We start from the raw sequence: 55,739 nt of genomic DNA, 5'->3' as shown, positions 1-55,739 counted from the left end.
GCTACCGTGCCGGCATGGGCAACGTCATCGCGAACGCCTCCATGTCGCTCGACGGATTCGTCGCGTTCGAGGACGACACCATCGGCGACCTCTTCGAGTGGTACGACAACGGCGAGGTCGAGATCGTGACCGAGGGCGAGCTGCCGCCGTTCCACGTCACGCCGGCGAGCGCCGACTACTGGCGGTCGTGGGTCGACTCGATCGGCGCCCTGGTGGTCGGCCGGGAGCTGTTCGACGTCACCGACGGCTGGCACGGGAAGCATCCGATCGGGACTCCCGTCGTGGTGCTCACGCACGAGCCGCCGCTCGACTGGTCGTACCCGGGCTCCGAGGACTTCCACTTCGTCACCGAGGGCATCGTCGCCGCCGTGACACGCGCGAAGGAGATCGCGGGGGACCGCGACGTCGCGCTCGCGGCCGGCACGATCGCCGGGCAGGCGCTCGACGCCGGACTCGTGGATGAGGTGGCCATCGACCTCGTGCCGGTCGTGATGGGATCGGGCAAGCGGTACTTCGGCGACGCGGGCCCGGCGCGGCTCGGCGACCCGACGGCCGTCGTGCAGGGCCGGCGCGTGCTGCACCTGCGGTACCCGGTCGAGCGCGGCTGAGTGCTTCGGCCGGTCGCGTGACCCGAGGTCAGAGGTTGACCCACTCGGTGGTGCCGCCCTCGAGGTGCTGGCGCTTCCAGATGGGCGTGCGCTCCTTGATGCGGTCGACGAGCAGGGCGCATGCGGCGAAGGCCTCGGCGCGGTGCGGTGCGGCGACGGATGCCACGAGCGCGACGTCCCCGATGGCCAGGGTGCCGACGCGGTGGGCTGCGGCGACCCGCAGGCCGGTCTCGCCGGCGACCTCGGCGCAGGTCTCCCGCAGGAAGCGCTCGGCCTCGGGGTGCGCCTCGTACTCGAGCAGGGTGACGGATGCCCCGTGGTCGTGATCGCGGATGACGCCCTCGAACGTGACGAGCGCGCCGTCCTGCCGCGACTGCACGAAGGCCTCGATCGCCGCGCGGTCGAGCGGCTCGGTCGTGACGACGGCCAGCACATCGGACTCAGGCAGGCGCGCCTCAGGCATGGTGCCGTCGGGCGTGCTCGCCTCAGGCATCCGAACCTCGCGGCGCATGGTCGCCTCCGGCGACCTGGTCGAGGAGGTGGGGGAGCAGCTCGTCGAGCACGCGGAGGCCGTCGGCGACGCCGCCGCGCGACCCGGGGAGGTTGACGACGACGGTCCGCCCGGCCACCCCGGCGAGCGCGCGGCTCAGGGCGGCAGTCGGCGTGGCAACGCGTCCGGCGGCGCGGATCGCCTCGGCGACCCCGGGCAGCTCGCGGTCGAGCACGGCCAGGGTCGCCTCGGGAGTACGGTCGCCGGGGTTCACGCCCGTGCCGCCCGTCGTGATGAGCACGGAGGGCGATCCCGCGACCGCCCGGCGGACCGCGTCGGTGACGTCGGCGTCGGCGACCACGACGGGCTCGTCGACGTCGAAGCCGCGTTCCCGGAGCCACGCCACGATGACCGGGCCGGCCGTGTCGTCCGCGGTGCCGGCCGCCGCCCGGGTGGACGCCACGAGCACGGTGGCCACGCCGGGGTGGTGGGCCGGGTCGGCGGGGCCGGCGGCGCCCGATGCGGCATCCGCTCGCCAGACGCCGCGCTTGCCGCCCCGCTTCTCAACCAGGCGGATGCCGCCGAGCTGGGCGGCGGGGTCGACGGCCTTCACCATGTCGTGCAGGGTGAGTCCGGCGATGGCGACGGCCGTGAGCGCCTCCATCTCGATGCCGGTGCGGGCGGTGGTCGAGACGGTGGCACGGATCGTGACCGCCGCCTCCTCGAAGCCGAAGTCGATCGACACGGCGTCCAGCGGCACGATGTGGGCGAGCGGGATGAGCTCGCTCGTGCGCTTCGCCCCCGAGATGCCCGCGATGCGCGCCGTGGGCAGCACGTCGGCCTTCTTCAGTCCGTCGCTGCGCACGAGCGCCACGACCTCGGGCGTCGTGTCGAGGCGGCCCTCGGCGATCGCGATGCGACGGGTGATCGGCTTGCCGCCGACGTCGACCATGCGCGCGCGGCCGTCGTCGTCGAGGTGGGTGAGCGAGCTCATAGGAACACGGTATCGACCATGGCGCCCGCGTCGAGCGACGTGACGTCCTCGGGAACCACGATGAGCAGCTCGGATGCCGCGAGGGCCGCGACGAGGTGCGAGCCCGGTCCTCCCACGACCTCGACGCGCCCGTCGTCGGCGCGGCGGCCGCGCAGGAACTGGCGCTTGCCCGCCACGGACGTGAGCGGCGCCGCGAGCGGGAGGCGCTCCGTGCGCGCCGGCGGCAGTCCCGCGATGGCGCGGAGCGTAGGCGCCACGAACAGCTCGAACGAGAGCTGGGCGCTCACCGGGTTGCCCGGGAACCCGATGACGGGCATGCCCCGGTAGGCGCCCGTGGCCTGCGGGCCCCCGGGTTGCATCGCCACGCTGCCCACCCAGCCGCCGAGCGGCCCGAGGGTCTCGCGCACCACCTCGTACGCGCCCATCGAGACGCCGCCGCTCGTGAGCACGAGCTCGGCGCCGGCGTCGCGGGCGGCATCGAGTTCGGCGCGGAGCCGCGAGACGTCGTCGCGTACGCGACCCTCGTGCACGACGACGGCGCCCACGGCGCGCACGGCCGCAGCGAGCGCGACGCCGTTCGCATCGGGGATCTCGCCCGGTTGCAGCGCGGACCCCGGCGGCACGAGTTCGCTGCCCGTGCTCACGACGGCGACACGCACGCGTTCGCGTACGAGCAGCTCCGTGAGTCCGGATGCCGCCGCGGCGGCGAGGTGCCGCGACGCGAGCTTGAGTCCGGGGGGCAGCACGTCGTCGCCGGCGGCGAGGTCGGCGCCCGCCTCGCGCACGTACTCGCCGGCCGCGCGCGGGCGCAGGATGCGGATGCGCGCGCCGTCGGATTCGGTGTCCTCGACGGGCACGATCGCGTCGGCGCCCTCCGGCACCGGCGCGCCCGTCATGATGCGCACCGCGGTGCCGGGTGCCAGCGGGCCGGGTGAGCCGGCCGCCGCGGCGACCTCTCCCGTGATCGGCAGCGACACCGGGGCATCCGTCACGTCGACGGCGCGGACGGCGAACCCGTCCATCTGCGAGTTGCGGAACGGCGGCAGGGCGATGGGCGACTCGACGGGCGAGGCGGTGATGCGACCGAGCGCGTCGGCGAGGGCCACCCGCTCGGTCGGGCGGGCGCCCAGTCCGGTGAGCAGCGAGCGCACGAAGGCGGCGTGCTCGTCGACGGGGATGCGGCCGGCCATCAGTACCGCACCACGCTCGGGTCGACGGTGCGCGACCAGGCGTCGATGCCGCCGGCCAGGTTGCGCACGCTCGCGAAGCCCGCGCGGGCCAGCGATCGCGCCGCGAACTCCGACCGCACGCCGAGGTGGCAGTAGACGACGACGGATGCCGCGGGGTCGAGCTCCGCGGTTCGTGCATCGAGCTCCCCGAGCGGGATCAGCGTGGAGCCGGGAATGGTCGCGATGTCCGCCTCCCATGGTTCGCGCACGTCGAGGAGCACCGGCGGGGCCTCGGAGTGGAGCTCGCCCGAGAGGGTGCCGGCGTCGACCTCGCCGGCCACGGGCGCCGGCGCCGGCTCGGCTGCCGGTGCGGGCTCCGGTGCGGCCGTAGCCGGGCTCGCCAGGGCATCCGCCGACCGTCGGTAGACGATCTCGCGCGTGCGACCCGACAGCGCCTCGAACACCACGACCCGGCCGAGCAGCGGCTCGCCGATGCCCGTGAGCAGCTTCAGCGCCTCGCCGGCCATGAGCCCGCCCGTGACCGTGCACACCGTCGGCAGGATGCCGTCGATCTCGCAGCTGAGGCCGGCGTCGGCGGGAGGCTCGGGGAAGAGGTCGCGGTAGGAGACGCCCCGCGCGTCCCACGAGACGCCGACCTGGCCCGAGAACTTCGCCGCCGAGCCCCAGACGAGCGGGATCCCCGCGCGCGCGGCCGCGTCGTCGGCGACGTAGCGCGTGAGGATGTCGTCGGTGCCGTCGATGACGAGGTCGGCGTCGGCGAGGAGCTCGTCGGCGTTGCGCGCGTCGAAGGCGTGCGGCACCGGCAGCACGGTCGTCTCGGCCGAGAGCGCCGCCGCGGCATCCGCTGCCGATGCGACCTTGTCGCGGCCGACGTCGGCCGGCGTGTGCAGGGTCTGCCGGTGCAGGTTGGTGACCTCGACGCGGTCGTGGTCGACGAGCGTGAGCCGGCCCACACCGGCCGCGACGAGGGCGGGCACGACCGCACTGCCGAGTCCGCCGGCGCCGAGCACGACGACGTGCGCGGCGGCGAGGCGCTGCTGCGCATCGAGGCCCCACCCCGGCAGCACGCGCTGACGGGCGTAGCGGGGATCAGCGGGATCGAGGGCCATTCCTCGATTCTCGCAGGCGGGGACGGCGGCGCGTCCAGAGGGCCGCCGGCAGCACCGCGCCAATCCGGGGCGCCGCCGGTGACGAACCACCCCTGCGAGCGCACCCGCGCCCGGGATGCGGAGGCGGCGGCATGGCGACGACGAGCCCGAGGCGCAACCCCCGTCCTTGGCGCTGGTGGGGCTGGGCCGCCGTCGCCGGGATCGTGAGCGCCGGGGTGTTCCTCGCCGTCGCCGAGCTGTTCGCGCTGCTCGTCGCCCGCGACGGCAGCCCGATCCTCGCCGTCGGGTCGTTCGTGATCGACATCGTGCCGCAGCCGTTCAAGGAGTTCGCGATCGCGACCTTCGGCGCGTACGACAAGGTCGCGCTCCTCATCGGCTTGGCGCTCGCGGTGCTCGTCGCGGCGGCGATCACGGGCGTGCTGCAGTTCGTTCGGCCGCCGCTCGGCGTCGTCGCGCTCGGGCTGGCCGGCGCGCTCTCGGTCGCCGCGGTCGTCACGCGTGCCGGGGCCACGCCGTTCGGGGCGGTGCCGCCCATCGCCGGCACGGTCGTCGGCAGCGTCGTGCTCGTGCTGCTCGTGCGCCGGCTCGGCGCCTGGCAGTTCGAGCTGGGAGCGGAGCGGAGGCGCGCGGATGCCGCGACGGCGGGTGTCGGGTGGGACGCCGATCCCGGCGACCCTGCCGAGCCCGCTGCCGCCGCCTCCCCCTCGGAGCCGCCGCGCTCAGTCGTGGACCGGCGCGGGTTCTTCCTGCTCGCGGGTGCCGCCGCGGCATCCGCCATCGTGGTCGGCCTCGGATCGCGCGTCGCCGGCGCCACCTCGTCGTCGATCGCCGCGATCCGCAAGGCCCTCCGCCTGCCGCCGCCCCGCACGACCGTGCCCGTGCCCGCGGGTGCCGAGCTCGACATCCCCGGGATCTCGCCGCTGTTCACCGCGAACCGCGACTTCTACCGCGTCGACACGGCACTCACGGTGCCGGAGGTCGACCCCGCCGGCTGGCGGCTCGTCGTCGACGGCCTCGTCGACCGTCGGCTGGAGCTGGGCTTCGACGAGCTCGTGGGCATGGGGCTCGACGAGTACGCGATCACGATGACCTGCGTGTCGAACGAGGTCGGGGGCCCGCTGCTGGGCACGGCGAAGTGGCTCGGCGTCCCGGTGCGCGACGTCCTGCGGCTCGCCGGTCCGCGGTCGGGCGCCGACATGGTGCTCTCGCGCAGCGTCGACGGGTTCACGGCCGGCACACCGATCGAGGCGCTCATCGACGACGGACTCGACGCCATCCTCGCGGTCGGCATGAACGGCGAGCCGCTGCCGCTCGAGCACGGCTTCCCCGTGCGGATGGTGGTGCCGGGCCTCTACGGCTACGTGTCGGCGACGAAGTGGCTCACCGGGCTGAAGGTCACGACGTTCGCTGACGACGAGGCGTACTGGACACCCCGCGGGTACAGCGCGAAGGCGCCCATCAAGCTGTCGTCGCGCATCGACACGCCCCGGTCGGGCACGCCGATCGTCGCGGGCCCCACGAAGATCGCGGGGGTGGCGTGGGCGCAGCCGGTGGGCATCGACCTCGTCGAGGTGCGCATCGACGACGAGCCGTGGCAGCCGGCGACCCTGTCGACCCCCCTGAACGGCAGCACGTGGGTGCAGTGGTTCGTCGACTGGGACGCAACGCCCGGCACGCACTACGTCACGGTGCGGGCGACGGATGCCGCGGGCACGCGCCAGGCGGAGGAGCGGACGCCCATCGCACCGGACGGATCGACGGGCTGGCAGCGCACGCTCGTCACGGTGACCTCGTAACCCGTTTCGGTGAGGAACCTCGCCCGCGTGCCGCATCCGCGGGTACAGTGAGGGAATGCAGCCGCAGATGAGGTACCGCTCGTGACCGAGTTCCGGGTGAGCGAGGCTGCAGCCCTCCTCGGCGTCAGCGACGACACCGTTCGCCGCTGGGCCGAGCACGGGCGCCTGCCGCTGCGGCGGGCCGCGAACGGGATGCAGGTCATCGATGGCGCCGACCTGGTGCCGCTCATGGCGGAGGCAGGATCGGGCGGAGCGCTCGCCGAGGCCTTCCCGCTGGCGCGGGCGTCGGCCCGCAACCGCTTCGTGGGCCTCGTGACCCGCGTGCAGCGCGACGGCGTGATGGCGCAGGTCGACCTGCAGGCGGGGCCGTTCCGCATCGTGTCGCTCATGAGCCGCGAAGCCGCCGACGAGCTCGGGCTGGAGCCGGGCATGCTCGCTGCGGCGAGCGCGAAGGCCACGAACGTGACGATCGAGCTGCCCCCGCGAGGCGAGGCATGAGCTTCCGGATGCCGCGTGCCGGCGTGGCGGGCGCGGCCCTGGCCCTCGGCGCGGCGCTCGTGTTCTCCGGCTGCGCCGCGGGCGGAGGGTCGGCCGCATCGAGGTCGTCGGCCCCCGGGACGGATGCCGCACCGACGACCCTCACCGTCTTCGCCGCCGCGTCGCTCACCGAGGCGTTCGACGCACTCGCCGAGGACTTCGAGGCGGAGCATCCGGCCATCGAGGTCTCGCTGAGCTATGGAGGAAGCGTCGCGCTCGCGCAGCAGATCGTGGAGGGCGCCCCGGTCGACGTGTTCGCCTCGGCGGCCGAGCCGCCGATGACGGTCGTGGTGGAAGCCGGGCTCGCCGACGACCCGGTCGTGTTCGCGACGAACACGCTCGAGCTGGTCACCCCCGCCGGCAATCCGGCCGGGATCACGGGGCTCGCGGACCTCGCCGACCCCGACCGGGGCATCGCGCTCTGCGATCCGACGGTGCCGTGCGGTGCGGCATCCGACGCCCTGCTCGCCCAGGAGGGCGTGACGGCCTCCCCCGACACCCTCGAGTCCGACGTGAAGTCAGTGCTCACGAAGGTGGTGCTCGGCGAGGTCGACGCCGCCCTCGTCTACCGCACCGACGCGCGCGCCGCGGGGGACGCCGTCGAGGGCATCGAGGTGCCGGGCGCGGCATCCGTGGTGAATCGCTACCCGATCGCCGCGGTCGGCGCGGCCGCCGATCGGGATGTGGGGCGCGCCGAGGCCGCGGCCGACTTCGTGGCGTTCGTGACCGGCGAGGCTGGTCAGTCCGTGCTCGCCGACGCCGGGTTCGGAGCCCCCTAGGTGGGCAGGACGGGCCGGCTCGCCTGGCCGGTCGCCGTGGTGGCGGGCGTCGCGCTCGCCGTGCTCGTGCTGCCGCTCGTGGCGCTGGTCGTGCGCGCCCCGTGGGGCGATCTCGCCGACCTGATGACACGCGAGTCGGTGCTGCAGGCGCTCGTGCTCTCGTTCACCACGGCGACCCTCGCCACGGGCGCGTGCCTCGTGCTCGGGGTTCCGCTCGCCGCGCTCCTCGCACGGGCCGCCGACTGGCCGACGCTTCCTCGTCGGGCGCTTCGCGCGGCGGTCACCGTGCCGTTGGTACTGCCGCCGGTAGTGGGCGGCATCGCCCTGCTGCTCCTGCTCGGACGGCGCGGCCTCATCGGCGGCGCACTCGATGAGTGGTTCGGCATCACGGTGCCCTTCACGACGGGAGCCGTCGTGCTCGCGCAGGTGTTCGTGGCGCTGCCGTTCCTCGTCTTCGCCGTCGAGGGAGCGCTCCGCTCGGCCGACCGGCGCACTGAACTGGCCGCAGCGACGCTCGGCGCGTCCCGGTGGCAGGTGTTCCGCTTCGTCACGCTGCCGCTCGTCGCACCCGGCGTCGCCGCGGGCGCCGTGCTCTGCTTCACCCGGGCGCTCGGCGAGTTCGGCGCCACCATCACGTTCGCCGGATCCCTTCCGGGCGTGACGCGCACGCTGCCCATCGCGAGCTACCTCGCCATGCAGTCGGACCCCGATGAGGCCATCGCGCTCGCGCTGCTGCTGCTCGCCGTATCGGTCATCGTGCTGCTCGGACTCCGCGACCGCTGGCTGCCCGGGGTGCGGGCGTGACCGAGCGCGGGGGTTCCGAGCGCGGGGGTTCCGAGCGCGGGCGCGGGCGGCGCGATGCCGCTCGGCCGGATCCCGCTCGGCCGGATCCCGCTCGGCCGGCGCTGCACGCCGACGTCGCGGTGGTGCGGGGCGACCTGCAGATCGCGGCGCGGTTCGACGTGCGGCCGGGGCATCCGCTCGCGCTGATCGGACCGAACGGCGCGGGCAAGTCGAGCGTTCTGGCGGCGATCGCCGGCCTCGTTCCACTGCGGTCGGGGCGGATCGCGATCGGGAGCCGCACCGTCGACGCACTGCCACCCGAGCGCCGGCGCATCGGGGTCGTGTTCCAGGACTACGTGCTCTTCCCGCATCTCACGGTGCACGACAACGTCGCGTTCGCGACGCGGATGCGCGGCTCGCGCGCCGCGGCGCGGTCGGCGGCCGAGCCGTGGCTCGAACGGTACGGGCTCACGTCGCTGGCCGGGCGGTTTCCCGCGGAGCTCTCGGGCGGCCAGTCGCAGCGCGTCGCACTCGCGCGGGCGCTCGCCGCCGAGCCCGAGGTACTCCTGCTCGACGAGCCGATGTCGGCGCTCGACGTCGAGGTGCGCGCCGAGATGCGCACGGAGCTGGCCACGCACGTGCGCGACTTCGGCGGTGCCACCGTGCTCGTGACCCACAGTCCGGCGGATGCCGCGGCGCTCGCCGACCAGGTCATGGTGCTCGAGTCGGGACGCGTCACCCAGCGCGGCACGCTCGACGAGCTGCGGGCTGCGCCGGCGACGCCGTACGTGCGGCGGATGCTCGCGGCATCCGCGGACTGACCGGCACGCCCAACGTCGGGTCATGCTGGGACCGCGTCGGAAGCGCAGGATCGGGGTCGACGCGCGGCCCACGGCGGTTCGATGTCACGCTCGACGAGCCGGGCAGGGTCGACCCCCGCTCGCTCCGACGTGTGCTGCGGCGCCCGCGAATCTCTCACGTCGGGCGGCGGGAACGGCCGGTCGGGTGTCGACACGTGCGCGCGACCAGCCGGAGACGTCCACCGGATGTCGCCGTCGGGCAGCTGGGACACGCGCCACCCGGTGTGGTGCTTCAGTCGATGGTGCTTGCGGCAGAGATGGGCGAGGTTGTCGTGGCGGGTGGCGCCCCCCGCCGCCCAGTCGAGAGTGTGGTCGACGTCACAGCCGGCGGCGCGACGGGAGCAGCCGGGGAATCGGCATCCCCCGTCGCGGACGCGAAGGTATCCGGCGAGGTCGGCGGGAACACGGTAGCGGGTGCGGCCGTAGGAGAGGGAGGCGCCGGTTTCGGGGTGCGTGAGGATGCGATGGAAGGACGGCGCGTGCGCCGCCAGCCGACGAGCCGTCTCGGCGGGGATGGGTCCGTGCCCATCGAGCTCGGCGGGCTCGTCGCTGTGTCCGAGCAGCGTGAGCACCGGCACGGTGACGTAGACGCGCGGCCTGACCACGCCGAGCGGCGACGAGTCGGCGCCCGCACGCCCCGCCGCTCCGACGACGGTGCGGCCGAGCAGGAGATCACCGGCCAGGTCGACCAGGCGCTGCCGACGCGTGCGGGGGTCACCATCCGAGTCGTTCACCGCATCGGCGAGCACATCGAGGTGCGCCATGATCGCCACCCCGCGCTCGGCCTCGAGGTACATGCTCAGCCACGCCATGCCGTCGGCGTCGGACTCGAGGATGACGCGACGCTCGTCGCGGGCGCGTTCGTGTCGCGCGTCGGACGGCTCGGGATGGATGCGTTCTCGAAGCCGACGAATGCGGCGACGGAAGGCCGACGGCGTCTCCCGTGCCACGCCGGCGAGCGCGGCAGCCTCGAAAGCCCCGGCATGATCCCCGGGCAGGCCACTCGCGACCTCGAGCAGGGATCGCACCTGCGGAACGGCGATCGTGCCGGCCGACAGCGCGTCGAGCGTGGCGGCGAACGTGCCGCACAGCTGGGTGGCATCGGCGATCAGCCGGCCAGCCGTCGCCTCGTGCACGACGAGCGTCGTCGCCAGCTCGGCGACGAAGGAACGCGTCGCGAACTCGCGATCGTTGAACGACGAGTCATCCGTCACGCCCTCGACCTCGGCGGCCAGCCGGCGGGCGATCTCGATGCTCCGAAACTGCTCGGCCTGCGCCGAGCGCACAGCGCGCTCGAGTTCGACGATGCGGTCGAGCTCGGCATGCAAGCGAGCTCGTGCGTCGCTCGGCGAGGGGTTCATGTGACCAGTCAAGCACCGACCACCGACATTCGGATGCCCTCGAAATGGCCGGTGAGGGGGTATTTTCAGTGTGGATATCTCGGCTCGGTCATCGGCTGTGGAGGACGAGTGACCTGGCGCCGATCACCGAGGCGTGTCGAACCGGGTCTCCACCGGATCCGCCTCGACGGCCTCCGCCCAGGTCCCGACGTCGAACGTGAATTCCGCGACCGCGCACGTCGGCATGTGCTCGATCGTGCCCGACAGCGCGAAGGCGAGGTCGGAGAGTCCCGGGTCATGGGCGACGACCATCGCCGTCTCGGCGGCGGCGTCGAAGTCGCGGACGACGTCGAGGATCTCCTCGGGCATGGCGCCGTAGAGCCGCTCGTCCAGCTCCACGCGGTCGGCACCGACGCCGAGCGCCTGCGCCAGCAGCTTCGCCGTGGTTCGAGCGCGAATGGCCGTGCTCGACCGGATGAGGTCGGGCACCAGACCCCGCTCGGCGAGGCGCCGACCCATCTCGGGCGCATCGCGCAGGCCGCGCTCGGCGAGCGGCCGCTCGTGATCGTCGAGGCCCGGCGCATCCCAGGCCGACTTCGCGTGTCGCACGAGCACCAGCGTCTTCATGCGGCGAGTCTGCCACCGTCGGCAGCGGTCCGCGAGGGCGAGCGCGGCCAGCGAACCGCGGTCCGCGAGGGCGAGCGCGGCCAGCGAGCCGCGAGCCGCGCCGGCGCCTACACCCCGCGCGCCGCGAGCCCCGCCGCGAACTCGAGCACGCACAGCGCGGCGAGCCGCACGGTGCGGCCGTCCGCGGCATCCGTCGTCGCATCGATCTCGACCAGGTCGGCGCTGCGCACGCGGGCATCGGATGCCGCGGCTCGCACGAGCTCGCGCAGCTCCCACGCCGCGAGGCCACCCGGCACCGACGCCGGGCAGGCCGGTGCGACCGAGCGGTCGCAGGCATCGACGTCGACATCGAGGTGCACCGGACCGCCGGCGGCACCCGCGATCTCGAGCGCCTCGGCCATGACCTCGGCGGGTCGCCGGCCGTGCAGCTCGTCACGGTGGATCACGGTGATGCCGAGCTCGGCAGCGCGCCGGGCGTAGGCGGCGGAGTTCGCGAAGTCGGCGATGCCGATCTGCACGATGCGGCGCGGATCCAGGCCCGCCTCGACGAGACGCCGCACCGGGGACCCGTTCGAGACGCCGTCGCGCAGGTCGTAGTGCGCGTCGATCGTGACGAGGCCGGCCCGGCCGAGGTCGTCGCCCCACGCGCCGAGCGCGGTCGCCACGGTCACCGAGTTGTCGCCGCCGAGCGCGACGAGCGCGGTCGCGCGTTCGAGCGCGGCCGCCGTCGCGGCGATCGTGCGCGCCTCGCCCTGCACGCCGTCGGGCTCGTCGATGTCGCCGGCATCCGCGAACCGCAGCTCACCGAGGTCCCGGCCGACACGTGCCGCCGTCCCCTCGGGCGCACGCCGGTCGGGCATCAGCGCGGGACTGTACCGCTGCAGCGCCTCGCGGATCGCCGCCGGGGTGGCGTGCGCGTTCGTGGGCGACAGCGACGTGCGCCACGCGGGAACGCCGAGGAGCATGAGATCCACGGATGCCGCGGGCTCGAGCTCCGGAAGTGCGGGCCATCCGCCCGCGCGGGGCCAGAGGGGATCGTGCGAGAGGGGCGCCATGGCACGACGCTAGCAATCGCGGATGCCGTCGGCCGAGGCATCCGCCAGCTGCGATGTCTGCGATCCCAGACGCCACGCGGCGCGACGCGACGCCGACCCCAGCCCGGCTCAGCCGCGCAGCGCCGACAGCAGCTCGCGCTCCCGCTCGGCCGACAGTCCGGCGCCGCGCTCGCGGTCGAGGCCCTGGCTCCGCTCCCACTCGAGGATCTCGGCGAGGAGCTGCTCGGGCGGCCGCAACCGCAGGCCGGCCGCCTTCGCCGCCGCGTTCGAACGATCGAGGAAGGCCTGCCACTCGGGATCGATGATCCAGAGCGGCAGCGACTCGGGACCCGACCACTCGGCGACGCCCTGGTCGGCGAGCCACTCGGGCGACACGGCGACGACCTCGCCCTCGTGGCCCGCGGCGGCGCGCGACAGCTCAAGCCAGTCCTCGAAGGTCACGCGATCGCCCACCGCATTGAACGCCCCGGTGAGACGCCGCTCGATCGCGTCGAGCGTGAAGCGCACGAGGTCGTCGACGTGGATGGCCTGCACCGGCGCGTCGAGGATGTCGGGCACGAGCATCGGCCCGTCGTCGCGAGCCGCCCGCGCGACCCAGTAGCCGCCCCGGCCCGAGGGGTCGCCCGGCCCCACGATGAGCCCGGGGCGGATGACGAGCAGCCGGTCGCCGAACGCCTCGCGGTAGGCCTGCTCGATCGCGGACTTCGCCTCGCCGTACGTCTCGGGGTCGGACTCGTCGGACTCCAGCGGCGGCATCAGCTCCGCCGTCTCGTCGGCGCCCGGCTCGTCGTGCCGGGCGTACACGTTGCCCGACGAGATGAAGGTCCAGTGCGCGGCCGACGGACCCAGGTCGAGGGCCGCGCGACGCGCGAACCCGGGCTGGCGGGTGACGTCGATCACCGCATCCCATCGGCGGCCGGCGACCTCGTCGTAAGCGTCGGGGGCAGAGCGGTCGGCGCGCACGAGCTCGGCGCCCGCGGCGACCTCACCGGCCTCGCCGCGCGCGAGGCACGTCACCCGATGCCCGCGCGCGAGCGCCTCCTCGGCGAGCGTGCGTCCGAGCCATTGCGTGCCGCCGAGGATGAGCAGGTCCATCCCGCCATCCCAGCACGCGACGGATGCCGCCGTCACGCGTGTTCTCGGAGCGCGAACCGGCTCGACGTCGGGGACGAGCGGCACGCGCCCGAACGGATGTCACCGCTGGGGAATGCCCACCCGGTGTCGACCGTTGTCGTCATTGATACCCCGTGGGGGTATGCTGATCTCGAACCGGCGAAGGGAAGATCGATGAGTATGACGCGCGACGAGCCGCACGAGCACGCGCCCGACCACGACCACGCGGAGCACGACCACGCGGAGCATGCAGGGCATGACATGCACGCGACCCATGACGCGCACGCTGGGCATGACCTGCAGGCCGGCCACGCCCACGCCGGGCACGACCTGCACGCCGGCCACGCCCACGCCGGGCACGACATGCACGCCGGCCACGCCCACGCCGGGCACGACATGCACGCCGGGCACGACATGCACGCCGGGCACGACATGCACGCCGGCCACGACCACGCCGGGCACGACGCTCACGCGGGGCACGGCGGACACGGCGACCACGTCGGCCAGTTCCGCCGCCTGTTCTGGGTCATGCTCGTCATCGCGATCCCGACGATCGCGTTCAGTCCGATGTTCGCGTCGATCCTGGGGTACTCGCTGCCCGACAACCCGATCGTCCCGTGGATCTCCCCTGTGCTCGGCACCGTCATGTTCTTCTGGGGCGGCCGACCCTTCCTGACGGGCGCCTGGTCGGAGCTGAAGGCGCGCCAGCCCGGCATGATGCTGCTCATCGGCCTAGCGATCACGGTGGCCTACGTCGCGTCGCTCGGCGCGAGCCTCATGCTGCTCGACCACCAGCTCGACTTCTGGTGGGAGCTCGCCCTCCTCATCGTGATCATGCTGCTCGGCCACTGGATCGAGATGCGGTCGATCATGCAGGCCTCCTCCGCCCTCGACGCGCTCGCGGCGCTGCTGCCCGACGAGGCCGAGCGCGTGACGGATGCCGCTGACGGCGCGGCCGCGACCGCGAGCACCACCGAGATCGTCGCCCCGTCCGACCTCCGCGTCGGCGACGTCGTGATCGTGCGCCCAGGCGGCCGCGTGCCAGCCGACGGCGACGTGGTCGACGGCACCGCCGCGATGGACGAGTCGATGATCACCGGCGAGTCGACGACCGTGAGCCGTGGCCCCGGCGAGCACGTCGTGGCCGGCACGGTCGCGACCGACACCGCGATCCGCGTGCGGGTCTCGGCGGTCGGCGACGACACGGCGCTCGCGGGCATCCAGCGCCTCGTCGCGAAGGCGCAGGCGTCGAGCTCGCGCGCCCAGCGGCTGGCCGACCGGGCCGCCGGCTGGCTGTTCTGGTTCGCGCTCGGCGCCGCCGTGATCACCGCGATCACGTGGACGATGCTCGGCAATCCCGACGATGCGGTCGTGCGCACGATCACCGTGCTCGTGATCGCCTGCCCCCACGCCCTCGGCCTCGCCATCCCGCTCGTCGTGTCGATCGCGACCGAGCGCGCAGCACGCGGCGGCGTGCTCGTCACCGACCGCCTCGCCCTCGAGACGATGCGCACGGTCGGCGCGGTGCTGTTCGACAAGACCGGCACCCTGACGAAGGGCGAGCCCGCGGTCACCGACGCGCTCGCGGCATCCGGATTCGACCCCGACCAGGTCATGGCGCTCGCCGCGGCGGCCGAGACCGACTCCGAGCACCCGCTCGCCAAGGCGATCGTGACGGATGCCGCGCGCCGCGGCCTCGCCGTGCCGTCGGCGTCGGGCTTCACGGCGTCGGCCGCCGTCGGCGTGCACGCCACGGTCGGCGGACGCATCGTGCAGGTCGGCGGCCCCGGGCTGCTCACCCGCGAGGGCACGGCGCCGCTCGCGGCCTCCGCCGGCTGGAGCGAACGCGGCCAGACCGTGCTGCACGTGCTCGTCGACGGCGAGCTCGCCGGGGCGATCGCCCTGGCCGACGAGGTGCGGCCCGAGTCGAAGCAGGCCGTCGACGCGCTGCACGCGCTCGGCGTGCAGGTCGTGATGATCACGGGGGACGCCGAGCCCGTGGCCCGCACGGTCGCCGCACAGCTCGGCATCGACCGGGTCTACGCGGGCGTGCGCCCCGAGGACAAGGCCGCCAAGGTGCAGGAGCTCCAGGCCGAGGGCTTCAGCGTGGCGATGGTCGGCGACGGCGTGAACGATGCGCCCGCACTCGCGCAGGCCGACGTCGGCATCGCGATCGGCGCCGGCACGGATGTCGCGATCGCGTCCGCCGGGGTCATCCTCGCGTCATCCGACCCGCGTTCGGTGATCTCGGTCATCGAGCTGTCGCGGGCGAGCTACCGCAAGATGCAGCAGAACCTGTGGTGGGCGGCCGGCTACAACCTCGTCTCGGTGCCGCTCGCGGCGGGCGTGCTCGCGCCCATCGGCTTCGTCATGCCGATGTCGGTCGGCGCGATCCTCATGTCGCTGTCGACGGTGATCGTGGCGGCCAACGCGCAGCTACTGCGCCGGCTCGACCTGCGCCCCGAGGCGTCGACCCGTGCGGTGCTCGGGCGTTCGGGCGGTGCTCCGGATGTCGCGCCGGCGCCGCGCGCGACCGTCGCCGCCTAGGCCGGCGGCTCAGCTCGGCCAGGGGAGTCGCAGCGCCTCGGCGACCCCGCCGGTCGCGACGCCCGACTCGGGAACGACGACCACCACGTCGGCCTCGGCGATGCCCCGCAGCATCGCCGAGCCGGCGTGCGGGGTCGGGGTCGCGACGCCGTCGTCCACGGTCACGGGAACGAGGCGGGTGGTTCCCGCGCGTCCCTCCAGCCGCTCCGACACCGTGACGGTCGCCGTGCCCGGGTCGCGGCCGGTCCAGGCCTCGAGCAGCGGACCGCCGATGGCGAGCAGGCCGAGCAACGCGGCGAGGGGATTGCCAGGAAGCCCCAGCACGAGGCGGTCTGCGCCCCGCGCGAGGAACGTCGGCCCGCCCGGACGCATCGCGACCGACGGCACCACGAACTCGGCGCCGAGCCGCTCGACGGCCCGCCGCACCTGGTCGGCGTGCGAGCCGCCGGTGCCGCCGGTGGTCACGACGAGGTCGACCGCGTCTGCGGTGAGCGCGGCGAAGGTCGCCTCGGTGTCGTCACCGACGCGGTGGATCGCGACGACGTCGGCACCGAGCCCGCCCAGGATCGCCGGCACGGCGACGCGGAAGCTGTCGCGCACGAAGCCGGGTGCCGGCACTCCGGCCTCGACGACCTCGTCGCCCGTGAGCACCAGTGCGACGCGCGGGCGCCATCGCACCACGATCGCGTCGGCGCCCGTGGCGGCGATGAGCGCCACCCGCGGCGGCGTCAGGAGGGCGCCCGCGGCGAGCAGCGTGTCGCCGGCCTCGGCCTCCGTGCCGGCCGGGCGGATGTGGCGGTGCTCGGCCACGTCGCGGCGCCCGGTCTCGCCCACGGGTTCGAGCGCGTCGCCGTCGACGCGGCCGGCCTCGGCACGGAGGATCGCCTCGGCACCGGCGGGCACGAGGCCGCCGGTCACGATCGCGACGGCCTCCCCGGGTCCCGGCTCCGGGCGGTCGACGATCCGCCACGGCGGCGTGCCGGCCACGGCCCAGCCGTCCATCGCCGACGAGGCGTAGTGCGGCAGCTGGATCGGCGTGCGCACGTCCTCGGCGAGCACGCGTCCCAGGGCGTCGGCGAGTCCGACGAGCTCGGGGCGAGCCGTCGGTGCCGCGCGGGCGGCGGCGTCCCTGGCCTGCCGCCAGTCGACTCCTCGGCTCACTTGGCGGCGGCCAGGCGGCGCACGCGGTCGAGCACGTCGCGAGCCGCCGCCTCGGGATCGGCACCGCCGGCTGCGGCCACGCCGGCCGCGTACCCGGCCAGGTACGTCGTGATCGGGGCAGCCGGCCGCATCACCGCGTGCGCCGCCACCCCGGCGACGCCGAGCACCTGCTGGAGGTCGAGCGGCGCATCCGGAATGGCGAGCTCGGCGCGCACCTTCTCGGCCCACGCCTCGAGCACCCGGTCGAACTCCTCGTCGGAGACGCTCATGATCCCTCTCCTCCCGTCGCGCCGACCGCCTTCGCGTCGGCCCACGTGTCGACATCCATGGTGGCAGCCTCGGGCACCTGGACGTCGAGCAGCCGCAGCGGTTCGAGCAACCGCCGCATCGCCACGCCGTCGAGCGAGGCGCCGGCGGCGCCGGTCGCGGTGATCGCGGCGACGAGGGCCGATCGGCGGATGACGCTCGTGAGGTGCTGTGCCCGCCCCGCGGCATCCACCGCTCGCACGCCGTCGTGCAGCTGGTCGCGCGCGCGGTCGGCGTCGAGCGCCGCCAGCAGGATCGGCACGGCCTCGGCCACGAACGGCTGGTCCCCGGCGAGGAGCAGCACGGCACCGGCATCCGTCGGCAGCGCCGCCACGCCCGCGGCGACCGCCGCCGCGGGACCGCCGAACCGCGGCTCCTCCCGCACCACCCGCACGCCGGTCGGCAGCACGGACACGCCCGGCTCCCCGACGACGACGCGGTTCCTGGCGACCGACGCGGCGTCCACCACCCGCTCGAGCAGGGTGCGCCCGCCCACGCGCAGGTCGCCCTTCGCGACGCCGTCGAGACGGGTCGCGCGACCGCCCATGAGGATCACCGCGTCCACCACCAGCACGGCTTCACTGTAGGCCGCATCGGTCGGGGGCGAACGGGCGCGCGTCACGGAACGAACCCATCCCGCGCACGGCCGACCGTGATAGGCAGGATGCATGGGCAGGATCACGACGAGGACGCGGGTCACACGCATCACGGTGGGCGGGCCGACCTCCCGCCGGGAGGACCTCCTGGCCGTCGAGGAGCCCCTCGAGATCCGGGTCGGCCGCGAACCCCTCGCCGTCACGATGCGCACGCCGGGGCACGACGTCGACCTCGCCGTCGGCTTCCTCGTCTCCGAGGGCGTCATCGCGCGCGGCGACCAGGTCGCGGCCGCCATCCACTGCGCGGGGCCCGACGGCGAGAACACCTACAACGTGCTCGACCTGACACTCGCGCCCGGCGTCGCGGCTCCGGATGCCTCGACCCAGCGCAGCACGTACATGACGAGCTCGTGCGGGGTGTGCGGCAAGGCGAGCGTCGAGGCGGTGCGGACCCGATCGGCCCATCCGATCGACGACGACCTGCGCGTGGACCCGGCACTCCTCGTCACCTTCCCCGAACGGCTCCGCGCCGGGCAGGACGTGTTCGAGAAGACCGGCGGGTTGCACGCCGCCGCACTCTTCGACGGCCGCACCGGCGCGCTGCTCGTGCTCCGCGAGGACGTCGGACGCCACAATGCCGTCGACAAGGTGATCGGCTGGGCCGCCCGCGAGGGCCTGCTGCCCCTGCGCGGCATCGTGCTGCAGGTGTCGGGCCGCACGAGCTTCGAGCTCGCGCAGAAGGCGTCGATGGCCGGCATCCCGGTGCTCGCCGCGGTCTCGGCGCCGTCGTCGCTCGCGGTCGAGCTGGCCAAGGATGCCGGGCTGACGCTCGTCGGGTTCCTCCGGGGCGACTCGATGGTGGTGTACTCGGGGGCCGAGCGCATCGCGGAACCCGCGCACGAGCCCGTCGGCGCGGTCGGCGGAGGCGCCGCGTGAGCGAGCGCGAGCCCGAGCCCGAGCTCTACCCCGACCTCGAGGTGCACCCGGCCAAGCAGTGGGCGGTCGGCGTGCCCGGCATCCTGCACTCGATGGAACCGGCCCTCGCCTCCATGGGTGCGGCGCGCACGGCACGCCTGGCGCTCGCCATCAACCAGAAGAACGGGTTCGACTGCATGAGCTGCGCGTGGCCCGACCCCGGCCACCGCAACGTGCTCGAGTTCTGCGAGAACGGCATGAAGGCGACGACGTGGGAGGCGACGCCGATCACCGTCCCCACCTCGTTCTGGGCCGAGCACTCGCTCACCTCCCTCCTCGAGCAGGACGAGTACTGGCTGGGGCAGCAGGGACGGCTCACCGAGCCGGTCTACAAGCCCGCGGCATCCGATCACTACGAACCGATCTCGTGGGATGCCGCGTTCCGCCTCATCGCCGACCGGCTCAACGCGCTCGACTCCCCCGACCGAGCGGCGTTCTACACGAGCGGCCGCACCTCGAACGAGGCGGCGTTCGTCTACCAGCTGTTCGTGCGGGCGTTCGGCACCAACAACCTGCCCGACTGCTCGAACATGTGCCACGAGTCGACGGGCACGGCGCTGACCGCGACGATCGGGATCGGCAAGTCGACGGTGGCGTACGACGACTTCGCGAAGGCAGACCTCGTCATCGTGATGGGCCAGAACCCCGGCACCAACCACCCGCGCATGCTGACCGCGCTCGAGGAGACGAAGCGCAACGGCGGCCGGGTCGTCTCGGTGAACGTGCTGCCCGAGGCGGGACTCATCCGCTACAAGAACCCGCAGCGGGTGCGCGGCATCGTCGGGAAGGGCACGGCCATCGCCGACCGCTTCCTGCAGATCCGCTCGGGCGGCGACATGGCGCTGCTGCAGGCCGTGTCGAAGCGGGTGCTCGACGCCGAGGACGCCGCACCCGGCACCGTGCTCGACCACGCGTTCCTCGCCGAGCACACCGTCGGCCTCGAGGCGCTTCGCGCGCACCTCGCCGACCTCGACGAAGCCGCCGTGCTCGCGGCCACCGGCCTCGCCTCGCACGAGGTCGACGACCTCGCCGCCGAGTACCTCGCCGCCGAGCGCGTCATCATCACCTGGGCGATGGGGCTCACCCAGCACAAGAAGGCCGTGCCGACGATCAAGGAGATCGTCAACCTGCTGCTCCTGCGCGGCAACATCGGCAAGCCCGGTGCCGGCGCCTCGCCGATCCGCGGCCACAGCAACGTGCAGGGCGACCGCACGATGGGCATCTGGGAGCGGATGCCCGAACGGTTCCTCGCAGCGCTCGAGGCCGAGTTCGGCTTCCCGGTGCCGCGCGCCCACGGGGCCGACGCCCTGCGCACGGTGCGGGGACTGCGCAACGGCGAGATCGACGTGTTCTTCGCGCTCGGCGGGAACTTCGTCGGCGCCATCTCCGACACCGCCGTCGCCGAGGCCGCCATGCGCGGCGCGAAGCTCACGGTGCAGGTGTCGACGAAGCTCAACCGCTCGCATGTGGTGACCGGCGAGGAGGCGCTCATCCTGCCGACGCTCGGCCGCACCGAGGTCGACCTGCAGCAGGGGCATCCGCAGTTCGTCTCGGTCGAGGACAGCGTGTGCGCCGTGCACGCGAGCCACGGCGCGATCCCGCCCGTCGCCCCGGGACTGCTCTCGGAGGTGGCGATCGTCTGCCGGCTCGCGCGGGCGACCCTCGGCGAGCGCGACGGCGCGGACGTCCCCTGGCAGGACTTCGAGGACGACTACGACACCATCCGCGACCGCATCTCGCGCGTCGTGCCCGGATTCGAGTCGTTCAACGAGGACGTGCGGCGGAAGGACGGCTTCGTGCTGCCGAACGGGCCGCGCGACGAGCGCCGCTTCGACACCGCATCGGGCAGGGCGCTGCTCACCGTCAACGCGCTCGAGCACCTCGACCGGCCGCCGGGTCGCCTCATCCTGCAGACGCTGCGGGCGCACGACCAGTTCAACACGACGATCTACAGCCTGAACGACCGGTATCGAGGCATCCGGAAGGGACGCGACGTCGTCTTCGTGAACCCCGACGACCTCGCCGAGCTCGGTCTGGCCGACGGCCAGCGGGTCGACGTGCACAGCGAGTGGCGAGGGCAGGCCGACCGGGTGCTGCCCAACCAGCGGATCGTCGCGTATCCGACCGCGCGCGGCTGCGCGGCCGCGTACTACCCCGAGGCGAACGTGCTCGTGCCCCTCGAGAGCGCCGCGGAGGAGAGCAACACGCCCGTCTCGAAGGCCGTCATCGTGCGCCTCGTGCCGCACGCGGCATCCTGAGCTCGCCCCTGCTCTCGTCGCCGAGGCACGGCCGTGCGAGCATGTCGAAGAAAACCTTCGCGCCGATGTCGATCCGGCACCACGGCCGTTCGACGCAAGGGTGAGGCGGGCACCACGGCCGGCCACGATGCACACGACCAAGGAGAACGACGATGAAGTACATGCTGATCATGCGCGCCGACGACGCGGGCATCGCCAACTACGAGCAGATGGATTTCGCCGAGGTCATCGCCGCGATGGGCGCCTACAACGAGTCGCTGATCAAGGCCGGCGTGCTGCTCGCGGGCGAAGGCCTCGCCGACGCGAAGGAGGGCTTCGTCGTCGACTTCGACGCGACTCCGCCGGTCGTCACCGACGGCCCGTACGCCGAGGCCAAGGAGCTCTTCAACGGCTTCTGGATCATCGGCGTCTCGAGCAAGGAGGAGGCCGTCGAGTGGGCGAAGCGCTGCCCGCTCGGCCCTGGTGCCCGACTCGAAGTGCGACGGGTGAATGAGCTCGAGGACTTCCCGCAGGACAACGAGTGGATCCAGAAGGAGGCCGGCTGGCGCGCCGAGGCCGAGGCGAAGGCCGCGGGCACGGCCAGCTGACATGAGCGCGACGGATGCCCCGGGCGTGGCCGGCGCGGCGGACGGCGTGGAGGCCGCAACCGACGCCGACCACGCCCGCCGCGCCCTGGCCGCCGTCTGGCGCATCGAGTCCGCGCGCATCGTCGCCACGCTCACCCGATTCGTCGGCGACGTCGGCCAGGCCGAGGACCTCGCCCAGGAGGCGATGCTCGAGGCGCTGCGGCAGTGGCCGTCCGAGGGCGTGCCCCGCAACGGCGGCGCGTGGCTCACGGCGGTCGCGAAGCGCCGCGCGATCGACGGGTGGCGTCGGCGCGAGCGGCTCGACGAGCGGTACGCCGCGATGGCCCGCGACCTCGAGCAGCAGGACGGCGAGGCATCCGGCACCTTCTGGGACCCCGACACCATCGACGACGACGTGCTGCGCCTCGTGTTCGTGGCGTGCCACCCCGTGCTGTCCCGCGAGGCGCAGATCGCGCTCACGCTGCGCATCGTCGGCGGCCTCAGCTCGGAGGAGATCGCGCGGGCGTTCCTCGTGCCGGTCGCCACGATCCAGCAGCGCATCGTGCGGGCGAAGAAGACCCTCTCCGCGGCCAACGTGCCGTTCGAGGTGCCCGAGCCGCAGGACTACGCCGCGCGGCTCGGCTCGGTGCTGAGCGTGCTCTACCTCGTCTTCAACGAGGGGTACCTGCCCGCGGCTGGCGAGCACTGGGTGCGACCGGATGTCTCCGCCGAGGCGCTGCGGCTCGCGCGCATGGTGGCCGAGCTCATGCCACGAGAGCCCGAGGCGCACGCGCTCGTGGCCCTGATGGAGTTCCAGGCGTCCCGCTTCGGAGCCAGGGTCGGCCGGGACGGCACGCCGATCCCGCTCGACCGGCAGGACCGCAGCCGCTGGGACCGGGCGCAGATCGAGCGCGGCCGCGCCGCCCTGGCGCGCGCCGACCGGATCGGCCGCGGCCGCGCCTCGTACGGGCTGCAGGCCGCGATCGCGGAGTGCCACGCGGTCGCGCCCTCGGCGGACGACACCGACTGGGCCCGCATCGTGCTGCTCTACGAGGCGCTCGGACGCATCGCGCCGTCGCCCGTGGTCGAGCTCAACCGCGCCGTGGCCGTGGCGATGGCGACGGGTCCGGCGAGCGCGCTGCGCGTGGTCGACGAGCTGGAGCGATCGGGCCGCCTCGCCGGGTATCCGGGGCTGCCCGCCGTGCGTGGCGAGCTGCTCGCCCGCCTCGGCCGCGACCAGGAGGCGCGCGGCGAGCTCGAGGCCGCCGCACGGCTCACGGGCAACGAGCGGGAGCGCGCCGCGCTGCTCGCGAAGGCGGCGTCGCTGCCGCGCTGAGCCACGCCCGCCTCCGCCGGGCCGCCCACGCGCGGACGAGCGACCTGAGGATTCGTCGGCATCCATTGAAGTCGCCCGGCTCGCGGCAGAGAATGGCGGGGTGGCTCGCGGCCGGTCCCATCGGGAGTGACCCCGCGTCACCATCGACGGGAGGGGGACCCATGGCCGACGTCGCGTTCAGCACGGTCTGGCAGCCGGGGGACGGCACGCAGTGGGTGAAGTGGGGGATGACCGACGACGACTTCATCGCCGCCGACAACGAGTACTTCCCACAAGGCCTGCGCGTCACGTCGCTCGAGTTCCACGAAGGGCGCATCGCCGCGGTCTGGCGGCCCGGCGAAGGCACCCAGTGGGTCAAGTGGGGCATGACCGACGACGACTTCATCGCCGCCGACAACGAGTACTTCCCACAAGGCCTGCGCATCACCTCGTTCGACATCGCCGACCGGCGCATCGCCGCGGTCTGGCGGCCCGGCGAAGGCACCCAGTGGGTCAAGTGGGGCATGACCGACGACGACTTCATCGCCGCCGACAACGAGTACTTCCCGCAGGGCCTGCGCGTCACGTCGCTCGAGGTCGAGGACGGGCGCATCGCCGCCGTCTGGCGGCCTGGCGAAGGCACCCAGTGGGTCAAGTGGGGCATGAGCGCCGACGAGTTCGCCGCAGCGGATGCCACCTACTTCGCGGACGGGCTGCGCATCACCTCGCTCGTGGTCGACCACGGTCGCTTCGCGGCGGTCTGGCGACCGGGCGAGGGCACCCAGTGGTGGAGCGCGGGGCGCGGGGCCGTCGACTTCTCGACGGAGGACGGCGCGTACTTCGCCCGGGGCCTCCGGATCGCCTGTCTCTCCCTGCACGACGACCCGGTCGGGGCGTACCGCTACCCGTGGAGGGGCGGCGACTCGTACACGGTCGGCCAGGGCAACAACTCGCCGGCGGGCGGGTCGCACACGGGCGTGCAGGCCTGGGCGTTCGACTTCGACATGCCCGCGGGGACCGAGATCCGCGCCGCGCGGGCGGGCACCGTGGAGTGGCTGCAGGAGAACCTCACGGGAACCTTCAACCCGACGAAGGACGTGGGCCCCGACAACACGCCGTTCCCCGACGGGGACCTGCGCAACTGGGGCAACGCCGTGCGCCTCCGGCACGCCGGCGGCTTCACGAGCTGGTACTTCCACATCCAGAACGACGGCGTCCTCGTCGCGGTCGGCGACGAGGTGCGCCAGGGCCAGGCGATCGCACGGTCGGGGAACACCGGCCGCACGGCGGGTCCGCACCTGCACTTCCAGGTGCAGGCGGACTCCGTGAACTGGGGGCCGTCGGTGCCGCACACCTTCGGGGACGCCTGCGAGCAGCCGGCGAGCGGCGCGACCGCCACCTCCGACAACGCGCCCTGACCGGGGCAGCTAGGCGTTCTCGGGCACCGGAAGGGGCTCGGGCGCCGGCGCGTCGGGGCCATCCACGGGGCTGCCCCCGGCAGGGCCGCCGCCCGCGTCATCCGTGCCCGCCGCCTTCGCCGCTCGTCGGGCACGGCGACGCTCGCGTCCGCCCTCGACGAGGTCGTAGAGCACGGGCAGCACGATGAGCGTGAGCGCGGTCGACGACACGAGGCCGCCGATCACGACGAGCGCGAGGGGCTGCGAGATGAACCCGCCGTGGCCCGTGAGGCCGATCGCCATGGGCAGGAGCGCGAAGATCGTGGCCAGCGCCGTCATGAGGATCGGCCGCAGACGTCGCGACGAGCCGTGCAGCAGCGCGTCGCGCACGTTCATGCCGCGATCGCGGTACTGGTTCACGAGGTCGACGAGCACGATCGCGTTCGTCACGACGATGCCCACGAGCATGAGCACGCCCACGAGCGAGGCGACGCCGAGCGGGATGCCGGTGATGACCTGCAGCGCGATCGCACCGGTCGCCGCGAACGGCACCGACACGAGCAGCAGCAGCGGCTGCAGCAGCGAGCGGAAGGTCGCCACCATCACGATGTAGACGATGAGGATCGCCGCGAGCAGTGCCAGCCCCAGCTGCGAGAACGACTCCTGCTGGTCGGCCGAGACGCCGCCGATCGACGCCGTCGCGCCGGCCGGAAGGTCGGCGGTCTCGACCGCCGCGGACACCTCGGCGCTCGCGGTACCGAGGTCGTCGTCGTTCGGCGTCGCGGAGACCGTGGCGCTGCGCAGGCCCTGCACCGTCGTGACCGACGAGGGCCCCTCGACCTGCTCGACGGTCGCGAGCGAGTCGAGGCGCACGAGCCCGCTCGGCGTCGGCACCTCGAGCGCCGAGAGCTCTTCCACCGACACGGGCGGGTTGTCGGAGGCGAGGTAGATCGTGAGCGTCTTCTCGTCGATGACGACCGAGCCCGCCGACTGCGGCTGCATCGCGGCCGAGACGAAGCCGCCGAGGGCGACCTCCGAGTAACCGGCGGCCGCGGCATCCGCCCGGTTCACCTCGACGGCGACGTATTCGCGCGACTCCGACAGGTTCGACGACGTCTGCGCGAGCGAGTCGAGCCCGTCGAGCTCCTGCTGCACCGCCTCGGTCGCGGCCTGCAGGTCCTCCGCGTTCGAGGCGGTGACGTCGACCGCGATGTCGCTCGAGGCGCCGAAGCCGCTCGATGCCGCCAACGTGATGTCGCCCACGTCGTCGAGGTCGTCGAGCTCCTCGCGCACCCCGGCCTGCAGGGCGTCCTGATCGGCGTCCTCGTCGGTCGTGATCGAGTACGTGATGGTCGCGCCGTTGCCGCCGCCGAGCGCCGCGGCGAGCCCGCGCCCGCCCGAGCCGATCGAGGTCTGCACGGTCTCGACGCCCTCGGTCTCGCGGATGACCTGCTCCACGGGCTCCGACGCGGCGCTGAGCGCATCCAGGCTGGTGCCGACCGGCAGCTCCTGCGTGACCCGGAACGTGTTCTGCCCCGACGAGCCGAGGAAGTTCGTCTTCATGAGCGGCGTGAGCGCCAGGGTGCCCACGAGCACGAGCCCGGCGATGACGAGGGTCACCACGCCGTGCTTCAGCGTCCACGCGATGATCGGCAGGTAGCCGCGCTGCAGCCGCGAGGGGTGCTCGAGCTCGTCGACGGCCTGCTTGGGGTTCTCCTCGTCGACGAACGCCGCCGCGGCGACCTCGCCCTCCTCGTCGTGCTTGTGCAGCTTGGCGGGCTTCAGGAACCAGTACGCGAGCACCGGCACGATCGTGAGCGACACGAGCAGCGACGCGGCGAGCGCGATCGTGACCGTCAGCGCGAACGGCCGGAACAGCTCGCCGGTGACCCCCTCGACGAGCGCGAGCGGCAGGAACACCGCGACGGTCGTGATGGTCGACGCGGTGATCGCGCCGGCGACCTCGCGTACGGCCCGCACGATGGTGGTGTCCTTCGGGGCCCCGGCCACCAGGTGCCGCTTGATGTTCTCGATGACGACGATGGAGTCGTCGACGACGCGGCCGATGGCGATCGTCAGCGCGCCGAGCGTGAGGATGTTCAACGTGTAGTCGGACGCCTGGAGGCCGATGAACGTGATGAGCACCGACGTCGGGATCGAGATCGCCGTGACGAGCGTGGCGCGCACCGACATCAGGAACACGAGGATCACGATCACCGCGAAGAGCAGGCCGAGCAGGCCCTCGGTCGCGAGCGACTCGATCGACTGCTGGATGTAGGGCGCCTGGTCGAACACGACGGTGAACGTGGCCCCGGGGTTCGTCGTGTCGAGCGACGACTCGAGATCGGGCAGGATCTCGCGCACCGCGTTCGACACCTCGACGGTGTTGGCCGCGGGCAGCTTCGTCACCGCGATGGTGAGCGCGGGCTCCCCGTTCACTCGCGAGATGCTCGTGACCGGGTTGTCGGTGAGCTCCACGGATGCCACGTCGCCGATGGTCGTCGCGACGGGCACGCCGACCGTGGCCGGGCCGGCCGCCCCGGCACCCGCCTCGGCGCCGGGGAACGCCGCTTCGCCGGACCCGCCGGACCCGCCGCCCGCGGCATCCGGAGCCGGCTGCTGCTCGGTCGCACCGAGCACCGGGAGCCCGGCGATGTCCTCGACGCTGCCGAGGGTCACGCCGGTCTGCACGGCGAAGGTGGAGTCGCCCTCGGTGATGGTGCCGGCCGGCACGAGGAGGCCGTTCTGCTGGAGCGCGTCGCGGATGGCCTGCTGCGAGATGCCGCGGGCGGCGAGCTCCTCGGGGTTCGGCGTGATCGTGACACGCTGCCCGACGTCGCCGATGAGGGTGGCCTCTCGTACGCCGTCGAGGTCGTTGAGCTCCCCGAGGGTCGTGCGCGTGATCTCGTCGGAGAGTGCGCTGATGTCGTCGGCACCGGTGACGGCGACCTGGATGACCGGGAAGTCGTCGAGGCTGAGGGCGAGCACCTGCGGGTCGACGTCCTCGGGGAGCTGGCCCGCGATGCGGTTCACCGCCGAGAGCAGCTTCTGCTCGGCGAAGGCGAGGTCGGTGCCGTAGGTGAAGCTCGCGGTGACGCGGGACAGGCCCGTGGAGCTCGTCGTGGACGTGGACTCGAGGCCCGTGATGCCCTGGATGGCGGTCTCGATCGGCGTGGAGACGTCCGTGTTGACGACGTCGGGCGACGCGCCCGGGTACGACGTGACGATGGACAGCTGCGGGAACTCGATCGACGGTGCGAGCTCCTGCTTGAGGCTCGACAGCGCGAGGCCGCCGAAGATCGCGACGACGATGGTGACGAGCGCGATGAGCGCTCGGTTCTTCATGCTGAGCGCGGCAAGCAGGTGCATCCCCCGATTCTCGCAGGGGCATGCGTGCGGGAACGTCACGGGAAGCTGGGAATACAAGGATGGCAACCCCCCGAACGGGGGCCGCCCTCGGAAAGAGTTTTCACGCTAACGTCGGAGGACGGGGGTGAGAGACCGATGATCGAAGCGGATCGCACGCGGCAGGTGCCGTGGCTCCGCTACGCCCTCCTGGGCACGATCCTCGCCGCCATCTGGCTCGCCGTGAGCCTCTTCGCAAGCGCCTCCGGCGCCTCGGCCGACGAGAACCAGCCGAGCGGCCAGGGCAAGGGACTGCTCGGCGCGGTCGGCGCCGTGGTCGGGGCGGTCTCGCAGACCACCGCGGCCGTCGGCGACACCGTCGGCACCGTCGTCGAGACGGTCGTCGAGCCGGTCAACACCGTCACCCAGCCCGTCGTCGAGGCGGTTCCCGAGCCCGTCGCTCCGGTCGTGCAGCCCGTCGTCGAGGCGGTTCCGGCCGTCACCGCGGCGGTCACGGGCACCGGGAACACGGTCGTCGGCACGACCAACACGGCCGTTGGCACCGTCGGCAACGCGGTCTCCGCGACCGCGAAGGCCGCCGCCGGCAGCGGCGCCGTCGGCAAGGTCCTGCACCCGATCGGCACAGGCGTCGGGCACGTGGTCGACTCGACCGTCGGTGCGGTTCCCGTGGTCGGCGCCGTGGTGCCCAAGGGCCTCATCGGCAAGACGGTGGGCGGCGTGGCCGACACCGTCGACGGCACCCTCGAGGCGGTCGTCGGCTCCATGGGGCCGCTTCCCACCGACGGCTCCGGCATCCTCCCCCAGCTCCCGTCGATCCCGCTCCTCCCGGGCGGATCCGGCGGCATCGGCGTGCCCGGCTCGCCCGTGATTCCGGGCCTCGGCGACCCGCTCGGCGCCACCGCGTCGTCGGCCACCGCCGCCGCGCCGCCCGCGAACGCGCCGGCCGCGCTGCACTCCAGCGCGCTGTCCACGACGTCGCCTGCGGGCTTCGACGCCACCTCTGTGCCCGCCGACCTGTCGGGCACGATCGCACCCGCCGACCGCGTTCCGAGCGGCGGCAACACTCCCGGTTCCCCCGCCTCCGGCGGCGGAGCCGGTGGAGCCGGCGGAGCCGGCGGTGCATCCGGAACCTCCGACGCGGCCTTCGCCGCGCTCGGCGCCGACGCCCTCGCGTCGATGGTGCTGAACTCGGTCGACGACGAGCTTCCGTCTTCGCCGGTGTTCGACACCGACACCACCCCTGACTGATCGGGGTCCGCTCCGCCTGTCCGCAGGCGGAAACGGTCATTGCTCCCTGCCTCGGGAGCAGACATCCCACATCAGTCAGGAGTTACATCATGAAGCGATTGGCCTTGAGGGCGCTGTATGCGACCCTCTTCGCCGGGGGGCTCACGCTCCTCGGAGCCGGGGTCGCCCACGCGTCGGAGACGAGTGGCGACGACGGCATCCTGTCGGGTTCCCAGGTCGGGATCTCGATCGACCTCCCCGTCACCGTGAACGGCAACGGGATCTCCCTCATCGGGGATTCGCAGTCGTCGGATGCCTCGACCGAGGTCGCCTCGGAGCCCGCGTCCGCACCGGTCGCCGTCACCTCCGGTGACGACGGCATCGGCTCCGGCACGCAGGCGCTGGTCGACATCTCGGTCCCGGTCACGGTCGGCGGCAACGCCATCTCCGTCATCGGCGACAGCGAGTCGAGCGACGCCGCCACGACCGTGGCGCCGGAGCCGGCTGCAGCATCCGACACCGCAGTGGCCGATGTGCCGGTGGCCCAGACGAGCGGCGACGACTCGCTGCTCGGCGGCACGCAGGCGCTCCTCGGCATCTCGGTCCCGGTCACGGTCGGCGGCAACGCCATCTCCGTCATCGGCGACAGCGAATCGAGCGGCGCCGGCACCGGCGTGGCGACCGGATCCACGCCCGGCTCCGACGGCGGCAACGCCGCCTGGACGTCGGGCGAGGACTCGATCCTCGGCGGAACGCAGGGCCTGATCGACCTGTCGCTGCCTGTGACGCTGGGCGGCAACGCCATCTCCGTCATCGGCGACTCGTCGAGTGACGGCGCATGGACCGAGGTCGCCTCCGGCGGCTCCGGTGCCGGCACCGGCTCGGGCACCGACGCCTGGACCTCCGGCGAGGACTCGATCCTCGGCGGCACCCAGGTGCTCGGCGACCTCGGCCTGCCGATCACGCTCGGCGGCAACGCCATCTCGGTGATCGGCGACAGTGAGTCCGCGGATGCCACGACGGTCGTGGCACCCGGAACCGGGGGCGGTTCCGCCACGACGAACGGATCGGACGGGCTGCTCGGGGGAACACAGCTCATCGCCGACCTGGTCGCACCGATCACCGCGGGCGGCAACGCCATCTCGGTGATCGGCGACAGCGAGTCGACGGATGCCACGACGGTCGTGGCTCCGGGAACCGGCGGCGGTTCCGCCACGACGAACGGATCGGACGGGCTGCTCGGTGGAACGCAGCTCATTCCGAACCTGGCGCTGCCCATCACGATCGGCGGCAACGCGATCTCGGTGATCGGCGACAGCCGGACGGACGGATCGACGACCATCGTCGACCCGACTGACCCGACCGACCCGACCGACCCGACCGACCCGACGGATCCCACGGACCCGACGGATCCCACGGACCCGACGGACCCGACGGATCCCACGGACCCGACGGACCCGACGACTCCGGTCGACCCGGGAACGCCGGGTGACGGCGGTTCGACCACCGTCGCCTCCAACGGGACGACCCACGTCGTGGCAGCGTCGACGACGCTCGCCTCGACCGGCGCCGACCTCACGGGCCTGGTGCTGGCGGCGTTCGCGATGCTGGCGGGCCTCGTGCTCGTCGGCTTCAGGAGGTTCGCGATCCGACGGTGATGACCACGGGGATCGGCGCGGCCCCTCAGCGCCGATCCCCCCGAGAGCCTGTGCCGCCACCCGATGCGGCGCAGTGGGCCACGGTGTTCGATCCCGTGGTCCGGGGGCGGCGGTCGAAATACCCAGGGGGGCGACCGCCGCCCCGCAACCCTGCTACCGCGAGGCGAAGAGGTCGGATGCCGCACCGAGACGGAGGAACACCGTCTCGCCCGTGGCATCCTTCAGCCCGTCGTTGTCGGTCACGGCGTAGACCTGGCCGTCGCCGCCGATGGCGAGGCCCTCGAGCTTCTCCTGCGTCCAGCCGTTGCCGGCCCGCAGCGCCGGCAGCACGTCGACCGCGAGCGCCTTGTCGAGCACGGGCAGTTCGCCCGGCCCGCCGAGGCCTGTGATGCCCGCGGCGTCGCCGAGGTCGACCGTGTACACGCGCTTCACCGCCGCCGCCGGGCCGTTGAGCTTGTCCCGCTCGATGACCGCGAGCGTGTCGGCGTCGACCGCGGTGACCTCCGAGAGCCCCATCCAGTCGCCCGGTGCCGTCGTGCCCTCGAGCCGGTACCCGAACCAGGTCCACGCACCGGTCGCCACGTCGTAGCGGCCGATGCGGGTCACACCGTCGCCGTCGATCGGGCCGGATGCCGCGGCCGGATCGGCCCACAGCGGGCGCTGCAGCGCGACGAAGACGAGCTCGGCGCCCGCGGCATCCGTCACCGCCGTGACGCCCTCGAGCCCCCACTTGCCCACGTGCGCCGTCATCTCGGCCGGCAGGGCGACGGTCTGCTGCACCGCGCCCGCGGCATCCGTGCGCACGAGCGCGTTGCCGGCGCCGTCGGCGCCCTCGGCGGCGAGCCAGAAGCCGCCCTGCGGACGGGCGAACAGTCCTTCGATGTCGAGGTTCGCCGGCGCTCCCGCGCTGGTCACGGGGAACGCGCGGGTGATGCGGGCGGGGGTGCCGGTCACGTCGACCGAGTAGATCGTGCTCGGCTTCACGGCGGAGTCGCTCGCGGCGAAGAGCGAACCGGCGTCGGCGGGATCCGCCGAGAGGGCGCCGAGGGCCTGCCAGCCGATCGCCGTGCCGTCGACCGAGTCCGAGACGATGCCGGTCTGGTCGTCGACGCCCGGCCCGAACTCGTAGACGTTCAGGCTGGCGCGCACGCCGACGGACGCGTCGTCGACCTCGCTCGAGACGACGAGCAGGTCGCGGGCCGGGATCGGCAGCACGCCCTCGGGACCGTTGGTCGCGAAGAGCGTCTGCACGAACTCGGGCTCCCTCGGGTTCGTCAGGTCGTAGACGGCGATGAAGTTCGAGCGCTCGCTCGCCACGAATGCGTACCTCGTGCCGTCGAACTCGGCGATGGCGAGCCCCTCGGGCTCGGGGCCCTTCTTCGCCGCGCGGTCGTCGTTGTAGACGCCGTGAGCGATGGCGAGCTGCTCGAAGGTGTTGCCGGCGTCCCACACCGGGGCACCCGTGACCACGTCGAAGATCGACCAGCCGCGGGTGCCGCCCACGAGGTCGCCCTCGTTCGCGACGGCGACGTGGCGCCGGTCGACCCAGGCGATCGCGTCGGGCTCGCGGGGCACGCCGACGAGCGAGCCGCTCGCGTCGATGACCTTGTCCTTCTTCGTGTCGAAGCCGTCGGCGGTGACCGTGCCGGCCGAGAACGCCCGCACGAGCAGGCCGGTGCGCGGCTCGACGATGGCGATGCCGTTGTTCTCCTGGAGCGTCACGGCGAGCAGGCCGTCGGGTGAGAACGCGACGTACTCGGGCTCGGGGTCGCCGGGCGCAGTGATGCCGGCGTGCTGCAGGATGCCGGTGGCGAGCTTCGAGCCGAACGAGACGGGCTTGGCCTTCCAGTTGGCCGGCTTCGCGCCGGTGAGCTTCACGACCTGCACGAAGCCGCCCGGAGCCTGCGGCAGGCCGCCCTCGACGCCGCCCACCTCGAGGTCCTCGTCGCGCTGGTTCTCGATCGCGATGGCCGCGTACTTCTGATCGGGCGAGATCGCGATCGAGTCGGGCTGCCCGCCGAGGTCGATGCTCGCGACCCGCTGCCGGTCGGAGAGCCGCAGCACGTCGAGGCGTCCCTTGGGCGCGGTGAAGTCGCCGCCGGTCTCGTCGATCACGACGAGGACGTACTGGCCCACGATCGACACCGAGGTCGGCTGGTCGTCGGCGTGTCCGAGCTCGGCGAGCGACACCGTTCCGAGGCCGACCGGCGCGGCGGGATCGGTGAGGTCGACGAACCCGATGCGCTTGCCGAGTGCGTCGGTGGAGACGACGGTGCGGCCGTCCTTCGACACCGCCGAGATCTCCGCGACGGTCGGCGCGGCCGGGTCGACCCCGGCGGGCACGTTCTGGAAGACGGGGTAGGTGGCTGTGCGGTGGAAGCTCGAGGCCTCGTCGGCCGCGAGGGCCGGCATCGCGCCCACCACGCCGAGGGCGACGACGGATGCCGCGGCCACGGCCGTGCAGCGCGCGAGTGTTGCTCGCTTCATGCGGGTGTGCTCCTGTCGGGGGAAGGGATGATTCCCCGCAACAGTGCTCCGGATGGGCGACGCCCCGGTGACCAGAGGGTGAACGGCCGGATGCGATCGGCGACCGCTGGTCGACCTAGGTCGTGCCCGCCTCTGGAGCGATGCCGGCGGCGGGGAGGATGACGTGGTCGATGAGCGAGGTCAGGTACTCCGCGTCGAGCGGCTGCTGCTCGACGAGCATCCGGAACGCCGCCATGCCCGAGGCCACCCTCGCCAGCAGCTCGATGTCACGATTTGCGGAGATCTCGCCCCGGTCGACGGCCCGCCGCAGGAAGAGCCGATTCACCGCGAGCCTGGGCTCGAGGATCGCCTCGTGCACGGCGGTGGCGAGTTCGGGCGACGAGGAGATCAGGCCGAACAGCCCGCCCATGATGCGCAGCTTGCGCTCGCCCTCCTCGATGGAGCGCGGGCGGATCATCGCGACGAGATCGCCGCGCAGCGTGCCCGTGTCGGGCAACCGCTCGGGGTCGAGGTCGGCGGCCTTCATGCACGCGACGGCGTCGAGCACGAGGTCGGCCTTCGAGGGCCATCGGCGGTAGATGGTCGCCTTGCCGGCCTTGGCCCGGGCGGCGACCATGTCGATCGTCATGCCGTCGAACCCGGACTCGGCGAGCACGTCGATGGCCGCGTCGAGGATCTCGGGGTCGCGGGTGTGGTCGCGCTTGCGGCCGAGCCGGGGAGCGGGCGCGTCGGACTCGAGCTGGGCGGTGGAGTCGGACTGCGCCATTGCGGTCTTCTCCCCTTCTCGCGTGGCGGTCGTGTTGCTGCCATGTTACTTCAGGAACTGTTCATATCCGAAACCGCCCAGTCTCGTATAGAGTGGCGCCCATGACCTCCGCTCCGACCACGACTTCCACGCCCGTCGCGGCGTCCTCCCGCCGGTGGTGGACCCTCGCGACCGTCGCGCTGGCCCAGCTCATGGTGGTGCTCGACGCCACCGTGGTGAACATCGCACTTCCGGCCGCGCAGGCCGATCTCGGCTTCTCCGACGGCGACCGCCAGTGGGTCGTCACGGCCTACTCGCTCGCGTTCGGCAGCCTGCTGCTGCTCGGCGGCCGGCTCTCCGACCTCTGGGGCCGCAAGCGCACCTTCATCATCGGCCTCATCGGCTTCGCGCTCGCCTCGGCCCTCGCGGGCGCCGCGCCGACCTTCGGCGTGCTCGTCACGGGCCGCGCGCTGCAGGGCGCCTTCGCCGCGCTCCTCGCGCCCACGGCCTTGGCGGTGCTCACGACGACGTTCACCATCCCCAAGGAGCGCGCTCGGGCGTTCGGCGTCTTCGGCGCGATCGCGGGAGCCGGCGGCGCCATCGGCCTGCTCCTCGGCGGCTTCCTCACCGAGCAGTTCAACTGGCGCTGGAACGTCTACATCAACGTGTTCATCGCGGCCGTCGCGATCGTCGGCGCCGCCCTGTTCGTGCGCCACGTGGCACGTACCGGCCCGCGTCCGAAGCTCGACCTGCCCGGCACGATCCTCATCTCGGGCGCGCTGTTCCTCCTCGTCTACGGGTTCTCGAACGCCGAGACCGAGGGCTGGGACTCGCCGATGACGTGGGGCATGCTCGCGGCATCCGCGGTGCTGCTCGTCGCGTTCGTGCTCTGGCAACGTCGTGCAGCGCACCCGCTGCTCCCACTGCCGATCGTGCTCGACCGCAACCGCGGTGCGGCGTACCTGTCGGTCTTCATCGCGGGGGCCGGCATGTTCGGCATCTTCCTCTTCGTCACGTACTACCTGCAGACGTCGCTCGGCTACTCGCCGATCCAGACGGGGCTGGCGTTCCTGCCGATGATCCTGATGCTCGTGCTCGCCGCGCAGCTGTCGACCAACCTCTTCGTGCCCAGGTTCGGCCCGAAGGTCATGGTGCCGATCGGCATGGTCATCGCCGCGACCGGCATGGTCATCCTCACCCACCTCGACGCGCAGAGCACCTACGTCGCCGACGTCCTCGCGCCGCTCATGATCCTCGGCTTCGGCATGGGCTCGATCATGCCGGCGTCCATGCAGACGGCCACGTTCGGCGTCGAGCGGTCGTTCGCGGGCGTCGCGTCGGCCATGGTGAACACCAGCCAGCAGGTGGGCGGCTCGATCGGCACCGCGTTGCTGAACACACTCGCCGCGACCGCGGCCACCGACTACATCGCGTCCCACACGCCGCCGACCGAGGCGGTGCTGGCGGATGCCGCGATCCACAGCTATGCGGTCGCCTACTGGTGGGGCGCCGGCCTGTTCGCGGTGGGCGCGGTGATCGCGGCGCTCCTGTTCCGCCGTCGCACGGACGGCCCCTCCATCGCGGCGCCCCGGGGCGAAGGCTCCCAGACCGCGCCGGCTGACGACGAGCCGGTGATCGCCACGGGCGTGTGATCCTCAGACCACGGAGGCCAGCAGCTCGGGTTCGGGCTCGGCCGCCGGCGTGCGGGCGAGCGACCGCCAGGCGCGCGCGAGCGCCAGTACCGCGGCATCCGTCGTCTCGGGGCTGTAGCAGATGGGCAGCCGGAGGAACCGCTCGAACGCCCCGTCGACCCCGAACCTCGGGCCGGCGGCCACGATGAGCCCCTCGCGACGCGCGCCGAGCGCGAGCTGCGAGCTCACCGGCGCACCGAGGCCGACCCAGGTGACGATGCCGCCGGTGACGCGCGGCACGTCCCACTCGGGCAGGTGCCGGGCGACAAGGTGCTCGAGGCGGTCCCGGCCGGCGCGGAGCTGTTCGCGCCGCAGCTCGAGGATCTCGTCCATGCGGCCGAGGAGCCGGGTGACGATGAGCTGCTCGAGGATCGGCGTGCCGAGATCGCCCGGCGAGCGCACGGCGAGCAGCCGGCGGATCAGCGGCCGCTCGGCACGGATCCAACCCACGCGGATGCCGCCCCACACCGTCTTGCCGACCGAACCGATCAGCACCGCGTGCCCATCGGCCGCCATGGGCGGGAAGTCGCCCTGCCGGTCGATGGACAGCTCGGCGGTCGTCTCGTCGGCGATGACGACGGTGCCCTGCCGTGCGGCGGCGTCGAGCGCGCGGGCCCGGGTCTCGCGGCTCATGGTGCGCCCGGTGGGGTTCTGGAAATCGGGGATGAGGTACGCCGCGACCGGGTTCGAGTGCCGGATCGCCTGCACCAGCCCGGCCGCCTGTTCGCGGTCGTCGTCGCCCTCGGTGCCGGCCGGCACGACCGGCACGGTCACGAGGCGAGCGCCTGCCGCGCGCAGGGCCTCGTAGGCGTGCGGGTAGATCGGCACCTCGGTGAGCGCGCGGTCGCCGCGACCCACGAGCGCCCGGGCGAGCAGGCCGATGGCGTGCTGAGCACCGATCGTGACCATGATCTGGTCGGGCGTGGTGGGCAGTCCGCGAACGGCATAGCGGTCCGCGATGGCCTGGCGCAGCGCCGGCGTGCCGATGGGATCGAAGCCCGAATCGGCGAGGTGCGCGGGAAGGTCGTCGACGGCCTGTCGAGCGACCTCCGCCAGCCAGGGCAGGGCGGGCGGCGCCGCCTTCGAGAAGTCGATGTACTCGCTCTCGAGCGGCGCGGGCAGGATCGCGGGCGCACCGGGCAGGCGGGCCACGCTGCCCGAACCGCGCACGCTGTGCAGCATGCCCTGCTCGCGCAGCTGCCGGTAGGCCGCGGTGACGGTCGTGCGGCTCAGTGAGAGCCGCTCCGCGAGGTCGCGCTCGGCGGGCAGGCGCGTGTCGACCCCGATGCGGCCGTCGACGATGAGCAGGCGGATGCGTTCGGCGAGCCCCTCGTACGCGCTGCCAGCTCCGCGCCAGTCTCCGAGGAGGAGTTCGAGCGAGCGCGCACTGAGCGAGAGATCAGCCATCAGGCCACTTTAGGCCGATTGGCTCTTTGTGAACAGGCCAATCGTGGAATTGGATTGCATCATGCTTCGCCGTCCGACCGACCCCGCTCCCGTGATCGTCCGCCGCTTCGTGCAGCTCTTCGTGGGCCTGTTCCTCTACGGCATGGGCATCGCCCTCATCGTGCGGGGCGAGCTCGGCGTCGCCCCGTGGGACGTGCTCACGCAGGGCATCGCCAAGCAGACCGGCCTCAACTTCGGGCTCATCACCGTCATCACGAGCGGCATCGTCCTGTTGCTGTGGATTCCCATCCGGCAGAAGCCGGGATTCGGCACGATCATGAACGCGCTGCTCGTCGGGCCGTTCGCCGACCTCGGCCTCTGGCTGATCCCGTCGGGCCTCGACCTCTGGGCGCGCATCCTCCTGCTCGGCGCGGGCATCGTCGTGCTCGCGATCGCGACCGGCCTCTACATCGGCGCGCACTTCGGCCCCGGCCCCCGCGACGGCCTGATGACCGGCCTGCACCGCGTCACCGGATGGCGCATCTGGATCGTGCGCACCGGCATCGAGGTCATCGTTCTGGCCATCGGCTGGGCCCTGGGCGGCGACGTCGGCATCGGCACCGTGGCGTTCGCCGTCCTGATCGGACCGCTGTGCGGGTACGCGATCCCGCTGTTCGCGATCCGTCGTTCGAGCGCGATGCCCGCCGCGCCCGCACGCGTGGCTCGGCACCCTCGGGCGGCATCCGCCACCTCCTGACCGGCGATCGCCCCCGAGGCCGGGACACCTCGGGGGCGATGACGCCCGCCTGCTACAGGTTGCGGTCGGCGTAGACGGTCATCGCGTCCCGCACGAACTCAGCGCCGGCCCGGCCGCCGTAGTTCGCGCCGAAGCGCTCGTCGGCCACGTACATCTCGGCGAGCCCGACGAAGTACTCCTTCGTCGGTCCCGCCGCGCCGCCGCCGGGCGTGCCCGGAATGCCGCGCAGCCAGTCGAACTGGCGCTGCGCGAGGGCCTGGGCCTCGTCGCCGGCGGGGTCGACGCCCCGTTCGTGCGCCGAGACCCAGTCGCTGCCGAGCTGCGCCAGGCGCTGCTGCCATGCCGCCTTCTCGTCGGCGCTCATCGAGCGCCACCACGCGTCGCTCTTCGCGTACGCGTCCTTGCCCCAACGCTCCTCGACCTCCTCCTTGTACCGGGTGTGGTCGAAGCCGTCGAACATCTGCTCTGCCATGAGTCGTTCACCTCCTTCCAATGCTCCGATGGTGCGTTCGACCGACGCGATCTGCCGCGTCAGCCGGTCCTGTTCCTGCTGCAGCCATTCGAGATGGCTGCGCAGGGCGTGCGGGGCGCGCTCCTCGCGCTCGAGCACCTCGCCGATGGCGGGGAGGCCGAGGCCGAGCTCGCGCAGCAGCATGATGCGCTGCAGTCGTACGAGCGCCGCATCGTCGTAGTAGCGGTAGCCGTTGCCGCCGACGCGGCTCGGCGGCAGCAACCCGATGTCGTCGTAGTGGCGAAGCGTGCGGCTCGTGGTGCCGGCGAGCTTCGCGATCTCCTGGATCGACCAGTCCATGCGTCCTCCTCCCTTCCTCTCGTCTCCCGTTGTCGATGGATGCCACGCTAGAGGTTGACGCTGCGTCAATGTCAAGCACGCGGCATCCGCCGCACTTGCAGTCGGTGGAAACGCGATATATCGTGTTGCAGGACAAGACGCGATATATCGCGATAGAGAACGCGCACGAGACGGATGCCGCGGCATCCAGATTCGGCGCAGAGGGAGAAGCACCATGGCCATCGAGAAGTGGGTCATCGCCCCCGGAGACTCCCGGGTCATCGACCTGGAACTCGTGCGCAAGCTCAAGGTGAGCCTCATCGGCGGCAAGGTCGACATCATCGCGCACGACGAGCCCGGCGCACGCATCGAGATCTCGAGCGTCACCGGCAAGGACCTGCTCGTGCAGATCGACGGCGACTCGCTCGAGATCGACCACCCGCAGCTGCGCTGGGACAACTTCATCGACGCCTTCAAGGGGTTCGTCGGCAGCGCGAAGGCGGAGGTGTCGATCCTCGCCCCGCGCCACGTCGCCATCAAGCTCGGCGTCGTCTCAGGTGACGCGCTCATCTCGGGCTTCGCGACCGACGCGAAGTTCAACACCGTGTCGGGCGACCTGGTGATCGACAACCACGAGGGCGACGTCGAGCTGTCCAGCGTCTCGGGCGAGGTCTCGGCCGGCAACCACACGGGTCGCATCACGGCGCACTCGGTCTCGGGCGACATCGTCGCGACCGGCGACATCGTGTCGTTCAACGCCGACACCGTCTCGGGCAACATGATCGTCGATGCCGAGGGCACGCCGCACCGCATCGACACGAACACGGTGTCGGGCGACCTCACCGTGCGCTTCGAGCCCGGCACCGGCGCCCGCTACCGCGTCAACACGGTCGGCGGCACGGTGCTGCTCGACGACTCCACCATCAAGGGCATGCTCGGCAAGGGCTTCGAGCGCACCGTCGGCGAGCTCGCCGGCCGCTGGCTCGAGCTCGGCGCGAACAGCGTGTCGGGCAACATCTCGATCATGCGCCGCGAGGCGTCGGCGAAGGCGGGCACGGCGGATGCCGCAGCCGGCACCGGCGCGGGCGACGCCGGGGCCTCGGCATGACTCCCCCCGTCTTCGCCCACGGCAACCTGCGCCTCTATCTGCTCGCCCTGCTCGACGAGCGGCCCCGGCACGGCTACGAGCTGATCCAGGCGCTCTCCGATCGCTTCGGGGGCACCTACAGCCCGAGTGCCGGCACCATCTATCCCCGCCTCTCCAAGCTCGAGGAGGAGGGACTCGTCACGAAGTCGACGGACGGCCGCAAGACCGTCTACGAGATCACGGATGCCGGTCGAGCCGAGCTCGAGGCACGCCGCCACGACCTCGACGCCATCGAGGACGACCTCACCGACTCGGTGCGCCGCCTCGCCGACGGCGTGCGCGCCGAGGTGAACGACGCGATGCGCACGCTGCGTGCCGAACTCGCCAGCGCTGCGCGCGAGGCGAAGCGTGCCGCGTCGAGCGCGCCGGCCGGCAGCGGCACGGGAGCGGGCGGTGCGACCGGCGGCACGGGTGGCACGGGCTCATCGGCCCCGCACGCCGACTCGAACCGCGCCGTGCACGAGGCCGACCTGGTGCTCAACGAGTTCCGCCAGCAACTGCGCACCGACCTGCGCACCCGGGCCCACGGCGGCCGCGTGTCGGCCGAGGCCGTGACGCTGCTGCGGGACCGCCTCGCCGAGGTGCGCGCCGACGTGCTGGCGACCCTCACCGACCACTGACCCCGCCTGAGACCCCCGACACCCGCCATCCTGCGGGTGTCGGGGGTCGGTGGTTGTCTTGGGGCATGACGGATGTCGCACTGCAGCCCTGGTCCGACGACGACCTCGACCTGCTGCGCCGGGCGAACACCCCCGAGCTCATGGACCAGATGGGCGGCGTCGAGGCCGACGAGCAGGTCATCGCCCGTCACGAGCGCTACCTGCGGCTGTGGCGCGAGGGCGCGGGCTTCCAGTTCCGCATCATGATCCCCGGCCACCCCGAGGGCGTCGGCATCGTGGGCTACTGGCATCGCGACGAAGACGGCGAGCCGGTGCTCGAATCGGGCTGGTCGGTCGAGTCCGAGTACCGCGGGCAGGGCATCGCGCCCGCGGCGGTGATCGCCATGCTCGAGGTCGCCCGCGCGCACGGAGACACGCTGCCGGTGCACGCCTATCCGCGCGTCGACAATGCCGCCTCCAACGCGGTGTGCCGCAAAGCCGGCTTCACGCTGCTCGGTGAGAAGGACTTCGAGGTCACGCCGGGCAACGTGCTGCACACGAACGACTGGGTCTACGAGTTGGCCCCTGCCACGGCGTAGCCTCGAGGGGTGCTCGCCTACCTCGCCGTCGCCCTCGGCGGCCTCGTCGGCACGGGCCTGCGCCTCGCCTGCGATCTCGCGTTCCCGCATGCCGACGGCGAGTTCCCCATCGAGACCCTCGTCGTCAACCTGGTCGGAGCGTTCGCGCTCGGCTGGCTGGTCGGCGGGGTGTGGACCCGACCGACCACGCCGTTCTGGCTCAAGGCGGGCCTCGGGTCGGGCGTGCTCGGGTCGTTCACCACACTGTCGGCGGTGATGGCCTCGCTCCTCCTGCTCACCGCCGGAGGCGACGCAGGGGTCGCGGTCGCCTACCTGCTGGCCTCGGTGATCGGCGGGCTCGGGCTCGCCGCGGCCGGCCTCCGCATCGGCTCGCTCATCGCCCACCGTCCCATGCCGACCGAGATCACCGACGCCGGGGAGACCCTGTGACCGCGTCGCTCGCGCCGCTCGTCGTGGTCTCCGTGCTCGTGGCGGGCGCCGTGGGCGCTGTGCTGCGCTACGCGCTGTCGCGGGCGCTGCCGGTGCGGCCCGGACACCTGCCCGGCGGCATCCTCATCGTGAACGTGGTCGGCTCGGGCGTCGCCGGCGCGCTGATCGGACTCGCGGAGCGCGCGGCCCTCGACGGCGACCTGCGCCTCGTGCTGGTCACGGGGTTCTGCGGCGGCCTCACGACGTTCAGCACGTGGACGGTCGAGACCATCGAGCTCGTCGACGGCGGGCGTTGGCGGGCCGCGATCCTCAACGTCGTGGTCACCCTCACCCTCGGGCTCGCCGCCGCGGCGGGCATGTACCTCCTCGTCCTGACCTGACTCCCCACCCGGCTGACTTGACTCTCGACCCGGCGGGTGTAGTGTCGTCCGCCGTGACGAATGAAGTCGGCGAGCCGCCGGCAGAACTGAAGTCGCCGAAGAACTGGATCATCGGCGACCCCCTCCCGACCGAGAAACTCGAGGGGCAGCTGCTCCCGAAGCACCTGGCGCTCCCGATCTTCGCGAGCGACCCGCTGTCCTCCGTGGCGTACGCCCCGCAGGAGCTGCTGATGATCCTCATGGTGGGCGGCCTCGCCTTCCTGAGCTTCGCGCCGTGGGTGGCCCTGGCCGTGGTGGTGCTGCTCGTGACGGTCGTGGCGTCGTACCGGCAGCTCATCCGGGCATACCCCTCGGGCGGCGGCGACTACGAGGTGGCGCACCGCAATCTCGGCGAGAAGGCCGGCCTGGTCGTGGCATCCGCCCTGCTCGTGGACTACGTGATGACCGTCGTCGTGTCCGTCGCGTCGGGCGTCGACAACATCATCTCGGCGATCCCCGAGCTCAACGGGTTCCGGGTCGAGCTGGCCGTGCTCTTCGTCATCCTGCTCGCCGCCGTGAACCTCCGCGGCGTCAGCGAGTCGTCGAAGGCCTTCGCCGTGCCGACCTACCTCTTCATCGGCAGCGTGTTCGTCATGGTCGTGGTGGGCCTCACCCGCACCCTGCTCGGCGACCCGCCCGTGGCCGAGTCGTCGATCTACGGCGTCGACCCCGAGTCGCTCACGCAGGCGGGCATCATCCTGCTGCTGCTGCGTTCCTTCGCGAGCGGATGCTCCGCGCTGACGGGCGTGGAGGCCATCTCGAACGGCGTGCCCGCCTTCCGCCGTCCCAAGGTCCGCAACGCCCAGCGCACCCTCGTGCTCATGGGCGGCATCGCGATCGTGCTCTTCGCGGGGCTCACGGCGCTCGCGCTCATCTCGAACGTGCACTACGCCGAGAACCCGTGCAACCTGATCGGCTGGACGGAGTGCGCCACGGAGCCGCAGAAGAGCCTCATCGCGCAGGTCGCGGGCGCCACCTTCGGCGACAACTCCGTCTTCTTCTACCTGATCCAGGCGACGACCGCGCTCGTGCTGCTCCTCGCGGCCAACACGGCGTTCAACGGGTTCCCGCTGCTCGGCTCGGTGCTCGCGCAGGACGGCTACGCGCCCAAGTCGCTCTCGACCCGCGGCGACCGCCTCATCTACTCGAACGGCGTGGTGATCCTCGCGCTCGCGGCCTCGTTCATCCTCGTGGTGTTCCAGGCGAACCTGACGGTGCTCATCCAGCTCTACATCATCGGCGTGTTCGTGTCGTTCACGCTCGGGCAGACCGGCATGGTCCGGCACTGGCTGCGCGAGCTCTCGCTGCGGCGGCACCCGTCGTCGAAGGCGAAGCCGCGGCGAACGGCAGCCTCGGCGGATGCCGATGCGAAGCCGCTCTCTCAGGGCGCCGTGATGCGCGCCCTCGTGATCAACGCCATCGGCGCGGGCATGACCGCGGTCGTGCTCATCGTCGTGACCATCACGAAGTTCACCCACGGCGCGTGGATCGTGTTCGTGATGATGCCCATCCTCTTCTTCCTGATGATGGGCGTGAACCGGTACTACCGCGACGTCGAGAAGGAGATCGAGGTCGACCCGACCACGACGTTCGGCGCGACGGGCGACCACGCGATCGTGCTCGTCGGCCGCATGCAGAAGCCCACCCTGAAGGCGCTCGACTACGCGATCGCGGCGCGCCATGACTCCCTCGAGGCCGTGCACGTGTCGATCGACGACGAGTCCACGAAGCGCCTGAAGAAGGACTGGGTCAAGCAGAACATCCACGTGAAGCTGCGCATCCTGTCGTCGCCGTACCGCGACCTCAGCCATCCGCTCATCCAGTACATCAAGAACCGCAGGGCCGAGCACGGCTCCGAGGTCGTCACCGTCTACATGCCGCAGTTCATCGTGGGCCACTGGTGGGAGAACATCCTGCACAACCACAAGGCGCGGCGCATCCGCCAGAAGCTGCTGCTGGTGCACGGCGTCACCGTGGCGCTCGTGCCGTGGCTGCTCGACTCCTCCGACCTCATCTACGGCCGCCGTTCACGCCCGCTGCCCGGTCAGGATCGCCGCGGCGAGCCGGTGCGCCCGCTGCCGCGCCGGCCGATCGCCGAAGCGCCGCATCCGACCACGACAGGATCGAAGCGCGGTCGCTAGGCTGCCGCCCATGGTGGTCGACGACGACGTGCGCGTGTTCCTCGAGACGATCGAGCGTCCCGTGCGCCGTCGCGACGCCGAGACCCTCCTCGACCTCATGTCGCGGGTCACCGGCGAGCCCGCCCGCATGGCCTACCGCGGCATCATCGGGTTCGGCACGTACCACTACCACTACGAGAGCGGGCGGCAGGGCGATGCGGCCGCCGCGGCCTTCGCCCCGCGCGGGCCGTCGACGACGATCTACCTGCCCGACGGCGTCGCGGCCCACTCCGACGCGCTCGAGCGCCTCGGCCCGCACACCACGGGCGTCGGATGCCTCTACGTGAAGGACCTCGCGAAGATCGACCTCGACGTGCTGGAGCAGGTCGTGGCGGCGTCGTACGCGACGGTCACCGCCGGGACGTTCGGACGGCGGGCGCGCGACGGCGGGAGCTCGTCGGGCTGAGCGCCGCGGCATCCGCTCGCTAGAGCATCGCCATGATCTGGCGGGCGATCATGCGGCCCGCCCGGTTGGCGCCGATGGTGGAGGCCTGCGGGCCGTACCCGGCGAGGAAGATGCGCGGGTCGTTCCACGAGGCGCCCTGGCCGACCGTGATGCCGCCGGCCTTCTCGCGCAGCTTGAGCGGCGACAGGTGCCGCAGGTCGGGCCGGAAGCCCGTGGCCCAGATGATCGCATCGGCGCGCGCCATGCCGCCGTCGTCGCCGTCCCAGACCACGCGATCGGGTTCGATCCGATCGAACATGGGCCGCGCGACGAGCAGGCCCCGCTCGATCCCCGCCGCGATCCTGCGGCTCTTCGGCACGCCGGTGCCGCTGACGACCGAGGGAAGCGCGCGGCCCGACCTGGCGGCCTCGTCCTGCAGGGCGACCGCGGCCGAGGCGCCCTCGAGGTCGAGCTCCTGGCGATCGAGCCAGTCGATCGGGCGCCGAGAGACCCAGGTGAGGCCGGCCGCGACGTCCTCGAGCTCGAGCATGAAACCGATCGCCGACGTGCCGCCGCCGACGACGACGACGTGCTGGCCGCGGAAGTCCGCCGCGTCGACGTAGTCGGAGGTGTGCAGGTGCCGGCCCGCGAAGTCGGCCATGCCGGGGTAGTACGGCACGAATGGAGAGCCCCAGGTGCCCGTGGCGTTCACGAGGAACTGCGTCGCGAGCCGGTGCTGCGGAGCCGACGGGGCAGGAGGCTCCTCGAACGTCTTGCGCCGGCGGCCGAAGAGGCCCTTGGCCTTGGCCTCCTCGACGGGCTGCGGGGTGAGGTCCTCGTACTGCACGAGCAGGTCGACGCCCTCGTTCGCGACGGCGCGCACGTTCATGGGGCGACGCACCCGCAGGTCGAAGTGCTGCTCGAACCGCCCGTAGTAGTCGGCGACGACCTCCTTCGCCGGAAGCGTGCGGTCGGCGGTGTCGAAGCTGACGCCGAGCTCGGCCATGCCGGGCAGGTCGTTGACGCGGTGCGCGGTGCCGAGGCGGAGCGACGACCAGCGGTGCTGCCATGCGCCGCCGGGCCCTGGAGCCCGGTCGAGCATGACGAAATCGTCGTCGGCGACGAGCTCGAAACGGCGCAGGTAGTAGGCGACGGAGAGCCCGGCCTGACCGGCTCCGATCACCACGACCTTCACGCGTTCAGGGCTCGTCATCACGTGACAATCTCAGCATGTCTTGCTGGATGCGCGCACCATGGCGGCGCGGCGGATACGGCCGGCGCACACTCGCTGTGGAAGGCTCCGACCGGCCCGATTCGCGGTGCTAAACTGGCAGCCGGACGAATTTCTTCTATCAGAGCGCGCCGGGTGAAGACCATCCCACCCGGCCAGATGTCGTAAGGGGGTCACGCATGGGGCGCGGCCGTCAGAAAGCCAAGCACACCAAGGTCGCTCGGGAGCTGAAGTACTTCAGTCCGAACACCGACTACACGGCGCTTGAGCGCGAACTCACGGGTTCGCAGCATGACGAATACAACGAAGAGGCGTCGAAGTGGTCGGAGTACGCCGCCGACGACGACGACACCTACGTCACCGGAGACGAGCAACAGCGCGCCTAGTCGCGACCGATGTTCAACGCTTGGCGCTGACGACGGCTTCTTGCGCAACCCTGCCGCCCATCGACGATCCGACGACCCGGTGACCCGGTCGAGGCGGACCGCGCGGGGCGGACGCCTCATGCCTGGAATCGCCAGCGCGCGGTCTCCTCGACGAACCGCTCCAGTTCGGCGAGCGAGTTCGACGGAGTGATGGCCCGTAGCACGAGCTCGTCGACGACGTCGAACGCGGCCAGCCCCGCGGCATCCGTCACCGTCGCGTCGGCCGCGGCGATGCCGAGGCGTTCGAAGTTCGCGGCGTACGACGGCACCGACTCGTAGCGGGTGATCTCCTGCTCGAGCGCCGGCCGCGCCTGCTGCTCGGCGATCGTGCGCACGTAGAGCACGACCCGCGGGCGGAGCGCATCGGCGGCGCTCGCCGCAGCGCGGGCTTCCTCGGCCGCCGCCCGCGCCGCCTCCGGCGTGAGCCAGTTGAGCAGCACGCCGTCGGCGTGCTCGGCGGCCAGCCGGCGCATCCGCGGGCCGAGCGCACCCACGACGATGGACGCGGTCGTGGACGCGCGCAACGCCCGGACACCCTCGCTGACCAGGCGAACCGGATGCTCGGCCCGACCCGAGCCGATCCCCAGGGTCGTGCGCGCCACGGGCAGTTCACGCAGGTCGAGCGTGTCGGCGGGCCGACGGTCGAGTGGGATGACACCGGTCGCGAGGCGGAGCGTGTCGGTCACGGATGCAGCCGCGCGGAGCCCGTCGAGGGAGTCGCCGCCGGGCACGTCGTTGATCCAGAGCGCCGAGAAGCCGAGCCGCTCGACGCGCGGGGCCAGCTCGCGGGCCACCTCGGCACTCGTCGTGCCGATGATCCCGATCGAGACGGCCGCGTGCATCGGCTCAGTCCCGGTAGGCGCCCACGAGGCGCACGGCGCCGCCGTCGACGCCCTTCGCGCCCTGCTCGAATCCGTCGAGGTCGCGATCGCCGATGGCGACGGTGCCCGCCTGCCACGAGGGCAGGCCGAGCGCGTCGAGCTCGTCGATCACGGCGGCGGCGTCCTCCGCGGCGACCACGGCGAAGAAGCCGATGCCGAGGTTCCAGGTGCCCTCGGTGGACTCGAGCGTCGTGCCCGCGAGGTCGTTGAGCACGCGGAAGACGGGCGCCGGCGACCACGTCGACCGGTCGAGCTCGACCCACGAGCCGCGAGGGAGCACGCGGGCGAGGTTCGCCGCGATGCCGCCGCCCGTCACGTGCGACAGCGAGTGCACGGATGTCGCGAGCCGGTCGTGCTCGAGGAGGCGCACGAGCGGCCCGGCGTAGAGCCGCGTCGGCTCGAGGAGCGCCTCGCCCCACGTCGTGCCGAGCTCTGCGGCGGCATCCGTGTACGACAGCCCCGCGTTCGCGAGGATGTGCCGGACCAGGGAGAACCCGTTGGAGTGCAGGCCGCTCGAGGCGATCGCGATGACCGCGTCGCCGTCGCGCACGCGCTCGGCGCCGAGCAGCCGGTCGGCCTCGACCACGCCGACCGCGGCGCCGGCCACGTCGTAGTCGTCGGCGCCCATGAGCCCGGGGTGCTCGGCGGTCTCGCCGCCGACGAGCGCGGTGCCCGTCTCGGCGCAGGCCCTCGCGATGCCCGTGACGATCGCGGCGATGCGCTCGGGCACGACCTTGCCGCAGGCGATGTAGTCGGTCATGAACAGCGGCTTCGCCCCGACCACGACGATGTCGTCGACGACCATGCCCACGAGGTCCTGCCCGATGGTGTCGTGACGGTCGAGCGCCTGGGCGATCGCGATCTTCGTGCCGACGCCGTCGGTCGAGGTCGCGAGCAGCGGCCGGGCGTAGTCCTTCGCGAACGAGAGGTCGAAGAGACCGGCGAAACCGCCGACCCCGCCGAGAACGTTGGAGCCGTGCGTCGCGGCGACGGCCTCCTTCATGAGCTCGACGGCGAGATCGCCCGCCCGGGTGTCGACTCCGGCGGCGGCGTAGGACGAGTTCGAGGTCACCTGTCAAGCGTACCCGCGGCCCGCGCGCCGATCCGTGCCCTGGCGGACAGCGCACCCTAAAATGGACCCATGCACGCGGGCGGAACTCCGTCGTGGGTGATTCGCGAGAACGCGAGTCGCTCGGTCCTCCTCGCCCTCTACCTGCGCGAAGTGCTCGCGATCGCGTCGCCGGTGGAGCTGCCGAGGCTCCGCGACGTCGGCGCAGTCGGCGACCGGCTCGAGATCGACCAGCACGACCTGCTCGAACGGCAGTGGCGGGCCTGGTGGGCGATGACGGTCGAGCCCGAGGCGCATCCGTCGGCCGTGCCGCTCGAACTCGTCGAGGCGTACGACACCGATGTGGCGCTGCCCGTCTCCGAAGCGGAGATCCTGGCCGCGGCGATCGTGCCGCACGCCGAGGCCGCGCGGGCCTGGGCCGAATGGGCGCATCAGGGGTACCGCACCGCATCGGCCGCACGCCGTGGCGACTCCTACCGCGCCTACGCCGGCACGATCGCCGAGCACGAGCGTGAAGTGGGGCGCCGGGCGCACTCCTTCGAGCTCAACGTCGAGGTGGTGCCGTTCACGCAGCCGGGCGTCTGGTGGATCGGCGCGATGACCGTGGCGGTCACCGACTCCCTGCGATCGGATGCCTCGGCGTTCGACGACGCCATCCACCCGATCATCGCCGAGCTGGCATAGCGGGCCCACTCACAGCTACGGGTCGTCGAGGCGCCGCAGCGCACCCGTGGACGGGAGCGCATGCCAGACTCGATCGCATGAGCATCTGGTTCGGCGAGCCCTCCCTCGACTGGGCGAACTCGCGTCGCGACGGCACCCTCCTGAACGAGCTCGGCATCGAGATGACCGAACTCACCGATGGCTCGCTCAAGGGCCGGATGCCGGTCGACGGCCGCACGCGGCAGCCGGGCGGGGTGCTGCACGGCGGGGCATCCGTCGCCTTCGCCGAGAGCTTGGCGAGCTGGGGCTCGACGTTCACCGTCGACCCGGCCACGAGCTACTGCGTCGGCATGGAGATCAACGCCAACCACGTGCGCCCGGTCGCCGAGGGCTGGGTCTACGGCGAGGCGACGCCGATCTCGCGCGGCCGCACCACGCAGGTGTGGGACATCAGGATCACGGATGCCGCGGGCAAGCTGGTGTGCGTCTCGCGCTGCACGATGGCCGTGCTGCCCAAGCCGTCGGAGTACTGAGGCCCCGCGCCGCGGGCCTCGGGAATATCGTGGGCGTGTGAAGCCCTTCGTCCTCCTCGCGACGCGCGCCGAGGACCAGCCCGCCGACGAGGAGTACGCGCTGTTCCTCCGCCACTCCGGCCTCGACGAGCGCGACCTGGTCCGGGTGCGGCTCGAGGCGGAGCCGATGCCCGACCTCGACCTGGACGGGCTCTCGGGCATCTTCGTCGGCGGCGGCCCCTTCAACGCGTCCGATCCTGCCGAGCGGAAGTCGCCGGTGCAGCGGCGGGTCGAGTCCGAGTTCGACGCGCTCCTCGACGAGGTCGTGGCCCGGGACTTCCCTTTCCTCGGGGCCTGCTACGGCGTGGGCACCCTCGGCGTGCACCAGGGCGCGCCGATCGACCGGACCTACGCCGAGCCGATCAGCGTCGTGCCGGTCACGCTGACCGACGCCGGGGCATCCGACCCGATCCTCGCCGGGATGCCGCCGACGTTCAACGCGTTCGTGGGGCACAAGGAGGCGATCCGATCGCTGCCGGCCTCCGCGACCCTGCTCGGGTCGTCGCCGACCTGCCCGGTGCAGATGTTCCGGGTCGGGTCGAACGTCTACGCGACGCAGTTCCACCCCGAGCTCGACGTCGAGGCCATCACCGTGCGAATCCACGCCTATGCGAACCACGGGTACTTCGCGGCCGACGAGCTCGAGCCGACGCTCGCCGCGGTGCGTCGGGCGGAGGTGTCGCATCCGAGCCGGATGCTGCGGGCCTTCGTCGAGCGTCACGCCCGGTAGCGGCACCCGCTCAGCTGAGCAGGAGGTGCCGTTCAGGCGGCTCACACGCGCGCGTGTGGGAGGATGGATCGTCCTGCTCGGACGCTCAACCCACCCCCACGAGGAGCCCTAGCTCGCATGTGCGGCATCGTCGGCATCGTCTCCACCGAGCCCGTCAACCAGCAGATCTACGACAGCCTCCTGCTGCTGCAGCACCGGGGGCAGGACTCCACCGGCATCGCGACCGCAGACGGACCGGTCTTCCACATGACGAAGCAGCGCGGGCAGGTGCGTGAGGCCTTCCGCACGCGCGACATGCGCTCGCTGCTCGGCAACATGGGCCTCGGCCACGTGCGCTACACGACCAAGGGCGCGGCAGAGCGCGAGGAGGAGGCGCAGCCGTTCTACGTGAACGCGCCGTACGGCATCATCCTCGTGCACAACGGCAACCTCACGAACACGCGTGAGCTCTCGAGCGACCTGTTCAACATCGACCGCCGCCACGTGAACTCCACGAGCGACACCGAGATGCTCCTCAACGTGCTTGCGACCGAGCTGCAGGGGCAGATCACCGGGCTCGACCTCGACCCCGACCAGGTGTTCGCCGCCGTCGAGCAGGTGCACGAACGCGTCGAGGGCTCCTACGCGGTCATCTCGCTCATCGCGGGCTACGGCCTGCTCGCGTTCCGCGACCCCTACGGCATCCGTCCGCTCATCCTCGGCAAGCGCGTGACCGAGGCCGGCAAGGACGAGTGGATCGTCGCCTCCGAATCGCTCGTGCTCGAGAACGGCGACTACGAGATCGTGCGCGACGTGCTCCCCGGCGAGGCGATCTTCATCACCCTCGACGGGCGCATGATCTCGCGGCAGTGCGCGAAGAACCCGCGCCTCGTGCCGTGCTCGTTCGAGTACGTCTACCTCGCCCGCCCCGACTCCGTCATGAACGGCATCTCGGTGTACGAGGCGCGCCTGCGCATGGGCGACCGGCTCGCGACCACCATCGAGACCCACATGGACAAGGGCGACATCGACGTCGTCATGCCGATCCCCGACTCGTCGCGACCCGCGGCGATGCAGGTCGCCCAGAAGCTCGGCATCGAGTACCGCGAGGGGTTCTACAAGAACCGCTACGTGGGCCGCACGTTCATCATGCCCGGGCAGGCGCAGCGCCGCCGCTCGGTGCGCCAGAAGCTCAACGCCATGGGCACCGAGTTCAAGGGCAAGAACATCCTCATCGTCGACGACTCGATCGTGCGCGGCACGACCTCGAAGGAGATCGTCGAGATGGCCCGCGCCGCCGGCGCCAACAAGGTCACCTTCACGTCGGCCGCTCCCCCGGTGCGCTACCCGCACGTCTACGGCATCAACATGCCGAGCCGCCAGGAGCTCGTCGCGCACGGGCGCAAGATCCCCGAGATCGCCCGCGAGCTGAACGCCGACCACATGATCTACCAGGAGGTCGCCGACCTGCAGGCCGCGATCACCCAGGGCACCTCGATCGACCAGCTCGACCTCTCGTGCTTCACCGGCGAGTACGTCACCGGCACGGTCACCGAGGAGTACCTCGAGTGGGTGGAGAAGACCCAGCTCAGCTGAGCGGATGCCGCGGGCGGCGTGTCATCGGCCATCCCGTCGGGGCGCGGCCGAGCCGAGCACGACGTCGGTGGCGTGCGCCACACTGGCCGCATGGGATTCACTCGCCGCGGCAGCGTGCGCACCCCGGTGCTCGAGATCGCCTATGAGGAGGCGGGTCCGCCCGACGGGCCGGCCGCGGTGCTCTCGCACGGGTTCCCCTACGACGTGCGCGCCTACGACGAGGTCGCCGGCCTGCTCGCGGCATCCGGCATGCGCGTGATCGCGCCCTACCTGCGCGGCTATGGCCCGACGCGGTTCACGGATGCCGCGACGATGCGCTCGGGTGAGCAGGCGGCGCTCGCACAGGACCTGCTCGACCTGATCGAGGGGCTCGGCCTCGACCGGCCGATCGTCGGCGGCTACGACTGGGGCGGTCGCGCATCGTGCCTCGTCGCGGCCGTGCATCCCGACCGCGTCGGCGGTCTCGTGACGGTCGGCGGCTACAACGTGTTCGGGGCGGGCTTCGGCCAGGAGCCGGCCCCGCCCGAGTGGGAGCGCACGTACTGGTACCAGTACTACTTCCATTCCGAGCGCGGGCGTCGCGGGCTCGAACGGTATCGGCGCGAGCTCTGCGAACTGCTGTGGACGACGTGGTCGCCCCAATGGGCCGGCGCGGCGGCGGCGTTCGCCGCGAGCGCGCCGAGCCTCGACAACCCCGACTTCGTCGACGTCGTGATCCACTCCTACCGGCACCGGTACGGGCTCGCCGAGGGCGATCCGCGCTATGCCGACCTCGAGGCGGCTGCCTCGACCGAGCCGCCCATCGGGGTGCCGACCGTCGTGCTCGAGAGCGGCGCCGACGGCGTCGGCGGTCCCGGCGGCGAGACCGACCGCGAGAAGTTCACGGGCGCCTACGCGTTCCGCGAGCTCCCCGGCATCGGCCACGACCTGCCGCAGGAGGCGCCGCGCGAGTTCGCCGACGGGGTGCTCAGCCTGCGCGCCTAGTCGTCGGCGCGGTACGTCGACTCGTGCAGCGCGGCGACGGACTTCGCCTTCCTGGCGGAGGCGCGGTCGATCACGAGGGCGACCAGGGCGCCCAGCATCGCGCCGATCGCCGCGCAGCCGAGCAGCAGGAAGCCGAACACCTGGCCCTTGTCGAAGCCGGGGCCTGCCGCCCCGTCGACCGGTTGGCCCGAGAAGGCGAACGTGAGGATGAGCGCCACCACGGCGCCGAGGATGGCGCCGAGCGTGATGAACCGTCCATACCGGGGGGCGCGCCGCACGGTCACGACGTCATCGGTGACCTCGGTCTCGATGGGCTCGTCGATCTCCAGGTGCTCCACGCGCCGCGCGGGTGCAGCGTCGGCCTCGGGTGCAGCCCCGGTCTCGGGGTCGCGCTCGGGCTCGTACGGCTGCGGAAGGTTCTGAGGGTCGCTCACCCCTCCATTGTCCCATCCGGCGGATGCCGCTCGGCCCGCCCGCCGCCCGGCGCTCGGCGGCGCGCTCGGTGCCGCTACGTCGAGAGCACCGGGAGGTGACCCGTCAGGTCGGCCCGCTGCCCCGAGGCGTGCACCCGCCCCGACGCCTTGGCGTCGGCCCATGAGAGCGTGCCCCTGGCGAGCGCGATCCAGGTGCCGGCATCCGTCTCGATCACGTTCGGAGGCGTGCCCCGGGTGTGCTTCGGACCCTCGACGCACTGCACCGCCGCATAGGGCGGCACGCGCACCTCGACCGTGCCGCCGGGCGCCTGCTCGGCCAGCAGCTGCAGGGTGTAGCGCACGACGAGCGCGAGGGTCGAGCGGTCGACGGATGCCGCGAGCGCAGGCCCGTCGGCCTGGTCGATGCCGTTCGCCTCGGCGATCGCCAGCATCGTGGTCAGTGCCGCGCGTCCGAGGTCGTCGTCGATCCGTGCTCGTGCCATGCCCCCATCCTCCCGCACGGCACCGTCAGGCGACCCGTCCGTCGGCGCTGTCACGGGGCGCCCAGGGCCCGAGGCGCCCGAGTCCCATCGGGTAGCCTGAACCGGTGAGAATCCTCGTCCTCGGCTCGGGCGCGCGCGAGCACGCCATCATCCTCGCGCTCCTCGACGAGGAGGCCGGTCACGAGCTCATCGCCGCTCCGGGCAACGCCGGCATCGCGGCATCCGCCACCTCGTCGGGCCGGGGCAGCGTGACCACCATCGCACTCGACCCGACCGACCCCGTCATCGTCGCCGACTACGCGATCGACAACGACATCGAGCTCGTCGTGATCGGGCCCGAGGCCCCGCTCGTCGCGGGCGTCGCCGACGCGCTGCGCACCCGCGGCATCGCCGTGTTCGGTCCGGGCAAGGCGGCCGCGGCGCTCGAGGGCTCGAAGACGTTCGCGAAGCGCATCATGGAGTCGGCGGGCGTCCCGACCGGCCGCGCCCGCCTCGCCGACACGCTCGCCGACGTGCAGGCGACGCTCGACGAGTTCGGCGAGCCCTATGTCGTGAAGGCCGACGGCCTCGCGGCCGGCAAGGGCGTGCTCGTCACCACCGACCGCGACGCCGCGCTCGCGCACGCCACCCACTACCTCCAGCAGGGCCCGGTGCTCGTCGAGGAGTTCCTCGACGGCCAGGAGGTGTCGCTGTTCTTCCTCGCCGACGGCACCAACGTGCTGCCGCTCTCCCCCGCACAGGACTACAAGCGCCTGCGCGACGGCGACCGGGGCCCGAACACGGGCGGCATGGGCGCCTACTCGCCCCTGCCGTGGCTGGCGAACGACTTCGGCAGCGAGCAGGCCTTCGTCGACGAGGTCATCGAGACCATCGCGCTGCCCACCGTGAAGCAGCTCGCCGCCGAGCAGACCCCGTTCATCGGGTTGCTCTACGCGGGCCTCATCCTCACGCCCCGCGGCATCCGCGTCATCGAGTTCAACGCCCGCTTCGGCGACCCCGAGACGCAGGTCGTGCTGCCGCGTCTCGCGACGCCGCTGTCGGGCCTGCTGTTCGCGGCGGCCACGGGCGGGCTCGGCGAGCTGCCCCGTCCCGAGTTCCGGGCGGATGCCGCGGTCACGGTCGTGCTCGCGAGCGAGGGGTATCCCGAGGCCCCCGAGACCGGCCGCGTGATCGAGGGACTCGACGCCGCGGCATCCGTGGCGGGCGTGCACGTGGCGCACGCCGCCACCGCGATCGGGGCTGCCGACGAGGCCGGATCCGCACCGCTCGTCGCCACCGGCGGCCGCGTGCTCAACGTCGTCGCCGTCGGCTCGGACTTCGCCGAGGCCCGCCGCCGCGCCTACGAGGCGCTCGGCCATCTGCGCCTCGAGGGCGCCCAGTACCGCACCGACATCGCCGCGCGCGTCGCGGAGTGACCGCGGCGGGCCCCGCGTCCGCCGCCCAGTGAAGGAGCCGAACACCATGGACGACGCGGTGGAACTGCCGGGCTGGACCCACGTCTACTCGGGCAAGGTGCGCGACCTCTACGTGCCGACGGCCGCGATGGACGACGACGACAGCTGGACCGGCGACCCCCTGCGCACCTCCCGGGTGGTGCTCGTCGTGGCGAGCGACCGGGTGAGCGCCTACGACCGGGTGCTCGAGCCGGCCATCCCCGGCAAGGGCGCCATGCTCACGTCGCTCACGCGGTGGTGGTTCGACCAGCTGCCCGACGTGCCCAACCACCTCGCCTACGCCGAGGACGACCGCCTGCAGGTGCCGGCGATCCCCGACGAGGTCGCCGACCGGGCGACGCTGTGCCGCACGCTCGAGATGTTCCCCATCGAGTGCGTCGTGCGCGGCTTCATCACCGGCGGCGGGTGGAAGGAGTACCAGGCGACGGGCGCGATCGGCGGCATCCCGCTGCCCGAGGGACTCTCGAACGGCGACCGCCTGCCCGAGCCGCTCTTCACCCCGGCGTGGAAGGCGCCGATGGGTTCGCACGACGAGAACATCTCGTACGAGCGCACGGCCGAGATCGTCGGCGACACCGTCGCGGCGCAGCTGCGCGAGCTGTCGATCGAGATCTTCGAGCGCGCGTCGGCCGTCGCCGAGGCGCGGGGGCTGATCCTCGCCGACACGAAGTTCGAGTTCGGCGCCGACCGCGACACCGGCATCGTGACCCTGGCCGACGAGGTGCTCACGAGCGACTCGAGCCGGTACTGGGATGCGGCGGCGTACGAGTCCGGCGCGACGCCCGAGCAGCGCATGGCGAGCTTCGACAAGCAGATCGTGCGCGACTGGCTCGCTGCCAACTGGGACCAGGCCGCGTTCGAGGCGCCGCCGACGCTCCCGCGCGAGATCGTGGAGCAGACGGCGGGCCGCTACCGCGAGCTGCTCGAGCGCCTCACCGCGCGCGGCTGAGCGCGCGTTGCCGTGACGCATCG

At 72.4% G+C, this 55,739-nt stretch carries 52 protein-coding genes; 31 read left to right on the top strand and 21 right to left on the bottom strand.

The window, feature by feature from the left end; genetic code table 11:
• Positions 1 to 14: 14 nt before the first annotated feature.
• Positions 15 to 608, top strand: a complete 594-nt coding sequence (locus tag J2X63_RS09700) for a dihydrofolate reductase family protein (protein WP_309976516.1) — start codon at positions 15 to 17, stop codon at positions 606 to 608.
• A gap of 28 nt (positions 609 to 636) precedes the next feature.
• Here the strand turns inward: J2X63_RS09700 and J2X63_RS09695 are convergent, their stop codons facing one another.
• Genes J2X63_RS09695 through J2X63_RS09680 form a run of 4 tightly spaced genes read right to left on the bottom strand, consistent with a single transcriptional unit; the run spans position 637 to position 4,391 of the window.
• Positions 637 to 1,101 (bottom strand): molybdenum cofactor biosynthesis protein MoaE, encoded by a 465-nt coding sequence (locus tag J2X63_RS09695; RefSeq protein ID WP_309976515.1) that lies wholly within the window; start codon positions 1,099 to 1,101, stop codon positions 637 to 639.
• A complete protein-coding gene (moaCB, locus tag J2X63_RS09690; protein WP_309976512.1) occupies positions 1,094 to 2,092 on the bottom strand; it encodes a bifunctional molybdenum cofactor biosynthesis protein MoaC/MoaB in 999 nt (332 codons plus the stop codon). Before moaCB ends, J2X63_RS09695 begins: the two co-directional genes overlap by 8 nt.
• On the bottom strand, positions 2,089 to 3,282 hold the full coding sequence (gene glp / locus J2X63_RS09685; RefSeq protein WP_309976511.1) for a gephyrin-like molybdotransferase Glp: 1,194 nt from the start codon (positions 3,280 to 3,282) through the stop codon (positions 2,089 to 2,091). The genes moaCB and glp overlap by 4 nt, the downstream gene beginning before the upstream one ends.
• Positions 3,282 to 4,391, bottom strand: a complete 1,110-nt coding sequence (locus J2X63_RS09680) for a ThiF family adenylyltransferase (RefSeq protein ID WP_309976509.1) — start codon at positions 4,389 to 4,391, stop codon at positions 3,282 to 3,284. The genes glp and J2X63_RS09680 overlap by 1 nt, the downstream gene beginning before the upstream one ends.
• A 131-nt stretch (positions 4,392 to 4,522) precedes the next feature.
• Between J2X63_RS09680 and J2X63_RS09675 the strand changes: the two genes are divergently transcribed.
• From J2X63_RS09675 to J2X63_RS09655, 5 genes are all read left to right on the top strand, one after another.
• Positions 4,523 to 6,187, top strand: a complete 1,665-nt coding sequence (locus J2X63_RS09675) for a molybdopterin-dependent oxidoreductase (RefSeq protein WP_309976508.1) — start codon at positions 4,523 to 4,525, stop codon at positions 6,185 to 6,187.
• 81 nt (positions 6,188 to 6,268) lie between these two features.
• Entirely contained in the window at positions 6,269 to 6,685 is a 417-nt protein-coding gene (locus J2X63_RS09670; RefSeq protein ID WP_309976506.1) for a TOBE domain-containing protein, read from the top strand.
• A complete protein-coding gene (gene modA, locus J2X63_RS09665; RefSeq protein ID WP_309976504.1) occupies positions 6,682 to 7,503 on the top strand; it encodes a molybdate ABC transporter substrate-binding protein in 822 nt (273 codons plus the stop codon). Before J2X63_RS09670 ends, modA begins: the two co-directional genes overlap by 4 nt.
• Complete coding sequence (gene modB, locus J2X63_RS09660) at positions 7,504 to 8,307, top strand: molybdate ABC transporter permease subunit (RefSeq protein ID WP_309976502.1); 804 nt, start codon at positions 7,504 to 7,506, stop codon at positions 8,305 to 8,307.
• Positions 8,304 to 9,107, top strand: a complete 804-nt coding sequence (locus tag J2X63_RS09655) for an ATP-binding cassette domain-containing protein (protein WP_309976500.1) — start codon at positions 8,304 to 8,306, stop codon at positions 9,105 to 9,107. The genes modB and J2X63_RS09655 overlap by 4 nt, the downstream gene beginning before the upstream one ends.
• A 20-nt stretch (positions 9,108 to 9,127) precedes the next feature.
• Here the strand turns inward: J2X63_RS09655 and J2X63_RS09650 are convergent, their stop codons facing one another.
• The 4 genes from J2X63_RS09650 to J2X63_RS09635 form a co-directional block, all read right to left on the bottom strand.
• On the bottom strand, positions 9,128 to 10,507 hold the full coding sequence (locus J2X63_RS09650) for a DUF222 domain-containing protein (RefSeq protein WP_309976498.1): 1,380 nt from the start codon (positions 10,505 to 10,507) through the stop codon (positions 9,128 to 9,130).
• Positions 10,508 to 10,630: 123 nt separating this feature from the next.
• Entirely contained in the window at positions 10,631 to 11,113 is a 483-nt protein-coding gene (locus J2X63_RS09645; protein WP_309976496.1) for a histidine phosphatase family protein, read from the bottom strand.
• 107 nt (positions 11,114 to 11,220) lie between these two features.
• A complete protein-coding gene (locus J2X63_RS09640) occupies positions 11,221 to 12,168 on the bottom strand; it encodes an arginase family protein (RefSeq protein WP_309976494.1) in 948 nt (315 codons plus the stop codon).
• A gap of 108 nt (positions 12,169 to 12,276) precedes the next feature.
• A complete protein-coding gene (locus J2X63_RS09635) occupies positions 12,277 to 13,263 on the bottom strand; it encodes an NAD-dependent epimerase/dehydratase family protein (protein WP_309976492.1) in 987 nt (328 codons plus the stop codon).
• Between the two features lie 198 nt (positions 13,264 to 13,461).
• Between J2X63_RS09635 and J2X63_RS09630 the strand changes: the two genes are divergently transcribed.
• Positions 13,462 to 15,828, top strand: a complete 2,367-nt coding sequence (locus J2X63_RS09630; RefSeq protein ID WP_396133149.1) for a heavy metal translocating P-type ATPase — start codon at positions 13,462 to 13,464, stop codon at positions 15,826 to 15,828.
• A 9-nt stretch (positions 15,829 to 15,837) separates the two neighbouring features.
• On the opposite strand, the gene J2X63_RS09625 is transcribed toward J2X63_RS09630, so the two are convergent.
• Genes J2X63_RS09625 through J2X63_RS09615 form a run of 3 tightly spaced genes read right to left on the bottom strand, consistent with a single transcriptional unit; the run spans position 15,838 to position 17,869 of the window.
• On the bottom strand, positions 15,838 to 16,989 hold the full coding sequence (locus J2X63_RS09625) for a molybdopterin molybdotransferase MoeA (RefSeq protein WP_309976490.1): 1,152 nt from the start codon (positions 16,987 to 16,989) through the stop codon (positions 15,838 to 15,840).
• Complete coding sequence (locus J2X63_RS09620) at positions 16,986 to 17,258, bottom strand: DUF6457 domain-containing protein (protein WP_309976488.1); 273 nt, start codon at positions 17,256 to 17,258, stop codon at positions 16,986 to 16,988. Before J2X63_RS09620 ends, J2X63_RS09625 begins: the two co-directional genes overlap by 4 nt.
• Positions 17,255 to 17,869 (bottom strand): NTP transferase domain-containing protein, encoded by a 615-nt coding sequence (locus J2X63_RS09615; RefSeq protein ID WP_309976487.1) that lies wholly within the window; start codon positions 17,867 to 17,869, stop codon positions 17,255 to 17,257. Before J2X63_RS09615 ends, J2X63_RS09620 begins: the two co-directional genes overlap by 4 nt.
• A 94-nt stretch (positions 17,870 to 17,963) precedes the next feature.
• On the opposite strand from J2X63_RS09615, the gene fdhD reads away from it, so the two are divergent.
• From fdhD to J2X63_RS09590, 5 genes are all read left to right on the top strand, one after another.
• The gene (gene fdhD / locus J2X63_RS09610; protein ID WP_309976485.1) at positions 17,964 to 18,827 is read left to right on the top strand and encodes a formate dehydrogenase accessory sulfurtransferase FdhD; all 864 of its coding nucleotides are present in this window, start codon (positions 17,964 to 17,966) and stop codon (positions 18,825 to 18,827) included.
• Complete coding sequence (locus J2X63_RS09605) at positions 18,824 to 21,124, top strand: FdhF/YdeP family oxidoreductase (protein WP_309976483.1); 2,301 nt, start codon at positions 18,824 to 18,826, stop codon at positions 21,122 to 21,124. Before fdhD ends, J2X63_RS09605 begins: the two co-directional genes overlap by 4 nt.
• Positions 21,125 to 21,276: 152 nt before the next feature.
• A complete protein-coding gene (locus J2X63_RS09600) occupies positions 21,277 to 21,711 on the top strand; it encodes a YciI family protein (protein ID WP_309976481.1) in 435 nt (144 codons plus the stop codon).
• Between the two features lies 1 nt (position 21,712).
• Positions 21,713 to 23,026, top strand: a complete 1,314-nt coding sequence (locus J2X63_RS09595; RefSeq protein ID WP_309976479.1) for an RNA polymerase sigma factor — start codon at positions 21,713 to 21,715, stop codon at positions 23,024 to 23,026.
• 161 nt (positions 23,027 to 23,187) lie between these two features.
• Positions 23,188 to 24,423, top strand: coding sequence for a M23 family metallopeptidase (locus tag J2X63_RS09590; protein ID WP_309976477.1), 1,236 nt, complete (start codon positions 23,188 to 23,190; stop codon positions 24,421 to 24,423).
• A gap of 9 nt (positions 24,424 to 24,432) precedes the next feature.
• Here the strand turns inward: J2X63_RS09590 and J2X63_RS09585 are convergent, their stop codons facing one another.
• Positions 24,433 to 27,771 (bottom strand): efflux RND transporter permease subunit, encoded by a 3,339-nt coding sequence (locus tag J2X63_RS09585; RefSeq protein ID WP_309976475.1) that lies wholly within the window; start codon positions 27,769 to 27,771, stop codon positions 24,433 to 24,435.
• A 135-nt stretch (positions 27,772 to 27,906) separates the two neighbouring features.
• Here J2X63_RS09585 and J2X63_RS09580 point away from each other — a divergent pair, with 135 nt between their 5' ends.
• Positions 27,907 to 29,016 carry a hypothetical protein gene (locus tag J2X63_RS09580; RefSeq protein WP_309976473.1) on the top strand — a complete coding sequence of 370 codons (1,110 nt, stop codon included), beginning with the start codon at positions 27,907 to 27,909 and terminating at the stop codon, positions 29,014 to 29,016.
• Between the two features lie 89 nt (positions 29,017 to 29,105).
• Positions 29,106 to 30,653 (top strand): hypothetical protein, encoded by a 1,548-nt coding sequence (locus tag J2X63_RS09575; RefSeq protein WP_309976472.1) that lies wholly within the window; start codon positions 29,106 to 29,108, stop codon positions 30,651 to 30,653.
• Between the two features lie 153 nt (positions 30,654 to 30,806).
• On the opposite strand, the gene J2X63_RS09570 is transcribed toward J2X63_RS09575, so the two are convergent.
• Positions 30,807 to 33,140, bottom strand: a complete 2,334-nt coding sequence (locus J2X63_RS09570; RefSeq protein ID WP_309976470.1) for an esterase-like activity of phytase family protein — start codon at positions 33,138 to 33,140, stop codon at positions 30,807 to 30,809.
• A 115-nt stretch (positions 33,141 to 33,255) separates the two neighbouring features.
• Positions 33,256 to 33,906, bottom strand: coding sequence for a TetR/AcrR family transcriptional regulator (locus J2X63_RS09565; RefSeq protein WP_309976467.1), 651 nt, complete (start codon positions 33,904 to 33,906; stop codon positions 33,256 to 33,258).
• Positions 33,907 to 34,007: 101 nt separating this feature from the next.
• Here J2X63_RS09565 and J2X63_RS09560 point away from each other — a divergent pair, with 101 nt between their 5' ends.
• Positions 34,008 to 35,537 carry an MFS transporter gene (locus tag J2X63_RS09560; RefSeq protein ID WP_309976466.1) on the top strand — a complete coding sequence of 510 codons (1,530 nt, stop codon included), beginning with the start codon at positions 34,008 to 34,010 and terminating at the stop codon, positions 35,535 to 35,537.
• Positions 35,538 to 35,540: 3 nt separating this feature from the next.
• Here J2X63_RS09560 and J2X63_RS09555 read toward each other — a convergent pair whose 3' ends face one another.
• Positions 35,541 to 36,983, bottom strand: a complete 1,443-nt coding sequence (locus J2X63_RS09555; RefSeq protein WP_309976464.1) for a PLP-dependent aminotransferase family protein — start codon at positions 36,981 to 36,983, stop codon at positions 35,541 to 35,543.
• A 61-nt stretch (positions 36,984 to 37,044) separates the two neighbouring features.
• Here J2X63_RS09555 and J2X63_RS09550 point away from each other — a divergent pair, with 61 nt between their 5' ends.
• The gene (locus J2X63_RS09550) at positions 37,045 to 37,719 is read left to right on the top strand and encodes a hypothetical protein (protein ID WP_309976462.1); all 675 of its coding nucleotides are present in this window, start codon (positions 37,045 to 37,047) and stop codon (positions 37,717 to 37,719) included.
• Positions 37,720 to 37,771: 52 nt separating this feature from the next.
• On the opposite strand, the gene J2X63_RS09545 is transcribed toward J2X63_RS09550, so the two are convergent.
• Complete coding sequence (locus J2X63_RS09545) at positions 37,772 to 38,530, bottom strand: MerR family transcriptional regulator (protein ID WP_309976460.1); 759 nt, start codon at positions 38,528 to 38,530, stop codon at positions 37,772 to 37,774.
• 214 nt (positions 38,531 to 38,744) lie between these two features.
• Here J2X63_RS09545 and J2X63_RS09540 point away from each other — a divergent pair, with 214 nt between their 5' ends.
• The 7 genes from J2X63_RS09540 (at position 38,745) to J2X63_RS09510 (ending at position 44,288) form a co-directional block, all read left to right on the top strand.
• A complete protein-coding gene (locus J2X63_RS09540) occupies positions 38,745 to 39,617 on the top strand; it encodes a DUF4097 family beta strand repeat-containing protein (protein WP_309976458.1) in 873 nt (290 codons plus the stop codon).
• Positions 39,614 to 40,276, top strand: coding sequence for a PadR family transcriptional regulator (locus J2X63_RS09535; RefSeq protein WP_309976456.1), 663 nt, complete (start codon positions 39,614 to 39,616; stop codon positions 40,274 to 40,276). The genes J2X63_RS09540 and J2X63_RS09535 overlap by 4 nt, the downstream gene beginning before the upstream one ends.
• Positions 40,277 to 40,341: 65 nt before the next feature.
• On the top strand, positions 40,342 to 40,854 hold the full coding sequence (locus J2X63_RS09530) for a GNAT family N-acetyltransferase (protein ID WP_309976454.1): 513 nt from the start codon (positions 40,342 to 40,344) through the stop codon (positions 40,852 to 40,854).
• Between the two features lie 9 nt (positions 40,855 to 40,863).
• Positions 40,864 to 41,283 (top strand): CrcB family protein, encoded by a 420-nt coding sequence (locus tag J2X63_RS09525; protein WP_309976452.1) that lies wholly within the window; start codon positions 40,864 to 40,866, stop codon positions 41,281 to 41,283.
• Positions 41,280 to 41,663 carry a fluoride efflux transporter CrcB gene (gene crcB, locus J2X63_RS09520; protein WP_309976450.1) on the top strand — a complete coding sequence of 128 codons (384 nt, stop codon included), beginning with the start codon at positions 41,280 to 41,282 and terminating at the stop codon, positions 41,661 to 41,663. Before J2X63_RS09525 ends, crcB begins: the two co-directional genes overlap by 4 nt.
• Positions 41,664 to 41,716: 53 nt before the next feature.
• Positions 41,717 to 43,843 (top strand): APC family permease, encoded by a 2,127-nt coding sequence (locus J2X63_RS09515; RefSeq protein ID WP_309976448.1) that lies wholly within the window; start codon positions 41,717 to 41,719, stop codon positions 43,841 to 43,843.
• A gap of 10 nt (positions 43,844 to 43,853) precedes the next feature.
• The gene (locus tag J2X63_RS09510; RefSeq protein ID WP_309976446.1) at positions 43,854 to 44,288 is read left to right on the top strand and encodes a DUF1801 domain-containing protein; all 435 of its coding nucleotides are present in this window, start codon (positions 43,854 to 43,856) and stop codon (positions 44,286 to 44,288) included.
• A 19-nt stretch (positions 44,289 to 44,307) separates the two neighbouring features.
• On the opposite strand, the gene J2X63_RS09505 is transcribed toward J2X63_RS09510, so the two are convergent.
• Positions 44,308 to 45,480, bottom strand: coding sequence for an FAD-dependent oxidoreductase (locus J2X63_RS09505; protein WP_309976444.1), 1,173 nt, complete (start codon positions 45,478 to 45,480; stop codon positions 44,308 to 44,310).
• Positions 45,481 to 45,677: 197 nt separating this feature from the next.
• Here J2X63_RS09505 and J2X63_RS09500 point away from each other — a divergent pair, with 197 nt between their 5' ends.
• On the top strand, positions 45,678 to 45,884 hold the full coding sequence (locus J2X63_RS09500) for a DUF3073 domain-containing protein (RefSeq protein WP_159601863.1): 207 nt from the start codon (positions 45,678 to 45,680) through the stop codon (positions 45,882 to 45,884).
• A 116-nt stretch (positions 45,885 to 46,000) separates the two neighbouring features.
• On the opposite strand, the gene J2X63_RS09495 is transcribed toward J2X63_RS09500, so the two are convergent.
• Positions 46,001 to 46,765, bottom strand: coding sequence for an LLM class flavin-dependent oxidoreductase (locus J2X63_RS09495; protein ID WP_309976442.1), 765 nt, complete (start codon positions 46,763 to 46,765; stop codon positions 46,001 to 46,003).
• A gap of 4 nt (positions 46,766 to 46,769) precedes the next feature.
• Complete coding sequence (gene purM, locus J2X63_RS09490) at positions 46,770 to 47,876, bottom strand: phosphoribosylformylglycinamidine cyclo-ligase (protein WP_309976439.1); 1,107 nt, start codon at positions 47,874 to 47,876, stop codon at positions 46,770 to 46,772.
• Between the two features lie 69 nt (positions 47,877 to 47,945).
• Between purM and J2X63_RS09485 the strand changes: the two genes are divergently transcribed.
• The 5 genes from J2X63_RS09485 (at position 47,946) to J2X63_RS09465 (ending at position 52,397) form a co-directional block, all read left to right on the top strand.
• A complete protein-coding gene (locus J2X63_RS09485) occupies positions 47,946 to 48,557 on the top strand; it encodes a zinc-binding alcohol dehydrogenase (protein WP_309976437.1) in 612 nt (203 codons plus the stop codon).
• 77 nt (positions 48,558 to 48,634) lie between these two features.
• A complete protein-coding gene (locus J2X63_RS09480; protein ID WP_309976435.1) occupies positions 48,635 to 49,069 on the top strand; it encodes a hotdog fold thioesterase in 435 nt (144 codons plus the stop codon).
• 37 nt (positions 49,070 to 49,106) lie between these two features.
• The gene (locus tag J2X63_RS09475) at positions 49,107 to 49,838 is read left to right on the top strand and encodes a glutamine amidotransferase (protein ID WP_309976432.1); all 732 of its coding nucleotides are present in this window, start codon (positions 49,107 to 49,109) and stop codon (positions 49,836 to 49,838) included.
• A 117-nt stretch (positions 49,839 to 49,955) separates the two neighbouring features.
• Complete coding sequence (gene purF, locus J2X63_RS09470; RefSeq protein ID WP_159601879.1) at positions 49,956 to 51,413, top strand: amidophosphoribosyltransferase; 1,458 nt, start codon at positions 49,956 to 49,958, stop codon at positions 51,411 to 51,413.
• A 90-nt stretch (positions 51,414 to 51,503) separates the two neighbouring features.
• Positions 51,504 to 52,397 (top strand): alpha/beta hydrolase, encoded by an 894-nt coding sequence (locus J2X63_RS09465; protein ID WP_309976428.1) that lies wholly within the window; start codon positions 51,504 to 51,506, stop codon positions 52,395 to 52,397.
• On the opposite strand, the gene J2X63_RS09460 is transcribed toward J2X63_RS09465, so the two are convergent.
• Positions 52,394 to 52,831, bottom strand: coding sequence for a hypothetical protein (locus tag J2X63_RS09460; protein ID WP_309976426.1), 438 nt, complete (start codon positions 52,829 to 52,831; stop codon positions 52,394 to 52,396). The two genes, J2X63_RS09465 and J2X63_RS09460, sit on opposite strands and share 4 nt — an antisense overlap.
• A 74-nt stretch (positions 52,832 to 52,905) precedes the next feature.
• Positions 52,906 to 53,313: a sterol carrier family protein gene (locus J2X63_RS09455; protein ID WP_309976424.1), complete on the bottom strand. Its 408-nt coding sequence runs from the start codon at positions 53,311 to 53,313 to the stop codon at positions 52,906 to 52,908.
• Positions 53,314 to 53,417: 104 nt separating this feature from the next.
• Between J2X63_RS09455 and purD the strand changes: the two genes are divergently transcribed.
• Both purD and J2X63_RS09445 read left to right on the top strand, forming a co-directional pair.
• Complete coding sequence (gene purD / locus J2X63_RS09450; RefSeq protein WP_309976422.1) at positions 53,418 to 54,728, top strand: phosphoribosylamine--glycine ligase; 1,311 nt, start codon at positions 53,418 to 53,420, stop codon at positions 54,726 to 54,728.
• Positions 54,729 to 54,774: 46 nt separating this feature from the next.
• Positions 54,775 to 55,716, top strand: a complete 942-nt coding sequence (locus J2X63_RS09445; protein ID WP_309976420.1) for a phosphoribosylaminoimidazolesuccinocarboxamide synthase — start codon at positions 54,775 to 54,777, stop codon at positions 55,714 to 55,716.
• Positions 55,717 to 55,739: the final 23 nt, after the last annotated feature.

It is taken from the genome of Agromyces sp. 3263 (assembly GCF_031456545.1).
Classification (GTDB): domain Bacteria; phylum Actinomycetota; class Actinomycetes; order Actinomycetales; family Microbacteriaceae; genus Agromyces.
Note: the sequence above shows the minus strand (reverse complement) of the source record. Positions and strands in the feature narration are given on the sequence as shown.

What these genes read in the sequence shown, in the direction of transcription:
- J2X63_RS09585 (WP_309976475.1), bottom strand. Translation starts at nt 27,771, where the DNA reads ATGCACCTGCTTGCCGCGCTCAGCATGAAGAACCGAGCGCTCATCGCG.
- J2X63_RS09590 (WP_309976477.1), top strand. Translation starts at nt 23,188, where the DNA reads ATGGCCGACGTCGCGTTCAGCACGGTCTGGCAGCCGGGGGACGGCACG.
- J2X63_RS09560 (WP_309976466.1), top strand. Translation starts at nt 34,008, where the DNA reads ATGACCTCCGCTCCGACCACGACTTCCACGCCCGTCGCGGCGTCCTCC.
- J2X63_RS09695 (WP_309976515.1), bottom strand. Translation starts at nt 1,101, where the DNA reads ATGCCTGAGGCGAGCACGCCCGACGGCACCATGCCTGAGGCGCGCCTG.
- J2X63_RS09565 (WP_309976467.1), bottom strand. Translation starts at nt 33,906, where the DNA reads ATGGCGCAGTCCGACTCCACCGCCCAGCTCGAGTCCGACGCGCCCGCT.
- modA (WP_309976504.1), top strand. Translation starts at nt 6,682, where the DNA reads ATGAGCTTCCGGATGCCGCGTGCCGGCGTGGCGGGCGCGGCCCTGGCC.
- purF (WP_159601879.1), top strand. Translation starts at nt 49,956, where the DNA reads ATGTGCGGCATCGTCGGCATCGTCTCCACCGAGCCCGTCAACCAGCAG.
- J2X63_RS09600 (WP_309976481.1), top strand. Translation starts at nt 21,277, where the DNA reads ATGAAGTACATGCTGATCATGCGCGCCGACGACGCGGGCATCGCCAAC.
- moaCB (WP_309976512.1), bottom strand. Translation starts at nt 2,092, where the DNA reads ATGAGCTCGCTCACCCACCTCGACGACGACGGCCGCGCGCGCATGGTC.
- J2X63_RS09680 (WP_309976509.1), bottom strand. Translation starts at nt 4,391, where the DNA reads ATGGCCCTCGATCCCGCTGATCCCCGCTACGCCCGTCAGCGCGTGCTG.
- J2X63_RS09650 (WP_309976498.1), bottom strand. Translation starts at nt 10,507, where the DNA reads ATGAACCCCTCGCCGAGCGACGCACGAGCTCGCTTGCATGCCGAGCTC.
- J2X63_RS09555 (WP_309976464.1), bottom strand. Translation starts at nt 36,983, where the DNA reads ATGGCTGATCTCTCGCTCAGTGCGCGCTCGCTCGAACTCCTCCTCGGA.
- J2X63_RS09500 (WP_159601863.1), top strand. Translation starts at nt 45,678, where the DNA reads ATGGGGCGCGGCCGTCAGAAAGCCAAGCACACCAAGGTCGCTCGGGAG.
- J2X63_RS09530 (WP_309976454.1), top strand. Translation starts at nt 40,342, where the DNA reads ATGACGGATGTCGCACTGCAGCCCTGGTCCGACGACGACCTCGACCTG.
- J2X63_RS09570 (WP_309976470.1), bottom strand. Translation starts at nt 33,140, where the DNA reads ATGAAGCGAGCAACACTCGCGCGCTGCACGGCCGTGGCCGCGGCATCC.
- J2X63_RS09545 (WP_309976460.1), bottom strand. Translation starts at nt 38,530, where the DNA reads ATGGACTGGTCGATCCAGGAGATCGCGAAGCTCGCCGGCACCACGAGC.
- J2X63_RS09505 (WP_309976444.1), bottom strand. Translation starts at nt 45,480, where the DNA reads ATGACGAGCCCTGAACGCGTGAAGGTCGTGGTGATCGGAGCCGGTCAG.
- J2X63_RS09620 (WP_309976488.1), bottom strand. Translation starts at nt 17,258, where the DNA reads ATGAGCGTCTCCGACGAGGAGTTCGACCGGGTGCTCGAGGCGTGGGCC.
- J2X63_RS09485 (WP_309976437.1), top strand. Translation starts at nt 47,946, where the DNA reads ATGCACGCGGGCGGAACTCCGTCGTGGGTGATTCGCGAGAACGCGAGT.
- J2X63_RS09495 (WP_309976442.1), bottom strand. Translation starts at nt 46,765, where the DNA reads ATGCACGCGGCCGTCTCGATCGGGATCATCGGCACGACGAGTGCCGAG.
- J2X63_RS09700 (WP_309976516.1), top strand. Translation starts at nt 15, where the DNA reads ATGGGCAACGTCATCGCGAACGCCTCCATGTCGCTCGACGGATTCGTC.
- fdhD (WP_309976485.1), top strand. Translation starts at nt 17,964, where the DNA reads ATGGGCAGGATCACGACGAGGACGCGGGTCACACGCATCACGGTGGGC.
- J2X63_RS09540 (WP_309976458.1), top strand. Translation starts at nt 38,745, where the DNA reads ATGGCCATCGAGAAGTGGGTCATCGCCCCCGGAGACTCCCGGGTCATC.
- J2X63_RS09580 (WP_309976473.1), top strand. Translation starts at nt 27,907, where the DNA reads ATGATCGAAGCGGATCGCACGCGGCAGGTGCCGTGGCTCCGCTACGCC.
- J2X63_RS09575 (WP_309976472.1), top strand. Translation starts at nt 29,106, where the DNA reads ATGAAGCGATTGGCCTTGAGGGCGCTGTATGCGACCCTCTTCGCCGGG.
- J2X63_RS09480 (WP_309976435.1), top strand. Translation starts at nt 48,635, where the DNA reads ATGAGCATCTGGTTCGGCGAGCCCTCCCTCGACTGGGCGAACTCGCGT.
- J2X63_RS09445 (WP_309976420.1), top strand. Translation starts at nt 54,775, where the DNA reads ATGGACGACGCGGTGGAACTGCCGGGCTGGACCCACGTCTACTCGGGC.
- J2X63_RS09630 (WP_396133149.1), top strand. Translation starts at nt 13,462, where the DNA reads ATGACGCGCGACGAGCCGCACGAGCACGCGCCCGACCACGACCACGCG.
- J2X63_RS09550 (WP_309976462.1), top strand. Translation starts at nt 37,045, where the DNA reads ATGCTTCGCCGTCCGACCGACCCCGCTCCCGTGATCGTCCGCCGCTTC.
- J2X63_RS09595 (WP_309976479.1), top strand. Translation starts at nt 21,713, where the DNA reads ATGAGCGCGACGGATGCCCCGGGCGTGGCCGGCGCGGCGGACGGCGTG.
- J2X63_RS09675 (WP_309976508.1), top strand. Translation starts at nt 4,523, where the DNA reads ATGGCGACGACGAGCCCGAGGCGCAACCCCCGTCCTTGGCGCTGGTGG.
- J2X63_RS09535 (WP_309976456.1), top strand. Translation starts at nt 39,614, where the DNA reads ATGACTCCCCCCGTCTTCGCCCACGGCAACCTGCGCCTCTATCTGCTC.
- J2X63_RS09455 (WP_309976424.1), bottom strand. Translation starts at nt 53,313, where the DNA reads ATGGCACGAGCACGGATCGACGACGACCTCGGACGCGCGGCACTGACC.
- J2X63_RS09510 (WP_309976446.1), top strand. Translation starts at nt 43,854, where the DNA reads ATGGTGGTCGACGACGACGTGCGCGTGTTCCTCGAGACGATCGAGCGT.
- J2X63_RS09465 (WP_309976428.1), top strand. Translation starts at nt 51,504, where the DNA reads ATGGGATTCACTCGCCGCGGCAGCGTGCGCACCCCGGTGCTCGAGATC.
- glp (WP_309976511.1), bottom strand. Translation starts at nt 3,282, where the DNA reads ATGGCCGGCCGCATCCCCGTCGACGAGCACGCCGCCTTCGTGCGCTCG.
- J2X63_RS09635 (WP_309976492.1), bottom strand. Translation starts at nt 13,263, where the DNA reads ATGGACCTGCTCATCCTCGGCGGCACGCAATGGCTCGGACGCACGCTC.
- J2X63_RS09640 (WP_309976494.1), bottom strand. Translation starts at nt 12,168, where the DNA reads ATGGCGCCCCTCTCGCACGATCCCCTCTGGCCCCGCGCGGGCGGATGG.
- J2X63_RS09645 (WP_309976496.1), bottom strand. Translation starts at nt 11,113, where the DNA reads ATGAAGACGCTGGTGCTCGTGCGACACGCGAAGTCGGCCTGGGATGCG.